The organism is Salinarimonas ramus (assembly GCF_014645695.1).
GTDB lineage: Bacteria > Pseudomonadota > Alphaproteobacteria > Rhizobiales > Beijerinckiaceae > Salinarimonas > Salinarimonas ramus.
Map to the genome: position 1 here is coordinate 1 of NZ_BMMF01000006.1, position 56,387 is coordinate 56,387.

The 56,387-nt window shown below is 71.3% G+C and carries 46 protein-coding genes, 1 tRNA gene and 4 pseudogenes (1 of these 51 running past the window's edge); 27 read left to right on the plus strand and 24 right to left on the minus strand.

Annotated features, from left to right (window positions below):
- Both IEX89_RS11040 and IEX89_RS11045 read right to left on the minus strand, forming a co-directional pair.
- Positions 1-6,011 (minus strand): cadherin-like domain-containing protein (locus IEX89_RS11040; RefSeq protein WP_444544458.1); only part of this gene is annotated, 6,011 nt, incomplete at its 3' end.
- A 1,146-nt stretch (positions 6,012-7,157) separates the two neighbouring features.
- A pseudogene (locus IEX89_RS11045) lies at positions 7,158-7,373 on the minus strand (transposase); the annotation flags it as partial.
- A gap of 271 nt (positions 7,374-7,644) precedes the next feature.
- Here IEX89_RS11045 and IEX89_RS11050 point away from each other — a divergent pair.
- Positions 7,645-8,865 (plus strand): IS110 family RNA-guided transposase, encoded by a 1,221-nt coding sequence (locus IEX89_RS11050; RefSeq protein WP_188913396.1) that lies wholly within the window; start codon positions 7,645-7,647, stop codon positions 8,863-8,865.
- A 333-nt stretch (positions 8,866-9,198) separates the two neighbouring features.
- On the opposite strand, the pseudogene IEX89_RS24430 reads toward IEX89_RS11050, so the two are convergent.
- Together IEX89_RS24430 and IEX89_RS24435 are read right to left on the minus strand one after the other, a co-directional pair.
- Positions 9,199-9,318: pseudogene (locus tag IEX89_RS24430) on the minus strand (IS256 family transposase); the annotation flags it as partial.
- A gap of 1,317 nt (positions 9,319-10,635) precedes the next feature.
- A pseudogene (locus IEX89_RS24435) lies at positions 10,636-13,110 on the minus strand (beta strand repeat-containing protein); the annotation flags it as partial.
- A gap of 415 nt (positions 13,111-13,525) precedes the next feature.
- Here IEX89_RS24435 and IEX89_RS11060 point away from each other — a divergent pair.
- Both IEX89_RS11060 and IEX89_RS11065 read left to right on the plus strand, forming a co-directional pair.
- Positions 13,526-13,708, plus strand: a pseudogene (locus IEX89_RS11060) (transposase); the annotation flags it as partial.
- Between the two features lie 216 nt (positions 13,709-13,924).
- The gene (locus IEX89_RS11065) at positions 13,925-14,179 is read left to right on the plus strand and encodes a hypothetical protein (RefSeq protein WP_188912803.1); all 255 of its coding nucleotides are present in this window, start codon (positions 13,925-13,927) and stop codon (positions 14,177-14,179) included.
- 83 nt (positions 14,180-14,262) lie between these two features.
- Here IEX89_RS11065 and IEX89_RS11070 read toward each other — a convergent pair whose 3' ends face one another.
- A complete protein-coding gene (locus tag IEX89_RS11070; RefSeq protein WP_188912805.1) occupies positions 14,263-15,192 on the minus strand; it encodes an SMP-30/gluconolactonase/LRE family protein in 930 nt (309 codons plus the stop codon).
- 23 nt (positions 15,193-15,215) lie between these two features.
- Positions 15,216-15,881 (minus strand): IclR family transcriptional regulator, encoded by a 666-nt coding sequence (locus IEX89_RS11075; RefSeq protein ID WP_210317620.1) that lies wholly within the window; start codon positions 15,879-15,881, stop codon positions 15,216-15,218.
- 214 nt (positions 15,882-16,095) lie between these two features.
- Here IEX89_RS11075 and IEX89_RS11080 point away from each other — a divergent pair, with 214 nt between their 5' ends.
- From IEX89_RS11080 to IEX89_RS11100, 5 genes are all read left to right on the plus strand, one after another.
- Positions 16,096-17,076, plus strand: coding sequence for a TAXI family TRAP transporter solute-binding subunit (locus tag IEX89_RS11080; RefSeq protein ID WP_188912809.1), 981 nt, complete (start codon positions 16,096-16,098; stop codon positions 17,074-17,076).
- A 70-nt stretch (positions 17,077-17,146) separates the two neighbouring features.
- Complete coding sequence (locus IEX89_RS11085) at positions 17,147-19,129, plus strand: TRAP transporter permease (RefSeq protein ID WP_188912811.1); 1,983 nt, start codon at positions 17,147-17,149, stop codon at positions 19,127-19,129.
- On the plus strand, positions 19,129-20,331 hold the full coding sequence (locus IEX89_RS11090) for a CaiB/BaiF CoA transferase family protein (RefSeq protein ID WP_188912813.1): 1,203 nt from the start codon (positions 19,129-19,131) through the stop codon (positions 20,329-20,331). Before IEX89_RS11085 ends, IEX89_RS11090 begins: the two co-directional genes overlap by 1 nt.
- A complete protein-coding gene (locus IEX89_RS11095) occupies positions 20,328-21,179 on the plus strand; it encodes a citryl-CoA lyase (RefSeq protein WP_188912815.1) in 852 nt (283 codons plus the stop codon). The genes IEX89_RS11090 and IEX89_RS11095 overlap by 4 nt, the downstream gene beginning before the upstream one ends.
- 86 nt (positions 21,180-21,265) lie before the next feature.
- Positions 21,266-21,475 (plus strand): hypothetical protein, encoded by a 210-nt coding sequence (locus IEX89_RS11100; RefSeq protein WP_188912817.1) that lies wholly within the window; start codon positions 21,266-21,268, stop codon positions 21,473-21,475.
- A gap of 28 nt (positions 21,476-21,503) precedes the next feature.
- Here IEX89_RS11100 and IEX89_RS11105 read toward each other — a convergent pair whose 3' ends face one another.
- Both IEX89_RS11105 and IEX89_RS11110 read right to left on the minus strand, forming a co-directional pair.
- Complete coding sequence (locus IEX89_RS11105; protein ID WP_188912819.1) at positions 21,504-21,893, minus strand: hypothetical protein; 390 nt, start codon at positions 21,891-21,893, stop codon at positions 21,504-21,506.
- Between the two features lie 62 nt (positions 21,894-21,955).
- On the minus strand, positions 21,956-22,258 hold the full coding sequence (locus IEX89_RS11110; protein WP_188912821.1) for a hypothetical protein: 303 nt from the start codon (positions 22,256-22,258) through the stop codon (positions 21,956-21,958).
- A gap of 205 nt (positions 22,259-22,463) precedes the next feature.
- On the opposite strand from IEX89_RS11110, the gene IEX89_RS11115 reads away from it, so the two are divergent.
- On the plus strand, positions 22,464-23,267 hold the full coding sequence (locus IEX89_RS11115) for an outer membrane protein (protein WP_188912823.1): 804 nt from the start codon (positions 22,464-22,466) through the stop codon (positions 23,265-23,267).
- A gap of 53 nt (positions 23,268-23,320) precedes the next feature.
- On the opposite strand, the gene IEX89_RS11120 is transcribed toward IEX89_RS11115, so the two are convergent.
- Positions 23,321-23,406 (minus strand) — tRNA-Leu (locus tag IEX89_RS11120).
- Positions 23,407-23,550: 144 nt separating this feature from the next.
- On the opposite strand from IEX89_RS11120, the gene IEX89_RS11125 reads away from it, so the two are divergent.
- The 6 genes from IEX89_RS11125 to IEX89_RS11150 all read left to right on the plus strand — a co-directional run bounded on the left by IEX89_RS11125 (position 23,551) and on the right by IEX89_RS11150 (position 29,562).
- On the plus strand, positions 23,551-23,937 hold the full coding sequence (locus tag IEX89_RS11125) for a hypothetical protein (RefSeq protein ID WP_188912824.1): 387 nt from the start codon (positions 23,551-23,553) through the stop codon (positions 23,935-23,937).
- A 116-nt stretch (positions 23,938-24,053) separates the two neighbouring features.
- Positions 24,054-25,073: a complex I NDUFA9 subunit family protein gene (locus tag IEX89_RS11130; RefSeq protein WP_188912826.1), complete on the plus strand. Its 1,020-nt coding sequence runs from the start codon at positions 24,054-24,056 to the stop codon at positions 25,071-25,073.
- 99 nt (positions 25,074-25,172) lie between these two features.
- Entirely contained in the window at positions 25,173-26,477 is a 1,305-nt protein-coding gene (locus IEX89_RS11135) for an aspartate aminotransferase type Ic (protein ID WP_188912829.1), read from the plus strand.
- 107 nt (positions 26,478-26,584) lie between these two features.
- Positions 26,585-27,502 (plus strand): tol-pal system protein YbgF, encoded by a 918-nt coding sequence (gene ybgF, locus IEX89_RS11140; RefSeq protein WP_188912831.1) that lies wholly within the window; start codon positions 26,585-26,587, stop codon positions 27,500-27,502.
- A gap of 45 nt (positions 27,503-27,547) precedes the next feature.
- Entirely contained in the window at positions 27,548-28,576 is a 1,029-nt protein-coding gene (gene tilS / locus IEX89_RS11145; RefSeq protein WP_188912840.1) for a tRNA lysidine(34) synthetase TilS, read from the plus strand.
- 65 nt (positions 28,577-28,641) lie between these two features.
- Entirely contained in the window at positions 28,642-29,562 is a 921-nt protein-coding gene (locus IEX89_RS11150) for a 50S ribosomal protein L11 methyltransferase (protein ID WP_188912842.1), read from the plus strand.
- A gap of 39 nt (positions 29,563-29,601) precedes the next feature.
- On the opposite strand, the gene IEX89_RS11155 is transcribed toward IEX89_RS11150, so the two are convergent.
- Complete coding sequence (locus IEX89_RS11155; protein ID WP_188912844.1) at positions 29,602-29,838, minus strand: hypothetical protein; 237 nt, start codon at positions 29,836-29,838, stop codon at positions 29,602-29,604.
- Positions 29,839-30,077: 239 nt separating this feature from the next.
- On the opposite strand from IEX89_RS11155, the gene IEX89_RS11160 reads away from it, so the two are divergent.
- Both IEX89_RS11160 and IEX89_RS11165 read left to right on the plus strand, forming a co-directional pair.
- Positions 30,078-31,892 (plus strand): aminopeptidase P family protein, encoded by a 1,815-nt coding sequence (locus tag IEX89_RS11160; protein ID WP_188912846.1) that lies wholly within the window; start codon positions 30,078-30,080, stop codon positions 31,890-31,892.
- A 115-nt stretch (positions 31,893-32,007) separates the two neighbouring features.
- On the plus strand, positions 32,008-33,165 hold the full coding sequence (locus IEX89_RS11165; protein ID WP_188912848.1) for a trans-sulfuration enzyme family protein: 1,158 nt from the start codon (positions 32,008-32,010) through the stop codon (positions 33,163-33,165).
- Between the two features lie 144 nt (positions 33,166-33,309).
- Here the strand turns inward: IEX89_RS11165 and IEX89_RS11170 are convergent, their stop codons facing one another.
- Both IEX89_RS11170 and IEX89_RS11175 read right to left on the minus strand, forming a co-directional pair.
- Positions 33,310-33,453, minus strand: coding sequence for a hypothetical protein (locus IEX89_RS11170; RefSeq protein ID WP_188912850.1), 144 nt, complete (start codon positions 33,451-33,453; stop codon positions 33,310-33,312).
- A 111-nt stretch (positions 33,454-33,564) separates the two neighbouring features.
- Positions 33,565-34,281 carry an RluA family pseudouridine synthase gene (locus tag IEX89_RS11175; RefSeq protein WP_188912852.1) on the minus strand — a complete coding sequence of 239 codons (717 nt, stop codon included), beginning with the start codon at positions 34,279-34,281 and terminating at the stop codon, positions 33,565-33,567.
- A gap of 61 nt (positions 34,282-34,342) precedes the next feature.
- On the opposite strand from IEX89_RS11175, the gene ftsY reads away from it, so the two are divergent.
- Positions 34,343-35,707, plus strand: coding sequence for a signal recognition particle-docking protein FtsY (gene ftsY, locus IEX89_RS11180; RefSeq protein ID WP_188912853.1), 1,365 nt, complete (start codon positions 34,343-34,345; stop codon positions 35,705-35,707).
- A gap of 45 nt (positions 35,708-35,752) precedes the next feature.
- The gene (locus IEX89_RS11185) at positions 35,753-37,270 is read left to right on the plus strand and encodes a malonate--CoA ligase (RefSeq protein ID WP_188912855.1); all 1,518 of its coding nucleotides are present in this window, start codon (positions 35,753-35,755) and stop codon (positions 37,268-37,270) included.
- Between the two features lie 13 nt (positions 37,271-37,283).
- Here IEX89_RS11185 and IEX89_RS11190 read toward each other — a convergent pair whose 3' ends face one another.
- The 3 genes from IEX89_RS11190 to IEX89_RS11200 all read right to left on the minus strand — a co-directional run bounded on the left by IEX89_RS11190 (position 37,284) and on the right by IEX89_RS11200 (position 40,888).
- Positions 37,284-38,606, minus strand: coding sequence for a short-chain fatty acid transporter (locus tag IEX89_RS11190; RefSeq protein WP_188912857.1), 1,323 nt, complete (start codon positions 38,604-38,606; stop codon positions 37,284-37,286).
- 181 nt (positions 38,607-38,787) lie between these two features.
- Entirely contained in the window at positions 38,788-39,246 is a 459-nt protein-coding gene (locus IEX89_RS11195; RefSeq protein ID WP_188912859.1) for an Hsp20 family protein, read from the minus strand.
- Between the two features lie 217 nt (positions 39,247-39,463).
- Entirely contained in the window at positions 39,464-40,888 is a 1,425-nt protein-coding gene (locus IEX89_RS11200) for a M20 family metallopeptidase (RefSeq protein ID WP_188912862.1), read from the minus strand.
- 293 nt (positions 40,889-41,181) lie between these two features.
- Here IEX89_RS11200 and IEX89_RS11205 point away from each other — a divergent pair, with 293 nt between their 5' ends.
- Positions 41,182-42,468, plus strand: coding sequence for an MFS transporter (locus IEX89_RS11205; RefSeq protein WP_188912886.1), 1,287 nt, complete (start codon positions 41,182-41,184; stop codon positions 42,466-42,468).
- A gap of 12 nt (positions 42,469-42,480) precedes the next feature.
- Here IEX89_RS11205 and IEX89_RS11210 read toward each other — a convergent pair whose 3' ends face one another.
- The 6 genes from IEX89_RS11210 to IEX89_RS11235 all read right to left on the minus strand — a co-directional run bounded on the left by IEX89_RS11210 (position 42,481) and on the right by IEX89_RS11235 (position 47,530).
- Complete coding sequence (locus tag IEX89_RS11210) at positions 42,481-43,365, minus strand: energy transducer TonB (protein WP_188912887.1); 885 nt, start codon at positions 43,363-43,365, stop codon at positions 42,481-42,483.
- On the minus strand, positions 43,362-43,811 hold the full coding sequence (gene exbD, locus IEX89_RS11215) for a TonB system transport protein ExbD (protein WP_188912889.1): 450 nt from the start codon (positions 43,809-43,811) through the stop codon (positions 43,362-43,364). The genes IEX89_RS11210 and exbD overlap by 4 nt, the downstream gene beginning before the upstream one ends.
- A gap of 12 nt (positions 43,812-43,823) precedes the next feature.
- Positions 43,824-44,570, minus strand: coding sequence for a tonB-system energizer ExbB (exbB, locus tag IEX89_RS11220; protein ID WP_188912891.1), 747 nt, complete (start codon positions 44,568-44,570; stop codon positions 43,824-43,826).
- The gene (gene hutX, locus IEX89_RS11225) at positions 44,567-45,091 is read right to left on the minus strand and encodes a heme utilization cystosolic carrier protein HutX (protein ID WP_188912893.1); all 525 of its coding nucleotides are present in this window, start codon (positions 45,089-45,091) and stop codon (positions 44,567-44,569) included. The genes exbB and hutX overlap by 4 nt, the downstream gene beginning before the upstream one ends.
- Positions 45,091-45,426, minus strand: a complete 336-nt coding sequence (gene hmuQ, locus IEX89_RS11230) for a heme-degrading protein HmuQ (RefSeq protein WP_188912895.1) — start codon at positions 45,424-45,426, stop codon at positions 45,091-45,093. The genes hutX and hmuQ overlap by 1 nt, the downstream gene beginning before the upstream one ends.
- Positions 45,427-45,487: 61 nt before the next feature.
- Positions 45,488-47,530, minus strand: coding sequence for a TonB-dependent hemoglobin/transferrin/lactoferrin family receptor (locus tag IEX89_RS11235; RefSeq protein WP_188912897.1), 2,043 nt, complete (start codon positions 47,528-47,530; stop codon positions 45,488-45,490).
- Between the two features lie 223 nt (positions 47,531-47,753).
- Between IEX89_RS11235 and hemP the strand changes: the two genes are divergently transcribed.
- Genes hemP through IEX89_RS11255 form a run of 4 tightly spaced genes read left to right on the plus strand, consistent with a single transcriptional unit; the run spans position 47,754 to position 50,804 of the window.
- Entirely contained in the window at positions 47,754-47,924 is a 171-nt protein-coding gene (gene hemP / locus IEX89_RS11240) for a hemin uptake protein HemP (protein WP_188912899.1), read from the plus strand.
- Between the two features lie 20 nt (positions 47,925-47,944).
- Positions 47,945-48,856, plus strand: coding sequence for a heme/hemin ABC transporter substrate-binding protein (locus tag IEX89_RS11245; RefSeq protein WP_244645309.1), 912 nt, complete (start codon positions 47,945-47,947; stop codon positions 48,854-48,856).
- Positions 48,853-49,956, plus strand: coding sequence for a FecCD family ABC transporter permease (locus IEX89_RS11250; protein ID WP_188912904.1), 1,104 nt, complete (start codon positions 48,853-48,855; stop codon positions 49,954-49,956). Before IEX89_RS11245 ends, IEX89_RS11250 begins: the two co-directional genes overlap by 4 nt.
- Positions 49,953-50,804, plus strand: a complete 852-nt coding sequence (locus IEX89_RS11255) for a heme ABC transporter ATP-binding protein (protein ID WP_188912905.1) — start codon at positions 49,953-49,955, stop codon at positions 50,802-50,804. Before IEX89_RS11250 ends, IEX89_RS11255 begins: the two co-directional genes overlap by 4 nt.
- A gap of 6 nt (positions 50,805-50,810) precedes the next feature.
- Here IEX89_RS11255 and IEX89_RS11260 read toward each other — a convergent pair whose 3' ends face one another.
- Both IEX89_RS11260 and IEX89_RS11265 read right to left on the minus strand, forming a co-directional pair.
- Complete coding sequence (locus tag IEX89_RS11260; protein ID WP_188912907.1) at positions 50,811-51,587, minus strand: DUF1499 domain-containing protein; 777 nt, start codon at positions 51,585-51,587, stop codon at positions 50,811-50,813.
- A 1-nt stretch (position 51,588) separates the two neighbouring features.
- Entirely contained in the window at positions 51,589-52,488 is a 900-nt protein-coding gene (locus IEX89_RS11265; RefSeq protein ID WP_188912909.1) for a LysR family transcriptional regulator, read from the minus strand.
- A 120-nt stretch (positions 52,489-52,608) separates the two neighbouring features.
- Here IEX89_RS11265 and wrbA point away from each other — a divergent pair, with 120 nt between their 5' ends.
- Entirely contained in the window at positions 52,609-53,208 is a 600-nt protein-coding gene (gene wrbA, locus IEX89_RS11270; protein WP_188912911.1) for an NAD(P)H:quinone oxidoreductase, read from the plus strand.
- 4 nt (positions 53,209-53,212) lie between these two features.
- Here the strand turns inward: wrbA and IEX89_RS11275 are convergent, their stop codons facing one another.
- Positions 53,213-54,190, minus strand: coding sequence for an L-threonylcarbamoyladenylate synthase (locus IEX89_RS11275; protein WP_188912913.1), 978 nt, complete (start codon positions 54,188-54,190; stop codon positions 53,213-53,215).
- Positions 54,191-54,392: 202 nt separating this feature from the next.
- Here IEX89_RS11275 and IEX89_RS24620 point away from each other — a divergent pair, with 202 nt between their 5' ends.
- Positions 54,393-55,469 (plus strand): methyl-accepting chemotaxis protein, encoded by a 1,077-nt coding sequence (locus IEX89_RS24620; protein WP_280513917.1) that lies wholly within the window; start codon positions 54,393-54,395, stop codon positions 55,467-55,469.
- 154 nt (positions 55,470-55,623) lie between these two features.
- Positions 55,624-56,387: the beginning of a potassium/proton antiporter gene (locus IEX89_RS11285; protein ID WP_188912914.1), read on the plus strand. The gene runs 1,105 nt beyond the window's last position; the window shows 764 of its 1,869 coding nt (coding positions 1-764); the start codon lies at positions 55,624-55,626; the stop codon falls past the right edge of the window.

The following is a 56,387-nucleotide window of genomic DNA, read 5'->3' on the forward strand; positions in this document are numbered from 1 at the left end:
TGGTCGGCCCGCGCGCCCGAATAGTAGGCGAAGTCCGTCCCGTCGCCGCCGAACAACGTGTCGTCGCCCATGCCGCCGGTGATGCGGTCGTTGCCGCCGGCCGAGCCGATCGTGTCGTTGCCGCCGCCGCCGTTCAGAACGTCGTCGTCCTCGCCCAGCACGATGATCTGGGCCGCGTCGTCGCCGAAGACGACGTTGGGACCCGCGCCGCCCTGGACCGTCACGGCGCCGACGATCACGGCGAAGTCCACGTCCTGGAGCGTGATCACGGTGCCCGAGGGCAGGCCGCTCACGTCGATGACGAGGGCTTCGGGCGCGCCCGTCCCCGCGCCGCCGGCGATGAGGATGGGCTCGGGCAGGGTCGTCGTGCCCTGCGCCACCGTCGGCGTGACGGTGCGCACGACGAGGGGTGCGTCGCCCGAAAGCGAGCCCGCGTAGCGGGACGCGGCCGCGTTCATGGCGTCGCGGTCGGCGCCGGCCGGGACGTCGTCGCCGATGCGGGCGAGGAGATCCGCCAGGCCGTTCTCCGGCGTGAGCGCGCCGGGCTTGCCCTCGACGACGAGGCCGGCACCGGTGGGCAGGCCGGCGCGGAGCGCGCCCGTCCCTTCGCCGGGGCCGATGGGGATGTCGGCCAGGCTGTCGTTGCGGGTCGAATCGTCCTCGATGCGCGAGGGCGTGGTGGGCGTCACGACGAATTGCGTCTGCGGCGCGCCGTCCGGGCCCGTGGTGGTGGTGGTCGCGACGGTGGCGCCGTCGATCGTCCCGGTCGTCGGGGGCGGAGGCGTGCCGCCGCCGCCGCCGGGAGGGGGCGGGTCGGCGACGTTGATCGTCACCTGCGACGTCGCCGACGTCGCCCCCGCTGCGGCGTCGCGCAGCGTCACGTCGAACACGTGCGCGCCGAGCTCGGTGGAGGTGTAGCGCAGGCTCTGGAGGAAGGTCGAGACGAGCGCGGGCGTCGCGGCCGCGTTCAGGCTCACGACGAGGTCGTTCGTGCCGGCACCGGCGGCGGCGATGGTCCCGATCGCCGTGCCTCCCACCGTCACGGCGTCGCCGACGTCGATCACCCCGTCGCCGTCCGCGAGCACGGTGCCGGCGAGGGAGAAGTCACCCGAAAGCCCGGTCGAGGCGCGGGTGATGGTCAGCGCGCCCCCGTCGAAGTTCGCGCTGTCCGGGTCCGTCACGGTCGCGTTCGCGCCCGCGTCGAAGCCGACGACGGCACCCGTATTGGCGGAGACCGTCCCGGCGAGGTCGGCGATGACGGGCGGGTTGGGCGTCACCTCGATGGTGAAGCTCGCGAGGTCGTCCTGGTCGCCGGAATTCGCGGTGCCGTCGCCGTCGTTCAGCGTCAGCGTGAAGCCGCGGCTGCCGAGGACGGAGGGGGCCGAATAGGTCAGCGCCTGGAGGAGCGTCTCGATGCGCGCGCTGGTCGCGTCCGCGTTGAGGCCGATCTCCAGGGCTGTTCCCTGCCCGGCGAGCGTCGCACTCACGGTGCCAATCGCGACCCCGCCCACCGAAACGATCTCGCTGGCCCCGATGACGCCGTCGACGCCCGAAGTCACGCCCGTGCCGAAGCCCCACGAGCCGTTCGGCGCCCCGGTACTCTGCGCGATCACGAGGAAGCCGCCGTCGTAGTCGGCGGAATCGGGGTTGGTCACGCTCGCATCGTCGAAGAGCGCGACATTGGCGGCGCCCGCCCCGGCGACCACCTGCGAGGTCTCGCCGGCGACGTTGCCGATGACCGGCGGGTCGTTGACGGCGGTGACGGTGAGGGCGGCTGATACCTGCGTGACCTCGGCCGCCGTCTGGTCGTTCACGGAGACCGTGAACGTCGTGTCCCGGGTCGTGCCCGCGGGCAGGTTCGCCGGGGTGAACGCGAGGGTGTCGAGCGCCGTCGTCGCGGCCGTCGCATCGGTGGGGCTCAGGCGGTAGACGCCGCCGCCCTGGTCGACGAAGCCCCCGTCGGAGAGCGTTCCCGCTGCCGCGTTGGACAGGCGGACCTCCACGACGAGATCCGTCTCGCCGGTGTCGACGTCGGCGACGGTGACGCCGCCGAACAGCGCTTGCGCACCGACATTGTCCAGGAGCCCGGTGGTGACGACGGCGCCGCCGATCGTCGGCGCGTCGTTCACGGCCGTGATGTCGACGGAGATGGTTCCGAGCGCGACGTTGGTGGCGACGCCGTCGTCGGCGGTGAGCGTGAGCGTCGCAGCGTTGGTGCCGTCGGCGTTCGCCGCCGGCGTGTACTGGATGTTGGTGGCCGTGCCGAGATAGGTGCCGATGTTCGCGGCGGTGCCGGTGAGGGTCAGCACCGAGGCCGTGCCGCCGACGGTCACGTTCGGATCGGCCGTCGACGCCGCCAGCGTGCCGGCGTCCGCTGCAATGCGGAAGACGACATTGCCTGCACCCGAGTCGGCGTCGGCGAAGGTGATGCCGGAGAGGTCGAGGTTGCCCTGCGTGTCCTCGGTGAAGGACACGCTCGTCGGCACGCCCGTCGCCGTCGGCGGGTCGTTCACCGGGGTGACGTTGACGTTCACGGTGCNCTCGGCGCCGGCCGGGACGTCGTCGCCGATGCGGGCGAGGAGGTCGGCGAGGCCGTTCTCCGGCGTGAGCGCGCCGGGCTTGCCCTCGACGACGAGGCCGGCACCGGTGGGCAGGCCGGCGCGGAGCGCGGCCGTCCCCTCGCCGGGGCCGATGGGGATGTCGGCCAGGCCGTCGTTGCGGGTCGAATCGTCCTCGATGCGCGAGGGCGTGGTGGGCGTCACGACGAATTGCGTCTGCGGCGCGCCGTCCGGGCCCGTGTTGGTGGTGGTCGCGACGGTGGCGCCGTCGATCGTCCCCGTCGTCGGGGGCGGAGGCGTGCCGCCGCCGCCGGGAGGGGGTGGTGGGCTGACGTCGAGCGTCACGGTTCCGTTGTCGCCCAGAGCGCCGCCCGAGCCCGTATTGCCCCCGTCATCGACAGCCACCGTCAAGGTCACGTCCGTCGACACGGCCGGATCCGTCGTGAAGCGGACGTTGCTCGTGGCGATGAAGGCGTTGATCGCCGTGACGGTGCCGGTGAGCGTCAGCGCCGTCGGCGTGCCGCCGACGGTCACGCCGCTCCCGGTCGTCGCGAGCGTGCCGCTCGGGACGGAGAGCGTCACGGTCACCGACCCGAGGCCCGCGTCGATGTCGGACACGGTGATGCCCGTCAGCGCGGTCGCGACGCCCTCCGTCACCGCGATGGTGCCCGGTACGGTGAGGTCCGGCGCGTCGTTTACGGCACTCACCGCCACCGAGGCGAGATCCGTCGCGGTCGAGAAGGCCGTGCCGCCGCCGTTCGTCGTAGTGTCCGTCGTGCCGCCGTTGGTGCCGCTGGTCCGATCCCAGGCGCGGAAGGTCAGCGCGTTAGGGATCGCGCCGTTCACGTCCGGCGTTGGCTGGAAGTAAACGAGCGCATCGGATTGCAGCAGCAGCGCCGCGCTCGAGGACACGGCCGGAGCCTGCGTCCAGATGTTGGCGCCGTCGGTCGAATACCACAGCGTGCCGAGCGAGCTCGTCGCGGTAATCGCGATGCCCTGCACGGCGCCCGTATCGACGTCGCTCATGCCGCCGACGAGCGCCGAGACCAGCGTCGAGCCCGTCGGCGAGGCGTTCGTCGGCGCGCCGCGATCCTCGGCGATCCCGGTCAGCGCGGGCGACGACGTCGCGTCCAGCACGGGAGCGTCGTTGGCGTTCGTGATGCTCACCGTCTGCGTCCGCGCGACCGACGCGAGCGACCCGTCCGTGACGGCGAAGGAGATCTCGCGGTCGCCGTTGCCGGCGCCCGTCGCCGGGTTGTCGTTCGTCGTCGAATAGGTGATCGAGCGCAGCGCCGCTTGGTAGTCCGCCACCGACGCCGTGCCTGCGAGGGTCAGGATGCCGGACCCGTTGAGGCTCCCGCTGATCCCGTTCTGGGTCGTGAAGTTGAGCAAATCGCCGGTGGCGAAAGCCGTGATCGTGATCGTCGCACCCGTGAGGTTCGCGTTGTCTGCATCCGTGAGCGTCAGGCTCGGGGCGACGACCGTCGCGCCCGCATCCTCGACGTGAGCCGGCGCGCCGCCCCCGATCGTGACCACCGGCCGCGCGGCGACGGTGATGGCGAAGGTCAGCCCGGTGAGCGCCGCGGCGGTATTCTCCCCGCCGTCGCGAACCTCGAACGTGACGGAATCGGACGCGCCCGCGCCGCCGCCATGCTCATACTTGATCCGACCCGCGTCGATGTCCGCCTGGGTGAAGGTCCCGCCGTTAGCGATCGCTTCGCCGCCGTCAACCAAGCCGTTGCTGTTGGCGTCCGAGAACAGCGTGCCGTTCGCGGTCGCGGTCGTCACCGTATAGGTGATGCCGGCGCCGTCGTCGTCCGGGTCGCCCTCGTGAAGGTTCGTGTCCGCGATGGTCACAAGCCCGCCGGTCTCCGTTGAGACGCCGGTGTTGACGTAGCCGAAGGCGGGGTTCGTCGTCGGCGCGTCGTTCACCGGGGTGACGTTGACGTTCACGGTGCCCAGATTGACGGGACCGCTGCCGTCGTTGGCGCTGAGGTCGACCGTCGTCGCCGGCGTTCCGTTGGCGTTCGGCGCGGTGGTGTACTGGATGGTGGCGGGCGTGTTCAGGACGGTGTCGATGACGGCGGCCGCGCCCGCGAGCGTGAGCGTTCCGGAGCCGGAACCCGTCACCGTCACGCCTCCCCCGCTCGTGGCGGCGAAGGTGCCGGCTCCCGCGGTGAGGACGAGGCTCACCGAGGCCGAATCGGGGTCGGCGAACGAGATCGCCGAGAGGTCGAAGTCGCTCGCCACGTCCTCCGTCACGGTGACGGAGGCGGGAATGCCGGTGGCAGACGGCGCGTCGTCGACGGCGGTGACGTCGATGGCGACGCTGCCGAGCGCGACGCTCGTCAACGCGCCGTCGTCTGCGGTGAGCGTGAGGGTCGCAGCGGCGGAGCCGTTGGCGTTTGCCGCCGGCGCGTACTGGATGTTCGAGGTTGTGTTCAGGAACGTGTCGATATTCGCGGCGGTGCCCGTTAGGGTCAGCACCGAGGCCGTGCCACCGACCGTCACGCCTCCGCCGCTCGTCGCCGCGAGCGTGCCTGCGCTGGCGGCTATGCGGAAGATGACAAAAGCCGTTTCGACGTCCGCGAAGGTGATGGCCGAGAGGTCGAGATTGCCTTGCGTATCCTCGGTGAAGGTCACGCTCGCCGGCACGCCCGTCGCCGTAGGCGCGTCGTTCACCGGCGTCACGTTGAGCGTGATCGTGCCGTTCGCCGGGCCGGTGCCCGCCGCGTCGCGGATGCGCGTCGTGATCGTCGCGTCCTGGTCGTAGTTCGCCGCGGGCGTAAAGGCGACGGCGGCGAGCGCTGCGTTGACGTCCGCGACCGAGCCCGTAACCTCCCACCGGCCCATGCCGGCATTGTACGTCGAGGTGACGGAGCCGAAAGTGCCGGTGGTGAGGGAGCCCGCGGCGGTGTTGTCCAGCGTGAGCGTCGCGGTGATCGTTTCCCCACCGTTTAGATCGGTGACGACAATGTCGTCGAGCTCGACCGCGCCACCCGGATCCTCAAGATATGATCGTGTTTGATGAAGATTAGTAGCGGTCGGAGGGCTGGGTGGGGCCGTATCGAATGTGTCGGCCTCGTCGACGACCAGGGTGTTGGGGATAATCATGGGCTCTTGATCGAGAAAGACGATCGAGACGTCGTCCCGGGAAAAAAAGAAGACGGGCCATTCAGCTCCATCAACGATGGCAGTACCAAGATACGTGCCCGTGGTTGGGGTGGAATCGCCGATCGTTCCCGCCGACACCGTATCGCCGATCTCGAATGTCGTATCGGCGTCCCCGTCAATCAGGGTTCCGCCGACCAAACTAGTGAGGGGACCGGTGGCACCATCACCGTCGCCCTCGTAGTCGATGAAATGCGTGAAGGTGAAAGTCGCCATTGCATTTTTCCAATGTTGCCGCTGACGTTTAGGAACGCGGCACAAGAGTCGCCTCCAGTATCGCATTACTCCTTGCCGATTATCCACCCCTCTCGTTTCAAGAAAATATCCCTATCGCGTTAAAGATGTAGTTCGACTCGCGGTGAAGCCGATTTGTGGGGACGGCCGTCTCGTTCGAGGGGTTTTCCGGTCGGTGACGTCACGCTGGTCTGCCCGGGAGCCCGGCGCCGATCCACCTTCGCCCGAGAGGGCATGAAGGTCCGACCATTGTAACCGCCGAGTCGGCGCCACGGTCGCGACGCTGCGCCCCCCGCAGGCGCTTTGCGCGCTCGGCAAGCTGCGCCTTGTGAAGTCGGGATACCTCACGGTCAGCGGGCCCGGATCGACGCGGGTGCCCTCGTCAAGCGTGCGCCGCTGATCGCCCCAATTGCGCTCCGGATGTTGCGTGTCGCCCACGATCGAGCGCGCGATGAGCCCGCGCGGGGTCGGTCGGCATCAGCCGGCTCTGTTCGATGAGGTTGACGCTCTCGGCGAGAAAGGAATTTTGGTCGTTTGCAAGCCGCGCGTCGGGCATCGGCGGTCGCTGTTCGCAGGCCGGCGCGAAGTCCGGGTCTTGCTTCGTTTCGGCGACAAATTCCCGACCGTCATCAGCCGGCCGCTCGCGTCCTTGATCCGAGGGCGCCCGTGCTCGTCGAGAACGAGATCGTGCCCCGCCGCGTGGTGTAACTGACTTGGGGGCCATGGCGATCCTGGGCATGGCCGACCCGTCCGCCGGCAGCGCGGATCGCAGCCTCGCCGGCTCGCGTGGCAGCACGTTCCGGAGGCCTTCGTCGTTCGTCTTCATCAGAGCACCCCAGCATTAGCGATCGGGAGCAGATGAAGAATATGGTCCTGACCCCGTTTATGGTCCGGCGATGCGAGAGGTTCACGAAAGGTACGGGACATGGGTCGAAGAGACGGGATCGCGAGAAACCTGTACCGCTCCGAGCGCTCCGAGCACGCAAACTCGATAGGGTCGTGATCCGCACATCTCCATACGGGGCCGCGGCGTCGAAGAGGCCGCATCACGAGGCTGGACACACGACCGCACCCGATCGCATGTCCATAACGGCGAAAAACCGCTTGCATCAGCGGGGGCATCCGATCATGTCCCGAGGCGTGGTGTAGCTGACGCGGTGCCATGGACGATCCTGGGCGTGGCCGGATCGTTCGTCAGGGCTCCATCGCTGGCAGGCTGACGGCGGGATCATCGCTCATGCCGGCGATGGTTTCCAGGGTCATGTATCTCGCGCGCTGGACGGCCCATTCGTCGTTCTGTTCGAGCAGGATCGCGCCGACGAGGCGGACGATGGCGTCCTCGTTGGGGAAGATTCCGACGACCTCGGTCCTGCGTTTGATCTCGCCGTTGACGCGCTCGAGCGGGTTGGTAACCGGCATGATGATCGCGGAGCCGACGTTCCGCTGCGGCTTTTCTCGGCTGCGGCGTATGCTGCGAGCATCCGGGACGGAGGCTCCGGGAGCACGTAAGGTGCGGGCAGGCCGCTAAATTCGATGAGCTGCGAGCTCGTGTTAGTAGCTGGCCGCCTCTGCGACTCGCCCGGTTGCGCCGTGAGCGCGGATCCGTAGGTGTCGTGTCGCCCGCCGCTCCCGTTTCGTGTCCACAGGATCGAGGGAGGCAGACATGCGACGCGTGATCGGTATCGACCTCCACCGCACGTTCGGCGAGGTCGTGATCTGGGACGAGGGTGTGCTCCGGCGGGTTGGCCGGGTCGAGATGACCCGCACCGCTCTCGAGGGCTTCGGCAAGACGCTGGAGGCAACCGACGAGGTCGTCATCGAAGCGACCGGCAACAGCATGGCGGTCGCGCGGGTTCTGGCGCCGTTCGCGGCGCGGGTCGTCATCGCGAACCCGCTGCAGGTGAAGGCCATCGCGCATGCTCATGTGAAGACCGACAAGGTCGATGCGGGGACGTTGGCGAGCCTGCACGCGGCGGGCTTCCTCCCGGAGATCTGGACGCCCGATGCCGCGACCGAGAGGCTGCGTCGGCTCGTGGCGCGGCGCCACCAGATCGTTCGCCACCGCACCCGGCTGAAGAACGAGGTGCACGCGATCCTGCACGCCCATCTCGTTCCGAAGTGCCCGCATGCGGACCTGTTCAACCGGCGCGGACGGGCATGGCTGACCCGCCAGCCGCTGCCGGACGACGAGCGCGCGGCCATCGAGCGCAACACGCGCGAGCTCGACCGAACGGCGGAGGACCTCGCCGAGATCGATCGCGAGATCTCGCTGGCGGTGATGGACGACGCCGCGGTCAGGCGGCTGCTGACGATCACCGGCGTCAATCTGGCCGTGGCCGCCGGCCTCATGGCCGCGATCGGCGACATCGCGCGGTTCAAGAGCCCGCAGAAGCTCGTCAGCTACTTCGGCCTGAACCCGCGCGTGAGGCAGTCCGGCCTCGGCGCCGCCCATCACGGGCGGATCAGCAAGGTGGGACGCAGCCACGCACGGGCGATGCTGGTCGAGGCTGCGTGGGCCGCGGCGAAGGCGCCCGGGCCGCTGCACGCCTTCTTCGTGCGCATCCGCGCCAAGCGCGGCCACCAGGTCGCGGCGGTCGCCCTCGCCCGGAAGCTCGCGGTCGTGTGCTGGCACCTGCTCACCAAGCAGCAGGATTACCTCTGGGCGCGCCCGGCGCTGGTCGCCAAGAAGACCCGCGACCTGGAACTGAAGGCCGGCTTCCCTCAGAAGAAGGGCAATCGGCGCGGCCCGACCTATGCCTACAACGTCAAGGCTCTTCGCGACCAGGAGCGGAAGCTCGCCGAGCAGGCGGAGAGAAGCTACGAGCGGTTCGTCGCAGGCTGGAAACAGCGCCCCTCGCAGCACGGGGCGCGCGAGCGCCTCAATCCGGCAAGGCAGGAATAGGGCACCCGGCGGCGCTCTCGGCCGTCACGCCGCTCTTCGCCACGAGGTCGCTCGCGCGCACGAAGAGTAGCAGCGCCGGGCGACAGCGTCGATCCAGCCGCACCGGATGCCAGCGCGTTGTCTGGCATCCCCGACCCCGAGCATCCCAGCACCGTGCTCGGGCCGGTCAAGGACGCTGCGCGCCGCTGCGCGGTGCCCTGCGGGCATCCTTGACCGCCCCTGCGCGCGGCGCTCCTGCGCAATCAGGTCGGAACGAAGATCGAAGCCGTTCCGACGGGCGCGAGGAACGGCGCTGGTCGCGATCCCTCGAACGAGAAGCAGGCGAACAAGGCTCTTGTCGATCTCATCCGTCGAGTGCAGCTTGGCCCGATGCCGCAGCGGGAAGTCCATGTAGGCGAGGACGTCGTGTTCGGCCTCGTCCATCAGGCCCGCGAGCTTGGGCGCCTTGGGCCGGANGGTATACCGGGACGCGGCCGCGTTCATGGCGTCGCGGTCGGCGCCGGCCGGGACGTCGTCGCCGATGCGGGCGAGGAGATCCGCCAGGCCGTTCTCCGGCGTGAGCGCACCGGGCTTGCCCTCGACGACGAGGCCGGCACCGGTGGGCAGGCCGGCGCGCAGGGCGGGCGTATCGTCGTCCGTGCCGATGGTGGGACCGATGGGGATGTCCGCGAGATCGTTTTGCGGCGTTTCGGAGTCTTCGACCCGATCCGGCGTCGTTGGCGTGACGACGAGCTGCGTCTGCGGCGTGCCGTCGGGCGCGGTCGTCGTCTGCTCCTCCACCGTCGCGCCGTCGATCGTGCCGGTCTGCGTCGGGGGCGTCGGCGGCGCTGGAGGGGTCGCGACCGTCGCCGTCACCCGCGACGCGACCGAGGTCGCGCCGCCCGCCGCATCGGTGAGGGTCACGTCGAAGACGTGCTCACCGACGACGCTCGAGCCGTAGCGCATGGCCTGCAGCAGCGTCGAGACCGCGGCCGGCGTCGCGTTCGCGGCGAGCGCGACGAGGAGCCCGTTCAGCCCCTGGCCGTCCGCGACGGCATCGACCGTGCCGACGGGCGTTCCGCCGACGGTGATCGTCTCGCCCGCTGCGATGACGCCGTCGCCGCCCGCCGCCACGGTGGCGCCGTCGAGCGAGAAGTCGCCGGCGAGGGTCGTCGAGACGCGGTCGATCCGGAGCGATCCTCCGGAAAAAGTCGTGCTGTCGGCATCCGTGACGGTCGCATCCGATCCGGCGTCGAAGCGTGCGGACGAGCCCGTCGCCACCGTGATCGTGCCGGCGAGATCCGCGATCGCCGGCGGATTGGGCGCGACCGTGATGGTGAACGTGCCGGTGGCGTCGGCAACGCCGCCGTTGGCCGTCCCGTCGCCGTCGTCGAGCACGTAGACGAAGCCGCGATCGCCGAGCCCCGTCGGTGCCGAATAGGCGAGCGCCCGCAGCAGCGTCTCGATCCGCGCAGGCGTTGCGTTCGTGTCGAAGTCGATCGTGAGCGCGGCGCCGTCGGCGCCGAATTCCGTGGCGCTGATCGTGCCGATGACCACCCCGCCGACGAAGACCGTCTCACCGGCCGCGATGATCCCGTCCGTGCCCGCGAGCGCGCTCGTGCCGTCGAGGCCGAAGGACCCCGTCGTGACGCCGCTCGTCTGCGCGATCCGCAGGAAGCCGCCGGCATGATCGGCGGAATCGGGGTTCGTCACGCTCGCATCGTCGAAGAGCGCGACGTTGGAGAGCCCTGCGCCGGCGACGACGCTGGCGGTCTCGCCGGAGACGTTCGCCACCACCGGGGCGTCGTTGACGCCCGATATCGTCAGGGACGCGGAGGTCGTCGTCACCTCGGGCGCCGTCCCGTCGTCGACGGCGATGGTGAAGCCGGTCGAGAGGCTCTCGCTGGCCGCGAGCGTGCTCGCCGGGGTGAACGCGAGCGAATCGAGCGCCACCGTCGCCGCGGCCGCCGAGACACCCGAGAGACGGTAGACTCCGCCACCCTGGTCGGTGAAGCCGCCGCCCGCCAGCGTGCCGGCCATCGCATTCGACAGGCGGACCTCGACGACGAGATCCGTCTCGCCGGTGTCCACGTCACCGAGAACGACGCCGGAGAAGAGGGTCCGCGCCCCGGCCTCGTCGGTCAGCGCCGTGGTGTCGACGCTCCCCGCGATGGTGGGAGCGTCGTTCACCGCCGTCACCGCGACGGAGGCCGTATCGAATGCGCTGGAGAAGGCGCTCGTGCCGCCGTTCGTCGTGACGTCCGCGGCGCCACCTGCGGCCCCGACCGTCCGATCCCAAGCGCGGAAGGTGATGGCGTCCGCGATCGTGCCGTTCACGTCCGCGGCGGGGCGGAAGTAGACGTGGTCCGTGCTGCGCAGGAGCAACGCGGCGGCCTGCGACAGGCCGAGCACCTGCGTCCAGGTGGTGCCGCCGTCGATCGACCAATGAAGCGTGCCCTGTACGCTCGTCGCGATGATGGCGATGCCCGCGAGCGCGCCCGTGTCCGGGTCCGAGACGCCGCCGAGGAGGTCGGACACGGCGGTCGCCCCCGCGAGCGAGCCGTTGGTCGGCGCCGGCGCGTCCTCGCTCACCGCCGCGAGCGCCGGCGACGCGGAGGTGTCGAGCATCGGCGCGTCGTTGACCTCCGTGATGGTCAGCGCGATTGTCGCAAATGTCGTCGCCGCGGCGCCGTCCTCACCGCCGTCGGCGAGGCTCGCCGTGAATTGGTCGAGCCCGCCACTCGTGCCGTTATGGGCGTATCTCAGCGTGCCGTCGATCACGTCCTGCGCGGAGAAGGTATCGCCCGCGCCCAAGGCCTCGCCGACATCCACGGCGCCGTCAAGGTCGAGGTCTTGGAAGAGGGTCCCGAGGCCGGGCGCCGTGCCGATGGTCCAGACCAGATCGTCGCCAGAATCGTCAGGATCGAGCTCGTCGATGTCGGCCGTCGTGAAGGCGTAGGTCGCGCCCTCGGCGAGGGTCGCCGCGAGATCGCCGGCGACGACGGGGGCGTCGTTGACCGCAGTCACCGAAACGATCTTTGTCACCTGCGCACTCGTCGCCATGCCATCGCCGACGGTGATGGCGATCGTCCGATCCGCTGTGCTAGGAGCATCCGACGTGTTGGCGTAGCTCACAGCGCGCAACGCCGCCTGGAACTCTGCGAGCGTCGCAGTTGCTCCTGCAGAGGTAAGCGTCAGCGTTCCTGTGACAGCATCGAAAGATGCCGACACGTTGCCCATAGAAGACCCGTCATTATTGAATATTAGAATATCTTCAGCGGGAGAATAGTTATCGATTATTCTAAAATTGGCTTGAGAAAGAGTCAGATTGTCGTCAACGACAATTATCTCAGGGTCGATTGTAAAGGATGATCCATTTTCAAGATAAGAAACTGTTCCAGCGCTTGGCGTGACGACTGGCGTTTTGTTCACGCCCGTGACTGTTATCGTTGCTGTGCCATTGTCTGTTCGACCCGTCGAGTCAGATAATGTGTAGCTAAATTGTACCTGTCGTGTTTCGCCCTGCGCCAGCTGGTCAAAATCTCCGTCTGGATCGAACTCGATCGTTCCATTCGCTGACACTCTTATCCGTCCGCCGTCCGCAATGTCAGACCATACTCCGACAAGTGCACCGTTTGCTTCGGAGACACTCAAAGGATCTACAACACCAATGCTACCAGAATTATCGAGGTCGAAATCATTCGTAAGAATGTTGCCGGTGAGGACTTTATCTGCATCGACTATGAACGCATCATCTACAGCAGTTGGACTATCCTCGAGCTGATTATCATAGAAGACCGTCTGGCTGACGATAGTTCCAGGTTGGAAGCCCAGGAAGGTCCAATCCAGCGTCAGGCGCGTCGTCGTCACATCATATGTTGGAGCGTTGATCGTGTTGACGCCACTCATTCCCCCCTGGTCAATAATCGTTCCAGGCGCAACACCTTGGGGTGCGAGATCATCAATATAGATTCTAAATGAAGCAGGTTGAGCTTGACCCTCGAAGCGGGCAAAGATCTCGTTTTCTGTAATGTCGATCGTAACGGTGCCCGTCAGCAATCCGTTCGGCCCTTGCACCGGCTCTTGGTCGCCGTTTCCATCCGTGTCTGACATGATCCGTGCTGAGATAACCGTGGTCAGCTCAGCACCGTCGCCGACAGTGGCCGAGACATTGACGGGAACAACCTTCGTGGCGTCTTCGAAGAATCCAGAAATCTCAAATGTCAGATTTACATCGATACCATAAAGAGTAGACATAATTGTCATCCACTTTCGCCAGACGAATCAGATTTCGATGTATAGCGGCTTGGCTTTAGGCGAGCAATCGACAAGACGAGCGCGGCAAAGTTTAGTCAATAACTATTCATTTTCTCGTCCGCGTGCTTCAGGGCGCCTCGTGGCTCTACAGAAAGCCTTCGAGATCGCATTCATTACCTCCGGAGGTATCGACGGAGCCGCAATGTTCGCGAAGAGAATGCGGGCGAGCGACGCTGATTGGTTTTACTCCACGCCACGTGGTGAGCAGCTGATTGCTCTGGAGCTTACTCGGCGAGGCGCGGAGAAGACGTCGGCGCCGGATCCGGAGAACGTCAGCCTTCTCGTCGGCAGCCAGGACGAGCTGGACCGGCTGAGAGGAGAAGCATGACTCCGCCACCGTCGCCGGCGGAATCATCGTCACCTTGTGATCGTCGCGGTGGGCGTCAACACCGACGGCCGGCGCGAGGTGCTGGGCATGGACGTCGGCCCCTTCGAGGCGGAGACCTTCTGGACGGCCTTCCTCAGGAAGCTCGCCCGGCGCGGCCTGCGGGGCGTGAAGCTCGTTATCTCGGACGCGCACGAGGGGACAGGGTCGCCGTCCGCGCGTGCGCGCTCCACGAAATCCGTGTGACGATCCGGTTTCCCGCGCGAAACCGTCGCGCCTCGGCACGAAACCCGATTCTCGTCGCGCGAAAACGTCGCGAAAAGCGGCGGGGCCAGAGTGCGCCCCGTCGACACGGCCGATCGCAGCAGCGAGGGCGCGTCGGCCCGGGTGCGGCACGGTGCCGGCCCGGTGCTCTCAACGAAACGCATGGAGACCATCATGACCAGGATCACGCGCACCCTCGTCGCCGCCGCCCTCGCTCTCGCGGCGTCCTCGCCGGCCTTCGCCTCGCTGCCGAGCGAGATCACGATCTACGACCAGCCCCAGCAGCAGGACGGCTTCTTCAAGCCGCAGGCGCAGTCGCGTCCGCTGGACGTCGAGGCGACCGGCTCCATCGGCGCGCCGGTGATGGGCGGCAAGGACGTCTGGCAGCTGCGCGAGACGATCCGGCGCAATGCCGAGGACCACAGCTGAGGCGGTCCCCGCCTCGCCCGAGGAGGGGAGGCGGCGGCGTCCGCCCCGCCTTCTCCCCCTCGGGTCGCTCGCCCCGCCTCCGATCAGAGGTGCGAGCGCATGGGCTTGCCGGCGACGGGCAGCGTCGCCACGAGCACGTGCCCGGTGTCGCTCTCGGTGATGTAGAGATCGCGATTGCCCGGCCCGCCGAAGGCGATGTTCGTCGTCGTGAGCCCGCCGGTGGGCGAGACGACGCGCCATTTGGGATGCCCGAGGCGATCGAAGCCCCACACGCAGCCGTTCCCCGCATGGGCGACCCACAGCCCGCCGGTCTCGTCGAGCGCCATGCCGTCGGGCCCCGAGAGCCCGCCGGAGATCTGCACGAACACCCCCACCTTCGAGACGGCGCCGTCGGCCATGATCGGCAGGCGCCAGACGGAATTGCCGCGGGTCATCGCCACGTAGAGCACCTCCTCGTGCAGGTCCATGACGAGCCCGTTGGGGCTCTGGCCGGTGTCGATCAGCAGATCGAGGCGGCTCGTGCCGGGGTCGTAGCGGTAGACCCGGCCGTTTTGCATGTGCATCCCGCTCTGGCCCTGGTCGGTGAAGAAGATCGACCCGTCGCGGGCGAGGAAGAGGTCGTTGCAGCCGCGGAAATGCTCGGAATGGCGATGCGTCACGAGCGGGCGCGGGGCGTCCGCGCCCGGCTCGAGCACGAGGATGCCGTGCATGTAGTCGGCTATGTAGACCCGCCCGTCCGCGTCGATCTTGAGCCCGTTGGGCCAGCCCTCGTAGCGGCACGCGACCGACCATTCCCCCGCCGGCGACACCTTCAGGATGCGCCCGTAGGGAATGTCGACGAGCCAGAGGTTCCCCTCCCGGTCGAAGCTCGGCCCCTCCAGGAAGCAATCGACCTTGCGCCCGGGCTTGTTCGCCGCCGCCCAGGGCGGGGAGGTGTCTGGAACACGCAGGTCGTCGGGCATGCGCGAGAAGATTCGCGCTTCGATCGTCTTCGGGGGCGGGTAAAGGGACATGGCGTTTCCTTCCGAGCCGTTTCTCATTCGTGCGGGGGCGGGGTGCGGGCCTCGAGGCGCGCCGCCGCGGCCTCGAGCGCCGCGAGCGCGCGCGTGCGCAGCGCCTCGTCGAAGCGGCTGAGCGGGCCCGAGACGGCGAGCGCGCCGCGCAGGCGACGCCCCGGCCCGAAGACCGGCACGGCGATCGCGGCGATCTCGGGATCGCGGGCGCCGAGCGAGATGGCGTGGCCGGACGCGCGCACTCCGGCGTCGTGGTCGGCGGGATCGTCGCCGAAGGCGAGGAGCACCTTCGCGCTGGCACCGCCCTCGAGCGAGAGCCGCGCGCCCTCGCTCAGATGGTGGCGCATGGCCTTGGGCGAGTTGCGCCGATAGAGGCACACCCGCGCGTCCCCCTCCCGCACGTAGAACGACGCCGTCTCGCCGGTCTCGTCCACGAGCACCTTCAGCTCCGGGCGGATGGTCTCGGCGAGATCGAAGGCGCGGCGGTAGAGCGAGCCGAGCCGCCAGAGCGCCGGCCCCAGCCGAAAGCGTCCGTCCGACCCGCGCACGAGATGACCGAACCGCTCCAGCGAGGTGGCGAGGCGCAGGATGGTGCTCTTGTAGAGCCCCGAGCGCCGGGCGAGCTCGGCGAGCGTGAGGCTCTCGCTCGTCTCGTCGAAGCAATCGAGCAGCGTCAGCGCACGCTCCACGGCCTCGACTCCTCCGGGAGAGGCGGCGGCTTCGGGGCGACCGTCTTCGGGGCGACCGTTTTCGGGGCGGGCGGCGTCGCGGGTTCTCGGCATGCGCAGGCGATCTCCGGCTGGACGGCGGCACTGGACGCGTGCAAAGCGTTCTGCTAGATTGAATATCGTTCCATACAGCAGAACGCAAGCGAAAAACGCCAGACACGAACGGGAGGACGCCATGAGGTGGATGAGGAACGCGGCGATCGCCATCGCCCTGACGACGGTGAGCGCCGGCGCGGCCGGTGCTCAGGAGCTCGTCTTCTCCGGGGTCTCGCCGACCTCGGACGACTACCAGCTCGGCGTCGTCTGGTCGGGCATCGCCCGCGAGGCGGGCCTGCGCATGACGGTCGTGGAGAACGGCACGGTCGCGGGCATGCGCAAGGCGGCGCAGGGCGAGGTCGACATCGTCGGCGTCGGCGCGCCGCACTACCTCGACGCGGTCGGCGGCACCGGCGCCTACACGGAGGATCCGGAGGCGCTGCGCGAGGGCTATCGCGACATGAAGGCGATCCTCGCGCTGCCCGTCGGCATGGCGCAATACGTGGCGCCGGCGGACGGCGACATCCGCGCCTTCGCCGATCTCGCCGGCAAGACGGTGGGCATTGGCCGCCCCGGCGGCAATGCGGGGCGGGTGACGCAGACGCTCTTCGGCATCCACGGCATCGCCGACAGCGTCGACGGCCAGGCGATCGAGTACGGCCCGGCGCTCGAGCAGATCGCGTCGGGCACGATGGACGCGACGCTCGTCTGGGGCTCGATCCCCACGGCCGCAATCGACAACGCGTCGCGGGCGACGCGGCTGCGCTTCGTCTCGCCGGACCCGGCGACGCTCGACGCCTTCCGCGAGGAGGTCTCGAACGGCCAGTACTACGTCTACCAGCGCATCCCCGCCGCCGCGATCGAGAAGGCTTACGAAGGCCGCGTCGTCGCCGAGGAGGACGCGTATTTCTGGACCTTCCCCTACCAGATCATGGTGCGCGGCGACGTCGACGAGGACACCGTCTACGCCCTCACCAAGGCGCTCTGGGAGAACATCGAGACGGTGAACGGCGCCTCCGCCGCCCTCTCGCTCGTGACGCTCGAGGACGCGCTCTCCTCGATCTCCGCCGACCTGCATCCCGGTGCGGCACGCTATTATCGCGAGATCGGCCGCCTCTGACCCATCGCGCCGCCGCCGGCGTCCTTCGCCGGCGGCTCGTCCGCGAACGATCCGTCGAGAGGAGCGGCAGATGCCCAGCCCCATGCCCGGCCAGTGGTCGAGCCATCGTTTCGAGCACCTCACCGGCGTCGCCCTCGATGCGCGGCCGGCCGTCGCCGCGCTCCAGGCGCTGGGCGTCGCGGCCTGCGCGGCGCTGCCGCTCTTCGTCGTCTACACGCTGCTGTTCGGGCGTTTCCCGAGCGAGGTGCAGTACGGCACGGCGCTGCTGCTCGGCCTCGTGGCGATCTTCGCCCTGCGGCCGGCCGGTGGCGGAAGCACGGCGCGCGGCGCGCTCGACCTGACGGCGAGCACGCTCCTCGTCGCCGGCGCGCTGTTCGCCTGGGGCTACTACACCGCGAACTACGCCGACATCGCCGCCTTTCGCGAGGGCCTGCCGAACCGGCTCGACCTGTGGTGCTACGCGATCGGGACGCTCGTCGTCGTGGCCGGCGCCCACCGGGCGGAGGGGTGGATCCTCACCCTCGTCGTGCTCGCGGCCGTGGGATACCTGCTGTTCGGCCACCTGATGCCGGGACTGCTGGCCCACCGCCCCTTCTCCATCGAGCGCGTGCTGGAGATCTCCTACGGCTATCGCGGCATCTTCGGCATCGCGCTGGGTTCCGTCGTCGACATCGTGCTCGTCTTCGTGATCCTGGGCGCGGCTCTGCGCATCACCGGGGCGGGCGATCTCTTCAACGACCTCGCCACCATGCTCACCCGCGGGCGGCGCTCCGGCCCGGCGCAATGCGCCATCGTCGCCTCCGCGCTGTTCGGCTCGATCAACGGCTCGGCGCCGGCGAACGTGGCCTCCACCGGCGTGCTGACGATCCCCATGATGAAGCGCGTGGGCTTCTCGGGACGCTTCGCGGGCGGCGTCGAATCCACGGCCTCGTGCGTGGGGCAGATCATGCCCCCCGTCATGGGGGTGGGCGCCTTCATCATGTCGGACGTCACCGGCATTCCCTATGTCGAGATCATGCTCGCCGCCCTCGTGCCGGCGCTGCTCTACCTGTTCTCGCTGTCGGTCACCGTCACCTTCGAGGCCGGGCGCCTGCAGCTCGCGCCGCTCTCCGAGGACGCGCCGCGCTGGACGCGAAAGCGCATATCGCAGGCGGCGCTCCTCGCCACGGGCTTCGGCACGCTCCTCGCGCTCCTGTTCTCGGGCTACCCCGCCACCTATTCGGGCCTGCTGGCCACCGGCGCGATCCTGGCGCTGGCCACGATCCTGCCCGACACGCGGCTTCGCCTCGCCGACTGGACACGTCTCGTCGTCGAGAGCGGGCGCGACGCGCTCTCCGTCCTCCTCGCCTGCGCGGCCATCGGCATCGTCATCGCCGCCATCACCTCGACGGGGCTCGGCGTGACGCTCAACCAGGAGATCACGGCTCTGGGCGCCGGGAACCTGTTCCTCGCCCTCGTGCTCGCCGCGATCTGTTCGATCGTGCTCGGCATGGGCCTGCCCACGGCGGCGTCGTATCTCATGGTGATCTTCGTCGCGGGACCCGCCATCATGGAACTCGGCATCTCCGAGCTCGGGGCGCATCTCTTCGTGTTCTACTACGCCGTCCTCTCCGCAATCACGCCGCCGGTGGCGCTCGCCGTCTTCGCGGCGGCGGCGATCGCCAAGGAGCATCCGATCCCGCTGGCGCTGACCTCGATGCGGCTCGCGCTCGTGGGTTTCGTCCTGCCCATCGCCTGGATCTACCATCCCGAGATCGTGGTGGGCACGCAGGGCACCGGGCTCCTCGATGCGCTGCTGATCCTGCCCATCCTCATGCTCGGCATCGTCGCGCTGGCGGCGGCGCAGATCGGCTGGCTGTTCCGGCCGCTGCCGATCGTGGTGCGCCTCGCCCTCGTCGCCTGCGCGGCCGCGACCCTCGCGCCGGCGACGAGCGCGAACCTCGCGGGGGCGGGGCTCGTTCTGCTGATCGCGGGCTTCGCCCTGCGCAGCGCCGGGCGCACCTCCGGCGCGAGTCGTCCCGGCGTCGACACGCCCGCGGAGCTGGTCCCCTGATGAACGCGCAGCGCACCCATCCCGCCCCGCTCTCCGGCATCCGGGTCCTGGACCTGACGAACGTCCTCGCCGGGCCCTATTGCTGCTACCAGCTCGCGCTGCTCGGCGCCGACGTCATCAAGGTCGAGCGGCCCGACGGCGGCGACCTCGCCCGCCAGCTCGGCGCCTCCGTGCCGCTCAACCGCGACCTGATGGGCGCCTCCTTCATCGCGCAGAACGGGGCGAAGCGCTCGATCGTGCTCGACCTGAAGGAGACGGCCGACAAGGAGGCCTTCCTGTCCCTCGTCGAGACCGCCGACGTCGTCGTCGAGAACTTCCGCCCCGGCGTCATGGCGCGGCTCGGCCTCGACGCCGCGCGGCTGCGCGCGAGGAACCCGCGCCTCGTCTATTGCGCCATCAGCGGCTTCGGCCAGACCGGCCCGCTCGCCGGCGATCCCGCCTACGACCAGATCGTGCAGGGCCTCTCGGGGATCATGAGCGTCACCGGCACGCCGCAGAGCGCGCCCCTGCGCGTCGGCTTCCCCGTGTCGGACACGGTGGGCGGGCTGACCGCGGCCTTCGCGATCGTCTCCGCGCTCGCGGGTCGCGGGCGGACGGGGGAGGGGGCGACGCTCGACGTCTCGATGCTCGACGCGAGCCTCAGCGTCATGGCCTGGGCGGTCTCGAACCTGCTCGTCGCGGGCGTCGAGCCCAGTGCCATGGGCAACGACAACATGACGGCGAGCCCGTCGGGTACCTTCCGCACGGGGGAGGGGCTCCTCAACATCGCGGCGAACCGCCAGGAGCAGTTCGCCACGCTCGCCCGCCTCGTCGGGCGCCGGGACTGGCTCGAGGACGCGCGCTTCGCCGAGCGCGAGGCGCGCAAGCAGAATCGCGCCGCGCTCACCGCAGAGCTCGAGGCCGCCCTCGCGACGAAGCCCGCACGGGACTGGGCGCGCCTCCTCGCGGATGCCGGCGTGCCGGCGGGGGAGGTGCTCGACGTCGCGGGCGCGCTCGCCCAGGAGCAGGTTTCCGAGCGTGGCCTCGTCCACGCCTTCGCGGGCAGCGACGACCCCGCGCTCGCCGATGTCGCCGTGATGGGCGCGGGCTTCCTCGTCGACGGCGTGCGCCCCGTGCCCACGCGCCCGCCCCCGCGGCTCGGCGCGCACACGCGCGAGATCCTGCGCGAGATCGGCCGCGGGCACGAGGAGGCGGCGGAATGAGCGGGGATCGGACACGGGACGAAGCCGAGGCCTGGTGGTCGACCGCGATCATCGCCATGCGGCCCGGCGAGATCCGGCTTCGCGGGCACGACGTGCGCGACCTCATCGGCAACGTCGATCTCGTTTCGATGATCTGGCTGATGACGCGCGGGAGCCTGCCGCGCCCGGAGGAAGCGCGCCTGCTCGAAGCCGCCCTCGTGGCGGGCGTCGACCACGGGCCGCAGGCGCCCTCCATCGCCATCGCGCGCATGGCGATCACCTGCGGGGTGGGCATCAACGGTGCCATGGCGTCGGCGGTGAACACGCTGGGCGACGTCCATGGCGGCGCGGGCGAGCAGGCGCTCGGCCTCTACGAGCGCATCATCGCGGTGAGCGACGCCCTCGACGGCGACGTCGAGGCCGCGGCGCAGGCGGTGATCGCCGAGGAGAAGGCGGCCGGGCGACACTACATGCCGGGCTTCGGCCATCGCTTCCATCCCCTCGACCCGCGCGCGCCGCGCCTCCTTTCCCTCGTCGATCGCGCGGTGGCGGAGGGTGTCGTCGCGGGGCGGCACGCGCAAGCGGGGCGCGCCGTCGAGGCCGTGCTCGCCCGCGGGCGCGAAAAGCCCGTGCCGATGAACATCGACGGCATCACCGCGATCGTCTACGGCGAGCTCGGCTTCCCCGGGCCGCTGGCGCGCGGGCTCTTCATCCTCTCGCGCTCGATCGGCATCCTCTCGCACGCCTACGAGCAATCGCTCGAGGGCGCGCGCAACAAGGGCCCGCTGCCGCGCGCGATGACGTGGCGCTACACGGGTGAGAACGGGTTCGACGAGGGTGGCAGCGGCGGCGCGGGCGGCGAGGCGTGATCGCGCCCGCTTTTCAGCAGCGATAAACCGTTCGCGTGGCAGGTTTCCCGACCCCGAGCGAACGCGTCCGAGCGCAAGGAAGAGACATGCCCTTCATCGAGCTGACCATGGCCACCGTCCAGAAGCCGCGGGTGCTCGTCAACACCGCCCACGTGGTCCGCGTCGAGGCCCACCCCCACGCCACCGGCGCGCTCGTCTACACGACGCCGAAATCCGACGGCAGCCCGGCGATCCACGCGGTGGAGACGTACGAGACGGTGAAGGGGAAGCTGCGGGACGCCGAGAGCCTCGGGTGACGGGATACCCTCGGATGACGCGGAACCCTCAGATGACGATGGTCCCGCACGCCTCCGCGATCCCGCGGGCGAGCTCGCTGCCCTTGAAGCCGGGGATGACCGCGTCGAGCCGGATCACGGCGTCGACGGACTGCTCGCAGGCGGCGTCGTCGGCCGTGGGGAAGTGGCGCGCGCGGCAATAGAGCGGCGCCTCGAAGGCGATTGCCGGAAGCGTCGAGCCCGACGCCGCTCGCGAGAGCGCGTCCGCCATGCCGGCGGCGTTGTCGGCGCACCAGAAGACGTTGCGGAAGCCGTAGCGCTCCTCGAAATCGTGCACGAGCTGGGCTTCGGGCGAGAGCGCCGGCTCGTGGGCGGGCGCGGGCGCGGCGACGAGCGCCACGAGGGCGGCGGAGGCGAAGGCGATGGCTGCGTGACGCATGGTCGTGCTCCTCTGGGTGAGACCATGCCGCGGCGTTCGACGCCGCGGCACGGGAGACCCGCTCAGTGCGGGCAAGACTTCCGGACGAGCGTGTAGTGATCGGGCTCGATCACCGTACGGCTCTGGATGTAGACCGGGAGCTCGCGCACCCGATTCCAGTGGTTGCCGGAGGTCTGCCAGGCTTCGCCACCCTCGCGGACGAGCTCGCCGCGCGTGTTCACCTCGATCGTCGCCGGAACGTACACGCGCTCATAGCACGCGATGTACCGGCTCTGCGCCTCGCGCACGGTGTAGGTCTCGGCCTGGGCCGCGACCGTCCCGACGAGAAGCGCCGCGGCAGTCGCCGCTACGGTCTTCAGGATCATGACGACTCCTCTCTGGTTATGCCCGCACCTTCTAGTGCGGACATGTTACGCTTAGATCAGAACTAATGAATTCTGAACGATAACAATTGGTTTAGGTTAATAAGCCTTCACGAACGGGAGCCGAAACGGCAGGCCGAAGGGGGGGAAGGTTTCGTTAACCACGTCCATTTACGGTTCGCTCACCATGATCGTGAGCGCCACCGCCATGCGACAGCCCCTTTTCGCCGCCCTGGTCGCGACCCTGTCGCTGCTTCTTCCCGTGACGGGAACCGCAGCGGCACCGGCTTCCGTAGAGGTCGTCGCTTCGGACGCCGTCGCGCGGACCGGCTCGGTCAGCGGGGCGGAGATCGGCGCGCGGGCGGGCTGCCGCCTCGGACGGGCCGCGGACGAGCGCACCTACGAGGTGTGCGAGGACGCGCATCAGGTCACGCTGGCGCGTGCCTTCGGGGCGGACGCGCCGTTCGACCCGTTCGTCGCCCGGCTGGTGGCGGCGCAGGACCCCGCGCCGCGGGCGCCACGCCCCTACGCGCGGTTCTCGACGCGCACGGGCCTCGGCGGCGGCGGGGAGGACTTTCGCTCCGGCCTCTCGCTGGGTCTCGGCACCGGGATCGCCCCGAACCTGCGCCTCGAGGCGACCCTCGACCTGCCCGGCATGCGCCTCGATCGCGCCCCGGCCGGCCTGCGCGCGGTCGCCCTGCCGCTGATGGCGACCCTCGCCCTCGACCTGCCGAGCTTCGGCCGCGTCACGCCCTGGCTCGGCGCCGGCATCGGCGTCGCCGCGCTCGATCTCGACCCGCTCGCGGACGTCCCGCCCGCCGCCGTCGTCCCGACGCACCGCTCGGAGACCGTCGCCATGCTCTCCCTCGGCGCCGGCGCGAGCTACGCCCTCGCCGACACGCTGGCGCTGGACCTCTCCTGGCGCTACGCGCGCACGCTCTCGGGCGAGGCGGGCGCGGACGGGCTGGACAGGCACGACGTGCTGGTGGGTGTGCAGGTGAGCTTGCCGTAAGGGGGGCTGCCGCCAGGGCGAGGTCGGCCCTCAATACTGGGAAGAGCACCGCTTGGTGCCCAGGAGAGGACTCGAACCTCCACGGCTGTTAACCACTGGTACCTGAAACCAGCGCGTCTACCAATTCCGCCACCTGGGCCCGCTCGCGCGGTGGAGCGCTTCATAGCAGGTCCGGGCCGCGCGTCAATCGCCTCGTGAAAGGAATTCTCAGGGGAAGGGATCCAGGATGGTCCGGGGTGCGTATTCTCCCCCATGGGACCGAGACAGGAAGGAGGGCCGTGAGATGCGTGCCCTGATGAAGCAGCCGCTGATCCGCCTGTTCGTCACGAACGGGATCCTGGGGATCGGCTTCGGCCTCGCCATCGCCGCGACCCTCGTCGCGGTGGACTTCCGAGGGGTGGCGACCCTCGCGCTCACCGATCCCGACGGCTTCGTCGCCGTGATCCTGCTCGCCTTCGGGCTCTCGGTCACCTGCGGCGGGGCGGCCATCGCCACCGCGGTGATGCTGCTCCCCTGGGAGGACGAGGAGGACGGCGACGGGCCGCGCGGCGGTTCCGGCGGCGGCGGCGGCGGGAACGAGCGCTTCGACACCACCGCGCTGCGACCGATCCCGGTGCGCGTCCAGGCCCGCGGCCGGCACGGCGTGCCGCGCATCCCGCGCGATGGGTGAGCCGGTCTCGCCTCTCTCCACCCCGTCGTGCGGCGCATTTTCGCGCCGCACCCTTTTCCCCGGCGTCGGAACGCTCTAGAGAACCCCGGCTTAGACGAGCTGAGGGGTGAGGGACCATGCAGGCGGCAGGCTGGCCGAGCGCGAAACTGATCACCGTCTTCGGCGGCTCGGGGTTCCTGGGCAAGGTCGTGTGCCAGGTCCTGGCGCGCCGCGGCTACCGCGTGCGCGTGGCCGTGCGCCGGCCCGATCTCGCCTATCACCTGCAGCCGCTGGGCACGGTGGGGCAGATCATGCCGGTGCAGGCGAACCTGCGCTATCCCGATTCGGTGAAGGCGGCGCTCAAGAACGCCGACGGCGCGATCAACCTCGTCGGCATCCTGCAGGAGAGCGGCAAGCAGACCTTCTCCGCCGTGCAGACGCAGGGCGCCGCCGCCGTCGCCCGCGCCGCCGCGGAAGCCGGCATCCCGCTCGCCCACGTGTCGGCGATCGGCGCCGATCCGCAGAGCCCCTCCGCCTACGGCCGCACCAAGGCCGAGGGCGAGGCGCTCGTCCTCGAGGCCTGCCCGGACGCGGTGGTGCTGCGCCCCTCCATCGTCTTCGGCCCCGGCGACGGCTTCTTCACGCGCTTCGCCGTCCTCGCCAGGGCGCTGCCGGTGATGCCCATCGCCGCCGCCGACACGCGCTTCCAGCCCGTCTACGTCGCCGATGTCGCCGAGGCGATCGCGCGGGCCATGGACGGCACGCTGAAGGGCGGGACGGTCTACGAGCTCGGCGGGCCCGAGGTGCTCACCTTCCGCGAGGTGGTGGAGCACGTCCTGCGCTATACCGAGCGCCGCCGCATGATCGTGACGCTGCCCGGGCGCCTCGCCCGCATGCAGGCGGCCCTCACCGAGACGCTCGACAAGATCACGATGGGGCTCATCCCCGACGAGATCGTGCTCACCCGCGACCAGTTGAAGATGCTCGAGGTCGACAACGTCGTCTCGGAGGCGGCGAAGGCGCAGGGGCGCACGTTGGAGGGCATGGGCATCTCCCCGACGTCGGTCGAGGCGATCGTGCCGTCCTACCTGCGCCGCTTCCGCAGGTTCGGCCAGTTCGAATCGAAGCGCGACCCGCGGGACGGGACGGCGGCGTGAGATTTGGGTGGGAGACTGGGGCGTGAGACGGCGGCGCTTGACAGCGCCGCCGCCTCGCCGCTTAACGACCGGGTTCCATCGCCGCCCCGGAGGCCGCCCGTGCCCGCTCTCGCCGATCTCTCGAACGCCGATCTGGCCGGCCTCGCGGCCGACCTCGCCCGCGACGTGGAGGCCTTCCGTGCGCGCGGCTTGAAGCTCGACATGACGCGCGGCAAGCCCGCGCCCGAGCAGCTCGATCTCGCCAACGCGATGCTGACGCTGCCGGGCAACGGCGACTTCCATACACAGGCCGGCGAGGACGCGCGCAATTACGGCGGCCTGCAGGGCATCGCCGAGGCGCGCAGCCTCTTCGCCGGCATGGTCGGCGCGCCGGCGGACCAGGTGGTCGTCGGCGAGAACGCCTCGCTCGCACTGATGCACGATTGCCTCGTCTGGGCGCTGATCAAGGGCGTACCGGGCAGCGTCCGGCCGTGGGGGCAGGAGCCCGGCGGCATCGCCTTCCTGTGCCCGGTGCCGGGCTACGACCGCCACTTCGCCATCACCGAAGGCTACGGCGTGCGCATGATCCCCGTGCCGCTCACCGGCGAGGGGCCGGACCTCGACGCGGTGCGCGAGGCCGTGAAGGATCCCGCCGTCAAGGGCATGTGGTGCGTGCCGAAATATGCGAACCCCACCGGCGAGACCTACGCGCCGCACGTGGTGGAGGCGCTGGCCGCCATGGAAACGGCGGCGCCGGACTTCCGGCTGTTCTGGGACAACGCCTACGCCGTCCACGACCTCGAGGAGGAGGGCGACGCGCTCGCCAACGTCCTCGACGCCTGCGCGGCGGCGGGCAACCCTGACCGCGCCTTCGTCTTCGCCTCGACCTCGAAGGTGACCTTCGCCGGCGCCGGCCTCTCCTTCTTCGGCTCCTCGCCGGCGAACGTGAAATGGTACCTCGCCAATGCGGGGCTGCGCACAATCGGCCCCGACAAGCTCAACCAGCTGCGCCACGTGCGTTTCTTTCGCGACGAGACGGGGCTCGCCGTGCATATGGGCAAGCACAGGGCCCTGCTCGCACCCAAGTTCGCCGCCGTCGAGGAGGCCCTCACGGCGCGGCTCTCGGGCACCGGCGCCGCGCGCTGGGCGCGCCCGCGGGGCGGCTACTTCGTCTCGGTGGACGTGCGCGCGGGCACGGCGCGCAAGGTCGTCGCGCTGGCGCGGGAGCTCGGCATCGCCATGACGCCCGCCGGCGCGACCTGGCCCGGCGGCGCGGACCCGAAGGACGAGAACCTGCGCATCGCCCCGAGCTTCCCCTCTCTGGCGGACGTGAGGGCGGCCGCCGAGGGCATCGCGCTCGCGATCCTCGCCTGCGCCGTGGAGGCGGAGCAGCAGGCGCGGGGGGAGGGGCCGGCGCGGGCGTGAGGCGAGCCTCGCGCGAAGCGCGGCCGTAAGCCGGCTTCCGCCATATTTTGGCCGAAGGGCGGCCCTGTGGTACGGGGACCTTCCCGCACCGATCGGTATCGCCATCCATGCAGCTCACTCGTGACACCCGCGCGCCGTTTCTCGCGCTCGCTCTCCTCGCGCTCGGCGTCGTGACCGCGCTCGCGACGCTCGTCGGCGGGGCCTCGCCCGCGCGGGCGCAGAGCGCGACCGAGATCGTCGTGCGCCTCAACCAGCTCGAGGAGGAGGTGCGCCGCCTCTCCGGCCAGGTGGAGGAGCTCACCTTCCAGAACCGCCAGCTGCGCGAGCAGCTGCAGCGCTTCCAGGAGGACGTCGATTTCCGCTTCCAGGAGATGGGCGGGCCCGGCTCGTCCCTGCCCCCCGCCGCATCGCCGACGCCGCAGCAGCGTTCGGACGTGTTCGACCCCTCCGCGAGCCCCGCGGCACCCGGCGCGCCGCAGCCGCTGGGCACGACGACGCCCTCGACGCCGCTGGGCGCCGCCGACGCTCCCCCGCCGGAAGGCGGGGGCGCACCCCTCGATATCGCCGCGATCCTGCGCGGCGAGGCGCCGCTGCCGAGCGTCGAGCGCTCCGGCCCGTCCATCGCCGCCACCGGCTCGGAGGACCCGCGCTTCGACTACGATTCGGCCTACGCCTACCTGCTGCAGCGCCAATACGAGCGCGCGGAGATGGGCTTTCGGCAATATCTCCAGTCCCATCCGCGCGACGCGCTGGTGCCGGACGCGACCTTCTGGCTCGGCGAGACCTATGCCCAGCGCGGCCGCCATCGCGAGGCGGCGGAGCAGTTCCTCAAGGTCTCGACGGAGTTCGAGACCTCGCCCAAGGCGCCCGACGCCATGCTCAAGCTCGGCACCTCGCTCATCGAGCTCGGCGCCCGCGAGCAGGCCTGCGCCACCTTCGCCGAGCTGACGCGCCGCTACGACGACGCCTCCGCGCCCGTGCGCGAAGCGGTCGAGCGCGAGCGCCGCCGCGCCTCCTGCGGCTGACGCCGCGCGCCCCGCATGGCCGTAAAGGAGATGGCCGCGAAGGAAATGGCCGCGACGGACGCCGACCCCCTCGTCGACGACGAGGCGCGGGCGCGCCTGGCGCCGCTCTTCCACGAATTCCAGGATCGTGGCCTTATCCTCGCCGTCTCCGGCGGGCCCGATTCCGTCGCTCTGATGCGGCTCGCCGCGCCGGTCGCGCGCGAGATCGGCACGGCCGTTGCCGTCGTCACGATCGATCACGCGCTGCGCCCCGGCTCCGCCGAGGAGGCGCGCCGGGTCGGCGAATGGGCGCGCGAGGCCGGGCTTCCCCACGAGATCCGGACCTGGGACGGCGAGAAGCCCGCGAGCGGCATCCAGGACGCGGCGCGCGCCGCGCGCTACGCGCTCCTCGCCGAGGCCGCTCGCGCGGCGGGGGCCGGCGCCGTTCTAACCGCGCACCATCGGGACGACCAAGCCGAGACCGTGCTGATTCGCCTGTGCGCCGGATCGGGCCCCGGCGGGCTCGCGGGCATGCGGGCGCGGGCGGATCTCGACGGGCTGGTGCTGGCGCGGCCCTTCCTCGACCTGCCGAAGGCGCGGCTCGTCGCGACCTGCCAGACGCACGGCTGGGGCTTCGTCGAGGACCCCTCGAACGCGGCCGAGCGCTTCGCCCGCGCCCGGCTGCGCCGTGTCGCGCCGCTCCTCGCTGAGGAGGGGCTCGGCCCCGAGCGCCTGGCGCGCCTCGCGGCGCGCGCGGCGCGGGCGGAGGACGCGCTCGATGCCGTCGCCGAGGCGGCCTTCCGGCGGCTCGTGCTCGCCGAGACGCCGCTCGCCCTCGACGCCCGCGGCCTCCTGGCCGAGCCGGAGGAGATTGCGCTGAGGGTCCTGGCGTGCGCCGTGCGCCACGTCGGCGCGCGCGAGGGCTACGAGCGGCTCTCGCGGCTCGAAGACTTCTGGAGCCGCCTCGCCTCGGCGATCGCGACCGATGCGTCGTTCCGCGAGACGTTCGGCGGCGCGCTCGTCACGCTCGCCGCCGGGCGGCTCGTGCTGGAGCCGGAGCCACCGCGGCGCGCGCGGCATCGCGCACGCTCGTGAGACGCACGCTCGTGAGACGCACCCGCCCGCTTTGCGAAGCGCGAGGACGGTGCTAGAGCCTCGCCATGCTCGAAGGCCTGCACCCCAACCGCCCGACCCACGTCATGCGCCTCGCCACCAGCGAGCGCGCGGCACGCGCCACGACCGACGTCATCGGGGAGATGTTCGACCCCGCCGAGACGGCGGTCGCCGCCTTCGAGGCGGAGGACGGCAAGACCTGGCTGCTGGAGGCGTATTTCGCCTCGCCGCCGGACGAGGACGCCGTTCGCGCCATGATCCGCCCCGTCATCGGCGAGGAGGCGGATCGCGCATTGTTCGAGGCGATCGCGCAGAAGGACTGGGTCGCGGCCTCGCTCGAGGGCTTGAAGCCCGTGCGGGCCGGGCGCTTCCTCGTGCACGGCTCGCACGATCGTCATACGCGTGCGCCCAACGATCTCGCCATCGAGATCGAGGCGGCGCTCGCCTTCGGGACGGGGCATCACGGCACGACGCGCGGCTGCCTGCTCGCGCTCGTCGACGAGACGAAGCGGCGCCGGCCCATGCGCGTCCTCGACGTCGGCACGGGCACGGGCATCCTCGCCTTCGCGGCGGCGAAGGGCACGAAGCGCAAGGTGGTGGCCGGCGATATCGATCCGGTCGCCGTCGCGGTGGCGCGCGACAACGCGCGGGCGAACGGCGTGGCGCCCTGGCTCGATCTCTATGTCGGGCCGGGCATCCGGGCGGCGCAGGCGGCGCGCACCCGGCATTTCGATCTCGTCTTCGCCAACATCCTGGCGAAGCCGCTGCGGCGCCTCGCGCCCGATCTCGCGCGGGTGACGGCGCCCGGCGGGACGCTCGTCCTCTCGGGGCTGCTCGCCAGCGACGTGCCCGGCGTCCTCTCGGCCTACCGCGCGCAGGGCTTCGCCCTGGCGAAGCGGCGCGATCTCGAGGGCTGGGCCGCGCTCACCCTCGAGCGGGGCGGCGCGGCCGCACGGCCGCTTCGCTGATCCGACACGTGCGCTTTGATCGGCGCACGCGAAATGCGCTCAGCGCACGAAAGGCAGGCGCGCGTCGTCGGAGAGGGAGACCTTGCGCACGCCCTCGTTCTCCATGCGCGCCTCGAGATGCGGCGCGTAGAGGCGAAGCTCGCGACGCACGCGCTCGAGCTGGGCCTCCTGCATGCGGCGCAGGACGCGGGTGAAGAGGCCCGGACGAGGGGTTTCGGTTGCGGCGGTGCCGGCGTTGCGCGCGGCGGAGCCGAAGGTGTCGAGGGCATAGGCCATGGGACGATCTCCTGGTCGGTTGGATCTCGGCTGTCGGTGTGGCCCGAGCGTTTCCGTTGTTGCAGCGCAATCTAGGTCAGTACCCCTGTCCTAGCTACGCCGTAGGCGCCGGAGCGGATATGCATGACGCGCAGGGCTCGGCGTCCGATCGGCCGAAGGCGTACGCATGGTGCATAGCGCGTGAGCAGCACCGTGCCGCGCCGTTGCGCAGTGCCGCTCTTTTCGCGTACCTCTTCGCCATGAGCCGCTTCCAGACCTTCGACGACCGCGCCGATCCCGCCCGCACCGCACCGCGCATCGCGGCGCTCCGCGCCGAGCTGGCGCGGCGCGGCGTGCAGGGCTTCGTCGTGCCCCGCTCGGACGAGCATCAATCCGAATACGTCCCGCCCTGCGACGAGCGTCTCGCCTGGCTCACCGGCTTCACCGGCTCGGCCGGGACGGCCGTGATCCTCGCCGATCGCGCCGCGCTGTTCGTGGACGGACGCTACACGCTCCAGGCGCCCTCGCAGACCGACACGGGCGTGATCACCGTCGTGAATTCCGGCGAGACGTCGCCCGCGCGCTGGGTCGAGGCGAACCTCGCCGAGGGCGCGGCGCTGGCCTACGACCCGTGGCTCCACACGGCGGGGGAGGTGGCGCGGCTCGAGGCCGCCGCGAAGGCCGCGGGCGGGCGGCTCGTCGCGCTCTCCCCGAACCCGATCGACGCCATCTGGGAGGATCGCCCGGCGCGCCCGAAGGCGCCCGTGCGCCCGCACCCGGAAGAGCTCGCCGGCCTCTCGCGCTCCGAGAAGCTCGCGCGCCTGCGCGAGACCCTCGCCGCCGAGAAGCTCGACGCCCTCGTCGTGTCCGACCCGCATGCGCTCGCCTGGCTGTTCAACCTGCGCGGCGGCGACGTGGCGCACACGCCTCTCCCGCTCGGCTACGCTCTCCTGCCGCGCGAGGGGACCGCGACGCTCTTCCTCGATCCCGCCAAGGTGACGAACGAGACCGGCGACGCCGTGGGCGCGCTCGCGACCTTCCGCGCGCCGGACGCGCTCGCCCCCGCCCTCGCCGACCTCGCCGCGCGCGGCGGCAAGATCCGCCTCGACCGCGACACGGCGGCGAAGGCGTTGTCCGACGTGGTGCGCGAGGCGGGCGCCGAGCCGGACGTGGGCGCCGATCCGATCGCGCGCATGAAGGCGGTCAAGACGCCCGCCGAGATCGATGGCGCCCGCGCGGCGCACGTGCGCGACGGCGCGGCCTTCGCGCGCTTCCTCGCCTGGTTCGAGGACCATGCGCCCGGCGGGCTCACCGAGATCGACGTGGTGGAGCGCCTGGAGGCCTACCGCGCCGAGACCGGCGCGCTGGAGGACGTCTCGTTCCCAACCATCGCCGGCGCCGGACCCAACGGCGCCATCGTGCACTACCGCGTCACCGCGGCCTCGAACCGGGCGCTCGCCACGGGCGAGCTGTTCCTCATCGATTCGGGCGCGCAATATCGCGACGGCACCACGGACATCACCCGCACGCTGCCGGTGGGCGAGCCCACCGACGAGATGCGTGATCGCTACACGCGGGTGCTGAAGGGCCACCTCGCCATCTCCCGCGCGGTGTTTCCCAAGGGCGCGACGGGCGCGCAGATCGACGGCTTCGCCCGCGCGCCGCTCTGGCAAGCGGGGCTCGACTACGACCACGGCACGGGCCACGGCGTCGGCAGCTTCCTCTCCGTGCACGAGGGGCCGCAGCGCATCGCCAAGACCGGCACGACGCCGCTCGAGCCGGGCATGATCCTCTCCAACGAGCCCGGCTACTACAAGACCGGCGCCTACGGCATCCGCATCGAGAACCTGATCCTCGTCGAGGCACGCGAGATCGCGGGCGGGGAGCGGGAGATGCGCGGCTTCGAGACGCTGACGCTCGCGCCCTACGCGCGGGCGCTGATCGCGCCGGCGCTGCTCGATGCCGACGAGATCGCCTTCGTCGACGCCTATCACGCGCGCGTGCTGGAGACGCTCGGCCCGCTGGTGGACGAGGCGACGCGGGACTGGCTCGCGGGCGCCTGCGCCCCGCTCTGACGCAGCGTTCGCCGAGGCCGCATCCGGTGCGGCTTGCGGCTGACCGGCTTCGCGCGCCGCCCGCTTGCCGGCGCGCGGCGGCTCTGGTTCAAGGGCGGGGCGAAGGGAGCCCCGCATGTCCGATCAGCGTTCCGTCTCGAAGCGCAGCCTCGCCGTCCAGGCCATGGGCCATATCGATTCCGTGACGAAGGCGGTGGTGCCGCCGATCCACGTGGCCACGACCTTCGTGCGCGACGAGGACAACGCCTATTCCTCCGGCTACGTCTACGGCCGTCCGGACAACGCCACCATCCGCGAGGCGGAGGAGGTGATCGCCATGCTGGAGGAGGCCGCCGCGGGCGCGCTCCTCTTCGGCTCGGGCATGGCGGCGGCGACGACCGTCTTCCGCGCCCTCGATCCCGGCGATCACGTGGTCGCGCCCAAGGTGATGTATTGGGCGCTGCGCCAGTGGTTGATGACGGAGGGCGTTCGCGCCGGCCTCGACGTGACCCTCGTCGAGACCTCCGATCTCGAGGAACTGCGCGCGGCCGTCCGCCCCGGCGAGACGAAGCTCGTCTGGATCGAGACGCCGGCGAACCCGCTCTGGACGCTCACCGACATCGCCGCAGTGGCGCAGATCGCGCATGCGGCGGGCGCGCGGCTCGCGGTCGATTCGACCTGCGCCTCGCCCTACCACACGCGCCCCCTCGCGCTCGGCGCGGATGTCGTGATGCATGCGGCGACGAAGATCCTCAACGGGCATTCGGACGTGGTGGCGGGCGTGCTCGCGGGGCGGGAGAACGACGCCTTCTGGCAGCGCCTCGCGACGATCCGCAAGGGCGGCGGGGCGATCCTCGGGCCGTTCGAGGCCTATCTGCTGATGCGCGGCATGCGCACCTTCCATTTGCGCGCCGCGGCGATGGCGGCCTCCGCCATGACGCTCGCCGAGCGTTTCGCCGCGCATCCGCACGTGGCCGAGGTGCTCTATCCGGGGCTCGCGAGCCATCCCGGCCACGACATCGCCCGGCGGCAGATGGAGAACGGCTTCGGCTACATGCTCTCGATCCGCGCCGCCGGCGGCGAGGCGGCGGCGATCGCCACCGCGGCGAAGGTCGCGCTGTGGACGCGGGCGACGTCGCTGGGCGGCGTCGAGAGCCTGATCGAGCACCGCGCCTCCATCGAGGGTCCGGACACGCCCTGCCCGCCGGACCTGCTGCGCCTGTCGGTGGGCTGCGAGGACGTCGAGGATCTCTTCGCCGATCTCGACGCGGCTTTGCGCGCGGCGCACGGCTGATCGTCACTCACTGCTCGACGCAAAAAGAAAGAGGCGGCTCTCGCCGCCTCCCAGACAGTCAACCGCTTCGATGTCCGCTCACCGTGCCGTCGAAGCCGGCAGCCACGGCCGTCGAAGCCGGCAGCCTCGCTCGAGGCGTGAACCTCAAGGCATGAACGCGGCGAGGCTGAGCTCCGGCCCGGGCATGGCGAGCAGCGCGGCGACGGCGCCGAGCCCCACGGCCGCGAACACGAAGGACAGGCTCACGATCGGCATCAGATCGCGGTTGGGGAGTCTGAAGAAGTGCATGAGGTCCCTCCATGAACGGCGGATGAACAACGCACCTGACCTGCTGCGGTTCCATCGTCATGCAAGTTCGGGTCCAATCCGGTTCCGAAAAACGGAATCGTTCCGCGTCACTCAGGAAAACGTCTCGTCGGCCGAATCTTTCCAACCGTTCACATCGAAGCCGAGCGCCGCTGCAGCGCCGCGTAGCGGCTCGGGCAGCGGCGCCTCCACCCGGATCGGCGGCTTCGCGCGCGAGAGCGGCAGGCCGACGCGCCAGGAATGGAGGTGCAGCGGCGCCCCGCGCGGCACGCCGCCGTAGATCGCGTCCCCCACGATCGGAAAGCCCGATGCCGCGCAATGGACGCGCAGCTGATGCGTGCGGCCCGTCACCGGCTCCAGCGCGACGAGCGCCCGCTCGCCGTCGGCGGCCCGGGCGAGGACCTGGAGGCGCGTGAGCGCCGGCTGCCCGTCGGGGTCGATCTTCATGCGCCAGGGCGTGTCCGGGGCCGCGGGTCCCATGGCGAGCTCGATCTCGCGCCGGTCCGCCGCCGGCGCCGGGGAGACGAGGGCGAGATAGGTCTTCTCGACCCGTCCCGTCGCGAAGAGATCGGCGAGCTTGCGCAGCGCCTTGGGGTGGCGTCCCAGCACCAGGCAGCCCGACGTGTCGCGATCGAGCCTGTGCGCGAGCTCGGGGCGCCACTTGAGGCCGAATCGCAGGGCGTCGAGGTGGCGCGTCAGCGTCTCCCCGCCACCGGGGCCGGGATGCACCGGCAGGCCCGCGGGCTTGTCGAGGACGAGGACGAGGCCGTCGCGATACAGGATGCGCGACACTATCTCTTCGGATCTCATGCGAAATCCGCTAGAGCGGACGACGCGAAACCGCAAGCGACGCGTACGGAGGCGCCGAGGCATGGCTGACGAGACCGAGAAACGCGGCTTCTTCTCGCGGCTGTTCGGCAGGAAGGGCGAAGCGCCCGCCGAGGAGCCGCGGGAGGAGACCGCGCGCGCGGTCGATGAACAGCGCGAGAGCGAGCGCGAGGAAGAGCGCGCCGAGGAGGCTCCCCCCGCCGCCTCCACCGTGACCGAGCCTTCGCCCGACGCCGCCGCGCACGTGCCCGGCGAGCTCGCCGGCGCCGATCTCCAGCCGATCGAGCCTGCCGGCGAGGCGGCGCGCGAGGCGGCCGTCGCGGAGGAGCTCGCCCGCCAGCCCGGCCCCGCCGGCGCGCCGGCGCCCGAGCAGCGGCCCCTCTCCCCGATCGAGCGCGAGGACGTCGCCCGGGAGGCGGCACCCGAGCCCGAGCCCGAGCCCGAGCCGGAACCGGCGCCGCCGGCCGCCGTCGCGCCGGCGCCGAAGGTCTCTTGGTGGAAGCGTCTCACGCAGGGCCTGGCGCGCACCTCCTCCTCGATGGGCGGCGCCATCACGAGCCTGTTCACCAAGCGCAAGCTCGACGCGACGACGCTCGAGGATCTCGAGGACATCCTCATCCAGGCCGATCTCGGCGTGCCTGCCGCGACGCGCATCACCGAGGCCGTCGCCAAGGGGCGCTACGACAAGGAGATCCCGCCCGACGACGTCAAGCGCGTGCTCGCCGCCGAGGTCGAGCGCTCGCTCGCGCCCGTGGCGCATCCGCTTTCCATCGACCGCGGGCGAAAGCCCTTCGTGCTCTTGATGGTGGGCGTCAACGGCGCGGGCAAGACGACGACGATCGGCAAGCTCGCGGCGAAGTTCCGCGCCCAGAAGCTCTCCGTCACCATGGCGGCGGGGGACACGTTCCGCGCCGCCGCGATCGAGCAGCTCAAGGTCTGGGGCGAGCGCACGGGATCGACCGTGATCTCCCGCGAGCAGGGCGCGGACGCCGCCGGCCTCGCCTTCGACGCGCTCACGCAGGCGCGCCGCGACGGCACGGACGTGCTCCTCGTCGACACGGCAGGCCGGCTGCAGAACAAGGCGGGGCTCATGTCCGAGCTCGAGAAGATCGTGCGCGTGATGAAGAAGGTCGACGACACCGCGCCCCACGCGGTGCTCCTCGTCCTCGACGCGACGGTGGGCCAGAACGCCCTCTCGCAGGTGGAGCTGTTCCAGAAGGCGGCGGGCGTCACCGGCATCGTGATGACGAAGCTCGACGGGACGGCGCGTGGCGGCATCCTCGTCGCGCTCGCAGAGCGCTTCGGCCTGCCGGTGCACTTCATCGGCGTGGGGGAGGGGGTCGACGACCTCGAGCCCTTCGCCGCGCGCGACTTCGCCCGGGCGATCGCCGGGCTCGAGGAAGCCTGAGACGACGAGCAGACGAAAGAAGAGACGAAGGGAGGACGAGGCGGCATGGGCGCGCATCTCTACGAGGAGATCAGGCGGGGCATCGCGGATCCGGCGAGGCTCTTCATCGAGACGCCGACGGGGAGGCGCATCACCTATGCCGACGCCTTCGCCGAGGCCGGCCGCTTCGCGTCCGCGCTGCGCGCGCTCGGCGTCGAGCCCGGGGACCGCGTGGCGGTGCAGGTGGAGAAGAGCCCGGAGGTGATCCTCCTCCTGCTCGGCTGCCTGCGTGCGGGCGCGGTCTTCCTGCCGCTCAACACCGCCTACACGCCCGCCGAGCTCGCCTATTTCATCGAGGACGCGGAGCCCGCCCTCTTCGTCTGCGATCCGAAGGCGAAGGGCGCCCTCGCCGAGATGGCGCAGGCGCGCGGCGTGAAGGCGGTGGAGACGCTCGACGCGGCGGGCGGCGGCTCGCTGCGGGAGGCGGCCTCCGCCGCCTCGCCGGATTTCGCGGACGCGATGCGCGGGCCCGACGATCTCGCCGCGATCCTCTACACGTCCGGGACGACCGGGCGCTCGAAGGGCGCCATGCTGACCCACGAGAACCTCGCCTCCAACGGGCGCACGCTGAAGGAGATCTGGCGCTTCACGGCGCACGACGTGCTGCTCCACGCGCTGCCGACCTTCCACACGCACGGGCTCTTCACGGCGACGAACACGATCCTGCTCTCGGGTGCCTCCATGCTCTTCGCGCCGCGCTTCGACGCGGACGAGGTGATGCGGCTGATGCCGCGGGCGACGACGATGATGGGCGTGCCGACCTTCTACGTCAGGCTCCTGCAGCATCCCGGGCTGACGCGGGAGGCGACGGCGCACATGCGCCTGTTCGTCTCGGGCTCGGCGCCGCTGCTGGCGGAGACGCATCAGGCGTTTTCCGCGCGCACGGGACACGCCATCCTCGAGCGCTACGGCATGACCGAGACGAACATGAACACGTCGAACCCCTATGACGGGGACCGCGTGCCCGGCACGGTCGGCTTCCCGCTCCCGGGCGTCGATCTGCGCGTCGTCGACCCGGAGACGGGCGCGCCGCTCGCGAACGGCGAGATCGGCATGATCGAGGTGCGCGGGCCCAACGTGTTCAAGGGCTACTGGCGTAACCCCGAGAAGACCAAGGCGGAGTTCCGCGAGGACGGGTTCTTCGTCACGGGCGATCTCGGCAAGATCGACGCGCGGGGCTACGTCCACATCGTCGGGCGCGGCAAGGACCTCGTCATCACGGGCGGCTACAACGTCTATCCCAAGGAGGTGGAGACCGAGATCGACCTCCTGCCGGGCATCGTCGAGAGCGCCGTCTTCGGCGTGCCCCATCCCGATTTCGGCGAAGGCGTGACGGCGGTGGTGGTGGCCGAGCCCGGGGCCGCGATCGAGGAGAGCGCCGTCCTCACGGCGCTCGCGGATCGGCTCGCGCGCTACAAGCAGCCCAAGCGCGTCATCGTCCTGCCCGAGCTTCCGCGCAACACGATGGGCAAGGTCCAGAAGGCGGCCCTGCGCGAGCGCTACGCGGATCTCTACACGGGCTGAGCGATGATCGGCATCACGGGAAGACCGTGATGCCGATGGCGATGACCACGCCCGTGACGACGAGCGCGACGAGGCAGAAGCCCATCACGTCCTTGGCGCGCAGGCCCGCGATGGCCAGTGCCGGCAGCGCCCAGAAGGGCTGGATCAGGTTCGTCCAGGCGTCGCCCCAGGCGACCGCCATGGCGATGCGCGGCAGATCGGCGCCGAGCTCGAGGGCGGCGGGGATCATCACCGGCGCCTGCACCGCCCATTGCCCACCGCCGGACGGCACGAAGATGTTGACGATGCCCGCCGCGAGGAAGGTGAAGAGCGGCAGCGTCGTCTCGTTCGCCACGGCGACGAAGCCCTGCGACAGGCTCGCGGCGAGCCCCGAGCCGATCATCATGCCCATGATGCCGGCATAGAACGGGAACTGGATGATGATCCCGCTCGCGCCCTTGGCAGCCTCCTGCAGCGCGGCGAGGAAGCGCACCGGGCGCCCGTGCAGCATCAGGCCCAGGAACAGGAAGACGAAGTTGACGATGTTGAGGTTGAGCGCGCCCGATTCCGCCAGGAAGTAGTAGGCGGCGAAGACGATGCCCATGACGCCCACGGCCTGGGCGAGCAGCACGCTCTCCTCGAGCCGCGTCGCCGGCGTGCGCGCGTCCTGCGCGGCGGTGGCGGGGGGCGTCTCCTCGAGGATCGCCGGATCGACGGTGACGGTCTCCTCGGGCTTGGGCAGCATCAGCCGGTTGACGAGCGGCAGCACCACGAAGATGCAGGCTACGATGAGCAGGTTGAAGGCCGAGAAGATCGTCGCGCTCGTCGGCACGACGCCCATGCTCTGCGCCATGAAATGCCCCTCGGTGGCGATGACCAGGGGCACCGAGCCGGCGAGCCCGCCGTGCCAGACGACGAAGCCGGAATAGGCGCTCGCGATCAGCAGGCGGTAGTCGACGCCCGCCACCGTGCGGGCGAGCTGGCGGCCGAACATGGCGCCGATGACGAGGCCGAAGCCCCAGTTGATCCATGCCGCCGCGAGCGACACGAGCGTCACGAGCACGATCGCCTGACCGGGCGTCTTCGCGAGCCCGCCGAGCGCGGCCAGGATGCGTCGCACGAAGGGCGTGGAGGCGAGCACCCAGCCCGTGACCAGGATGAGCACCATCTGCATGGAGAAGGCGAGCAGGTTCCAGAACCCGTCGCCCCAATGCTGCAGCATGGCGACCGGCGTCTCGCCCTCGACCGCCATGCCCAGCGCGAAGACGAAGAGCGTGAGGATCAGGACGAGGACGAAGGGATCGGGCAGCCAGCGCTCCACGATCCGTGCGGAACCGAGCCCCATTCGTCGCAGCATGGCGTCCTCCCCGTGTGATCGCGCCCGTACTTCGCGCCCGGGTCGCCGAGGGAGGTCTTAGTGTCGCATGAAGCCGGAGTAAAGCCGCGCGCGCCGCGCGTGCCGCGCCTCTCCACACGAAAACGCCCCCCGCGCGGCGTGCGCGGGAGGCGTCGGTCATTCGGTGCGTGGGGCGCGCGGCTTACGCGGCCGCGGCTTCCAGCGTCTTCGGCGCCTTGTCGGCGGAGGCGATGGGGACGAGACGCGGCTTCTTGGATTCGGGGATCTCGCGCACGAGGTCGATGTGCAGGAGCCCGTTCTCCAGGGTGGCGCCCGTCACCTGCACGCCGTCGGCGAGCTGGAAGCGGCGCTCGAAGGCGCGCGCGGCGATGCCCTGATGCAGGAACTGGGAGCGACGCTCCTCGTCGGCCTTCTTGCCGCGAACGGCGAGCGTGTGCTCCTTCACCTCGATGGCGAGGTCGTCCTCGGTGAAGCCGGCGACCGCGACGGTGATCCGGTACGCGTTCTCGTCGGTCCGCTCGATGTTGTAGGGCGGGTAGCCCTGAGCGCCGTCGACGCCGGCGAGCTGGTCGAGCGTGGAGAACAGGCGATCGAAGCCGACCGTGTTGCGGTAGAGGGGGGAGAGATCGAAGTGACGCATGGCATATCCTTTCGCTGAAGCGACATGCAGGTTCGTGCGATCGGTCCGCCGCCAGGGGCCGGACCGGGTCTGACGCGCCGCCGTTCGGCCGGCGCATCCGGGAGATGGGAAGCGTGGGCTTGCCGTTCAAGAGGGATCGGGAGGGCGCCGGTCGCGCTCGGCGACCGGCGCCGGGCATGGCGTGTCGCGCCACGCCGCTCTCGGCGAGCGGTCGTCTTCAGGCGACCTTCGCAACCGGCGGGCGGACGTCCGCCGGGATCGGGCAGGAATAGGGGCTCTGCGCCAGCCGCTCGGCATGGTCCGCCTTCGCCGCCGCGCGCAGGCGCTCGTCGCGCATCAGCATGCGCGCGAGGCCGGCCATGGCCTTGGCGGCGTGGGCCATGCCCTTGTGGGCGGCGGGCGCCTTGCCCTGCGCCGTCATCTGCCAGGTGTGGAGCGGCGTGCCGATGGCGCAGGTCGCGACCCGCGCCTGCACGGTGGGCACCGCCCAGCTGACGTCGCCCACGTCCGTCGAGCCCATGCCGCCGAGCTTCGGGCGATCGAGCGGCAGCACGAAGTCGCACAGCGGCAGCGCGTAGTCCGGCTTGCGGCCCATGTCGCGGAAGGCGGCCTCGACGTCCCCGCGCGAGAGCGTCTTGCGGATCTCCTCGGCGAAGCTGCGGTCCGCCGCGTCGAAGGGCACCGGGCCGAGGCCGTCGAGCACGCGCTGGAGCGCCTCCTCGAGCGGGTCGTTGCCGATGAGGTTCGACACCGCGGAATGGACGCGGCTCTCCACGCGCGTGCCCGTCATCAGCGCGGCGCCGTCGGCGATGGCGCGCACCCGCGTCACGAGATCGGCGAGGCCGGCGAGGTCGCGGGCGCGGATGAGCTGGCGCACCGTGGCGCGGGCCGGGACGACGTTGGGGGCGATGCCGCCGGCGTCGAGATAGGCGTAGTGCACGCGCGCCTCGTCGGGCATGTGCTCGCGCAGGTAGTTGACGCCGATGTTCATCAGCTCCACCGCGTCGAGCGCGCTACGCCCGAGCTCCGGCGCGCCGGCGGCGTGGGCCGCCTTGCCGTGGAAGGTGAAGTCGATGCGCGTGTTGGCGAGCGAGCGGGCCGGGTCGACGCCCGTGTAGGACGCCGGGTGCCAGGTGATGGCGGCGTCGACGTCGGCGAAGAGGCCGTCGCGGACCATGTAGGTCTTGGCCGCGCCGCCCTCCTCGGCGGGGCAGCCGTAATAGCGCACGCGACCGGGCACGCCCTCGGCCTCGAGCCAGTCGCGCACGGCCGTGGCGGCGAGGATGGCCGCGGAGCCCAGCAGGTTGTGGCCGCAGCCGTGGCCGTGGCCGTTCTCCTCGACGGGGTCGTGGGTGGCGACGCCAGGCTTCTGGCTGAGCGCCGGCAGCGCGTCGTACTCGCCGAGGATCGCGATGACGGGCCCGCCCTCGCCCCACTCGCCCATCACGGCGGTTGGGATGCCGGCGATGGTCTCGGTGACGCGAAAGCCCTGCGCGCGAAGCATGGCGGTGTGCTCGGCCACCGCCTTGCGCTCGGTGTAGGCGATCTCCGGCGCGTCGAAGACGCGGTCCGCGAGACCTTCGAAATCCTCGCGCTTGGCCTCGACGAGATCCCAGACGGGATCGACGTTGCGCGTGTCCATTCTCGTTCTCCTCTGCGGTGCGCGTGTCTCTGCGCCAGACGATGGCCTCTCGCGGACGCCGGGTGAAGGCGCGTTTTGCCCATCCCCGCCGCGGCATACGCCTATGCCGCCGGCGCATGCGAAAGGCGGCGAACCGGCGCGGGGGCCTTCCCGTTCGCGACAGGTCCGCCGAGGCGACGGGCGCGCCTCACTGTGGGCACCATTCGCTTCCAGGGCGGTGCGCCGGATCGAGCCCGCCGCCGACCGATTCGCCCGCACACCCACCTGTCTACGATCACCGGTCACCGCTTCTCATGAAACTAGCGCTCGTCTCCGTCGCGAGCACGATCCTCGGCGTCGTGCTCGTCCAGATCGCCAACGGCTTCCTCGGGACGCTGGTGGCGATCCGCGCCTCCTCCGGCGGCTTCTCGCCGCTCGCCATCGGCCTCGTCCTCGCCGGCTTCTCGGTGGGCTACACCGCGGGCGCCGCCTTCGCCGATCGACTGCTGCGGCGGGTCGGACACATCCGCCTCTTCGCCGCGCTCGCGGGGCTGATCGCGGCATCGAGCGTGATGATGCCCATCCTCGAGAGCGCGCCGGCCTGGCTCGCGCTGCGCATCGTCATGGGCTTCGGCTTCGCGGGCCTCTTCGTCACCGCCGAGAGCTGGCTCAACGGCACGATCGCGCCCAAGGACCGCGGCACGATCTTCGCCGTCTACATGGTCGCCACGGGCTTCGCCTTCGGCGCCGGGCAATTCCTCATCAACCTGCCCGCACCGCTCGGCTACGAGCTGTTCTCGCTCGCCGCAGCCCTGTTCTGCCTCGCCCTCGTGCCCGTGGCGATGACGCGCTCCGTCCCGCCCGCCATGCCGGTGGGGCCGAGCCTGAGCCTCGCGCGGCTGCGCGAGATCGCCCCGGTCTCGGTGGCGGGGTCGGCGGCGGCGGGGCTCGCGGGCAGCGCCTTCTACGGCCTCGTGCCGGCCTACGCGACGTCGATCGACATCGGTCGCTGGTACATCGCCGGCTACGTGGCGACGGCGGTGATGGGCGGCCTCGCCTTCCAGGTACCGGTGGCGCGGCTCTCGGACAGGCTCGACCGGCGCTTCGTCGCCGCCGGCGTGGCGGCGGGCATGGCGCTCTCGTGCCTGGCGCTGATGGCGATCCCGCTCTCCTACGCGCTCTTTCCCGTCACGTTCCTGTTCGGCGGCTTCCTGTCGACGATCTACCCGGTCTGCGTCGCCCACGCCAACGATCGCGCCGGACCCGACCAGGCGGTGGCGGTGAGCGGCCAGCTGATCCTCGTCAACGGCCTGTTCTCGGCGGCGGGGCCGATCATCGGCACGGGGCTCATGGGCGAGACCGGCTTCGACGGCGTCTTCGCGCTCGTCGCGGCGATCGGCACGGCCTTCATGGCCTTCGCGATCTGGCGCGCGCTGCGCGTCGAAGGGCCCGAGAAGCGCGAGCGCCCCTTCGTCATCCTCAACGAGCGCATGAGCCAGACGGTGGGCCATGTCGCGAGCGATCCGGAGGTGGTGGAGCCCGCGCCCGTCGGCGCCGAGGAGGAGGAGGCGCCGCCGCGGCGCATCGACGAGGCGGCGTGACGGCTGGCCGCGTCAGCGCAGGTCGAAGCGCACGGGGACGGTGAGCGTGATCGCGCCGGCCGGCGGCGCGGGCGTGGGCGAGGCCCGGCGCACCATGGCGAGCGCCGCCTCGTCGAGCGCGGCCGAGCCGCTCGAGCGCGAGATCCGCGCGCTCGTCACGCGCCCGGATGCGTCGAGGCCGAAGGTCACCTGCGCCACGCCCTCCTCGCGCCGCGAGCGCGCCGCGGAGGGGTAGCGCTTGTGGCGCTCGAGATGGGCGAGGAGGCGCGCCTGCCAGCGCGCGGTCTCCGCCGGGCTCGCCGCCGCCGCGCGGCTCGGCTCCGGCGCGGCCGTGCGCTCCGCACGGGCGGGCGCGCGCTGACGGGCCGGCGCGGAATCGAAGGCGTCGCGGCCCGGGCTCGCGGCCTGAGGCGCGGATCGCGCGACGCGCTCGCGCGGGGCCGGAGGCGGCGGCAGGTCGCGCGGGCGCGCCGGCGGCAGGGAGACGAGCGGGGAGGGGGCTTCGGGTGCGGGCTCCGCGGCGAGCTCCGGCTCGGGCTCGGGCTCCGGGTCGGGCTCGGGAATGGGCTCGGGCTCGGGCTGCTCGATCGGCTCGGGCTCGGTAACGGGCTCCGGCTCGACCAACTCGGGAAGCGGCTCCTCGACGCTCTCCGACGCGGGCGCGTTCTCCCCCGCGATCGCCTCCGGCGCGGGCGCCTCCTCGACGACGGGCTCGGGTTCGGGGGCGCTCGGGAGCGCGGCGAGCTCGAGGGCGAGGATACCCGCGGGCTCGGGCTCGGCCACGGGCGGCGGCGTGATCGGCGCCAGCGCGAGCCCCAAAGCCGCGTGCGCCGCGCCAGCGATGCCGGCCGCGGCGATCCAGCCGCCCAGCCGCACGGCGCGCCCGCTCGTCCTCATGGCGCGCCCGGCGGGACGTCCACGGGGCTCGTCTCGAGCCCCACGAGCGCGACGGCGAGATAGCCCGCCGCCCGCAGCTCGTTCAAGAGGTCCATCAGCGCGCGATAGGGCAGCGTCTGGTCCGCGCGCAGGAAGACCCGTGTCGTCCGATCGCCCCCCGTCGCCGCGTCGAGGGCGGAGGCGAGGGCCGCGCGGTCGATGGTCTCCTCCCCGAGCGAGAGCGCGCCCTCGGCATCCAGCGTGAGCACCACGGGCTGCGCGGGGGCGGGCTGCGGCGCGGCGTTCGAGGCCGGCAGGTCGACGGGAACCGACACGGTCGCGAGCGGGGCCGCGATCATGAACACGATGAGGAGGACGAGGATCACGTCGATGAAGGGCGTGACGTTGATCTCGGCGAGCTCGTCCGCCGCATCCTCGTCCCCGTCCGGGCGCGTGGCGAAGGCCATGGCGAAGCGCTCCTACTCCGCCGCGAAGCGAAGCCGCGGCGTCTCGGCGGCGCGGGCTGCGTCGAGCTCGCGGCTCGCGAGCCGGGCGAGCCGCGCCGAGACGTCGCCGAGCCCGCCACGATAGCCGGCGAGGCCGCGGGCGAAGAGGTTGTAGAGGATCGCCGCCGGGATCGCCGCGACGAGGCCGATGCCGGTGGCCAGCAGCGCCTCCGCGATGCCCGGCGCCACGATGGCGAGGTTCGTCGTCTGCGCCTCGGCGATGCCGATGAAGGAATTCATGATCCCCCACACCGTGCCGAACAGCCCCACGAAGGGCGCGGCCGACGCGGTGATGGCGAGGAGGCCGGTCCCCGCCGAGAGGCGGCGCGCCGCCGCCTTCTCGATGCGCGCGAAGCGGATCGCGAGGCGCTCGCGCACGCCCGCGGGATCGCGCCTCGGCCCGAGCGCTTCGCTCTCGCGCCATTCCTCGCCGAGCGCCCGCACCAGCGCCGCCGGCACCCCGCCGCGCCCGGCGAAAGCGCGCTGCGCCTCCTCGAGGGAGGTCGCGTCGTCGAGGAGACGCAGCGCCCGGCGCGCGCGCGCCGACGCGCCCGCCAGCTCGAGGCCCTTCACCAGGGCGATGGTCCACACCAGGATCGAGGCCGCGACGAGCCCGATCATCACGCCCTGCACCACGACGTCGGCGGCGAGGAACATGCCCCAGGGCGAGAGATCGTGCGCGGCGGGCGCCGCCTCGGGCGCGAGGGCCAGCGGCGTCATGGCAGGGCGAGCCTCTCGCGCAGGGCCTCGAACGCGGCGAGCTGCGCGGGATCGAGCTCCCGGTCCGGCCCGCGGCGAACGAAGATCTTGAACATCGAGGCGCCCGTCTCGTCGAAGAACTGCACGGAGCACGAGCGCCGGCCGTGGAAGGCGCGGTCGACGAGGACGATCGCGCGGCACGCGTCCGCGCGGATGTGGCCGCCGATGGGGCTGTCGCCGTGGATGTTGAAATAGCCGCGCCCGACGGTGCCGGGAGGCAGGCGCCCCACGACCTCCAGCACGATGGTGGAGGTGTGCACGAGGAAGAGCACCTCGCCCCACGTCGTCATCGAGGCCCAGACCTCGCCGAAGCGCTCGCCCGAGAGGACGAGGCGCTCGCCCTCCGGCAGCGCCTCGACGACGGTGAGGAGCGGCGCCCCGTGACGGCGCGCCACCTCCTCGAGCACGCCGTCGGGCTTCTCCGCGAGGCTCTCGCGGATCGCCGCGAGGAGGCTCGTCCCGGTATCGGCGAGCGCGCTCATCACGCGACCTTCGCCGCCTGGTCGGCGCTCTCGCCGAGCACGCTCTCGAAGCCCTCGAACTCGGGATGCCCCAGATAGAGCCCCTTGTTCTGTCCCGCGTTGCGATGCGAATCGCGGAACTGCTCGGAGCGCGTCCAGGCCTCGAAGCTCGCCCGGTCGGTCCAGACCGTGTGGGAGGCGTAGAGCGTGTGGTCCTCGCGCTCCGGGCCCTTCAGCAGATGGAAGGTGACGAAGCCGGCCATCTCGTCGAGCCGCGTCTTGCGGCTCGACCAGACGGTCTCGAAATCGCCCTCGCGGCCCTTGGCGACCTTGAAGCGGTTCATGGCGACGAACATGGCGTTCTCCTGTGCGTGATGTCGGAGCGGCTCCGGCTCGGGGGGCTCTCGCGCCGGGCGCTCACATGCCCAGCCTGGCCTGGAAGCCGACCTTGGCGACGAAGCCCGGGCTGTCGGCGCCGTCCCGGAAGCGACGGTACTGGACGTCGCCCACGTTCTCCAGGGTGACGTAGGCGCGCGCGTCCGGGGTGATGTCGTAGGAGCCGTAGAGGTCGACCAGCGTATAGGCGTCGCTCTCGAGGCTCGCGGAGGCCAGCGGCAGCCGGTCCTGCGCGCCGACGAAGGTGACGCGCCCGCCGAGCGTCAGCTTCTCCTCGAGGAAGCGCAGCCCCGCCCCGAGCGTCAGCTGGTCCGGGTAGATCGAGGTCAGCGGCTCGTCGGTGACGCGGTTGTCGCCGCGCGTGATGCCGCCCGACACGCTCGCGAACCAGCGGCGCGCGTCGTAGGCGAGCTCCATCTCCGCGCCGGTGAGGCGGGCGCGGGCGATATTGTCGTAACGGAAGGACGCGTCGGCGCAGGCGGCGGGGAAGCGCGGGTTGCCGCAGGGCTGGCCCGGATCGGAATAGATGCTCTCGATGTAGTCGTCGACGTCGTTGCGGAAGACCGAGACCTTGCCGCGCAGCCGGTCTCCGGTGACGAAGAGGTCGTCGAAGGAGAGGTTGACGCCGGCCTCCAGCGTCTTGCCGACCTCCGGGCGCAGGTTCGGGTTGGGGATGAAGCTGAACGATGCCGGGAAGGGATGCACGCCGGCGACCAGCGTCTCGGTGACGGACGGCGCGCGGTAGCCTTCGGCGTAGGTGCCGTAGATCTGCAGGCCCTCGATCGGGCGAAGGCCGATCGTCAGCTTCGGCGAGACCCGGTCGCCCTGCGACGTCAGCCCCCCGCCGGAGAGCTCGTAGGCGTCGAAGCGTACGGCGCCGACGAGGTCGAGCATGCCCCACGAGGCCTGGCTCTGCACGAAGCCGCCCCACACGGTGCGCTCGCCCGAAGGCGTGTAGAGGTCGGCCGAGCCGATGGGATCGCGGACGGTCACCTCGTCGCGGAAGGCGTCGACGCCGTAGGTCAGCGCGAAGGCGACGGGCCCCACGTCGAAGCGCGACGTGTTGAAGGCGTCGACGCCGGTCGTGACGATCTCGAAGGAGCGCTCGGCGCCGAGCGAGGGCGGCGTGCCGGTGGTCTGGACCTGATCCGTGCGCGTGCGCGTCGACCAGGCCTGGACCGTGGCGTCGACCCACGGATTGCCGGGATCGGCGAAGCTCCAGCGGCCGACATAGGTCTCGGTCACGACCTCGTTGTCGCGGCGCGGCTCGCGGGCGTTGCCGAGCCCGTTGGCGAAGTCGAAGCGCTGGAGCTGCGCGGAGAGCTCGACCTCGTGGAAGGGGGCGGGCTCGAAGACCACCTTGCCGAGGCCCGACACCAGCTCCTGCCCGCTGTCGGAGACGAGGGCGCCGTCGCCGTCGTCGTAATCGTCGAGGGTGCGCAAGCTCAGGCCCACCAGCGCGCCGAAGGCCTCGGTCGGCCGCATGGCGGCGATCCCCGAGCCCATGAGACCCGTCTGCGAGCCCATGACGAAGGTGGAATCGAGCGAGAGCGCCAGGCGCTCGCCGGGGACGAGGACGTCGTCGGGATCGACGGTCTGGAAGGAGACGACGCCGCCGATGGCGCCCGAGCCGTAGACGTTCGCCACCGGCCCGCGGGTGATGTCGATGACGCGCACGAAGGCGGGGTCGAGGAAGAAGGCGCCGTCGGCGTTGTGGCCGGAGCGCTGGAAGTTCTGCCGCGCGCCGTCCACCGTCACCGCGACGCGGCCGAAATCCTGCAGGCCGCGGATGTTGACCGCGGTGGCCGGATCGTCCGGGTTCTCCTGCGTGGCGACGTTCGGCAGCGTGTTCAGGATCGTGCCGATGCGCTGCACCGAGCGCGTGCGGATCTCGTCTCGCGTCACGACGCTCGTCGCCGAGAGCGCGTCGACGGCGCGGGTCTCGTCCTTCGTCGCCGTCACCGTGATCGCATCGAGGGTCACGCCCTCGTCCTGCGCCCCCGCCGCGCCCGCGCCGAGCGCCAGCGCGCCGAGCGAGACCGCCCCCACAAAGAGCCTACGCATCGCCATCCATCCTGAAGTGTCGATTGTGTCGTCGATGGCTGGCGGGCCCCTCGCGATCGTGCTCGCGGCGGGGGCTGGCTGGCTGCACGTTCCATTCTTCACGGGAACGCTTGACGCCGTCTATGCGAGGCGTCAAACAACGTCAATCGAAAACTTGAACAGATCCTCTTTCGACAGATTACAAACAAGGAAGACTGTACGAAGACTCGGAAGGCTCGAGTAGATGAATTCCAAGGCAGAGCCGAATACGCCCGGCGCCCCGGCGCCGGCGGAGCCGCCCGTCGTCGACGTGCGCGACCTCGTCGGCACCGGGCGCGAGGCGATCATCCGCCACAACGGCGAGCGCTACCGCCTGCGCATCACCGCCGCCAACAAGCTGATCCTGACGAAATGACCCGCGCGAAGGACATCTCCATGCTCGCCACCCTCGCCCGCGCCGCGGCGCTCGCCGCCTTCGTGTGCGCTCCCGTTTGCGCGCCCGGCGCGGCTTTCGCCGCCGAGGAGGAGCGCCTCGTCGTCGCCGGCGGCGTCCTCACCGAGATCCTCTACGCGCTGGGCGCGCAGGACCGGATCGTGGGCGTCGACACGACGAGCCTCCATCCGCCCCGAGCGCTGGAGGAGCATCCCGACATCGGCTACCTGCGCGCGCTCTCGGCGGAGGGCGTGCTCTCGCTCGCGCCCGATCGCGTGCTCGCCACCGACGCCGCGGGGCCGGCGGACGCCCTCGACCTGATCCGCCAGGCGGGGGTCGACGTCGAGATCCTGCGCGAGGAGCCGACGGAGGCGGGCGTCCTCGCGCGCATCCGCGAGGTCGGCGCGCTCGTCGAGGCGGAAGAAGCGGCGCGGGCGCTGGCGGACGAGGTCGCGGCCGGCTTCGCGGCCCTGGCGCAGGCCCGCGCGACCATCGAGGCGCCCGTGCGCGTGCTCTTCGTGCTCTCGCTCCAGAACGGGCGCGCGATGGTGGGCGGTGCGGGCACCTCGGCGGACGCGATCATCACCTTGGCCGGCGGCGAGAACGCCGTGTCGGGCGTCGACGGCTACAAGCCCGTCACCGACGAGGCGATCATCGCGGCGGCGCCGGACGTGATCCTCTCCATCGGTCGCGGCGACCACGCGCTCTCGCCGGACGACGTGTTCGCGCTGCCCGCCTTCGCCATGACGCCCGCCGCCGCCGAGCGCCGGCTCGTGACCATGGACGGCCTCGCGCTCCTCGGCTTCGGCCCGCGCACGCCGCAGGCGGCGGCGGAGCTGATGAAAATTCTCCATCCCGAGGCGGTCATCGCGCCCGTCATCGCGCCTCTTCTGCGCGCCGAGGCGACGCGATGAGCGCGGGTCTCGCCGCGGGCCGGCTCGCGGACGCGCCGAGCGCGCTCGCGGCGCGCCGGCGCCGGGCTCGGCTCGGGACGGGCCTTCTCGTCGTCGTCCTCGCCGCGATCTCGATCGTGGCTCTCGGCGCGGGCGCGGTGGCGATCCCGCCGGGCCGCGTCGTCGCGATCCTCTGGGAGGCCGCGACGGGGGCGGGCGCGGATGCGGGAGACGGCGCGCGCGACGCCCTCGTCGTCACCGGCATCCGCCTGCCGCGGGTCGCGATGGGCATCCTGGTCGGCGCCGCGCTCGCGGTGGCGGGCGCGCTGATGCAGGGGCTCTTCCGCAATCCCCTCGCCGATCCCGGCCTCGTCGGCGTCTCCTCGGGCGCGGGGCTCGCCGCGGGGATCACCATCGTGCTCGGCGAACGGCTCGTGCCGGCCGCGCTCGGCATCGATCCCTTCGCGCTCCTGCCCGTCGGCGCCTTCCTCGGCGGCCTCGCGACGACGCTGCTCCTCTACGCCATCGCCACACGAGGCGGGCGCACGTCGATCGCGACGATGCTCCTCGCCGGCATCGCGCTCGGCGCGCTGGCGGGTGCCGCGAGCGGCGTCCTCGCCTTCATGAGCGACGATCGGCAATTGCGCGATCTCACCTTCTGGTCCCTCGGCTCGCTGGGCGGCGCCACCTGGAGCAAGCTCGCAATCGTGGCGCCGATCCTCGGCGCGACGCTCCTCGCGACGCCGATTCTGGCGCGCGCGCTCAACGCCCTCGTCCTCGGAGAGGCGGAGGCCTACCACCTCGGCATCGCGGTGGAGCGGGTGAAGACCGCGATCGTGATTCTCGTCGCCGCCGCGGTGGGGGCGAGCGTCGCGGCGGCGGGCGTCATCGGCTTCGTCGGCATCGTCGTGCCGCATCTGCTTCGCCTCGCCATCGGGCCCGACCACCGCGTGCTGCTGCCCGCCTGCGCGCTGCTCGGCGCCGCGCTGCTCGTTCTCGCCGACATCGTGGCGCGCACCCTCGTCGCGCCCGCCGAGCTTCCCATCGGCATCGTCACGGCGGCGATCGGCGCGCCGTTCTTCCTGTGGCTCCTGCTGCGCCGGCGAGGGTTCTTCCCGTGACGCAAAACGACACGCATCCCCTCGTCGCCGCCGAGGGCGTCGCCTATGCGACGGCCGGCCGAACGCTGCTCCACCCGATCGACGTGTCGCTCGCCGCCGGCGAGATGGTCGTCGTCGTCGGACCCAACGGGGCCGGCAAGTCGACGCTGCTCAAGCTCCTCTCCGGCGAGCTGGCGCCCAGTGCGGGCCGCGTCCTCTACGAGGGCCGCGACGCGCGCGCCTGGACGCCCTGGCGGCTCGCCGCCAAGCGCGCGGTGATGGCGCAGTCGGAGGCGCTCGCCTTTCCCTTCACCGTCGCGGAGATCGTCGGCATCGGCCTCGACGGCGCGGCGGGCCGGCTCGGGGGCGAGGCGCGTGACCGGCGCATCCTCGCGGCCCTGGCGCGGGCGGACATCGTCCACCTCGCCGCGCGCGACGTGCAGAGCCTCTCGGGCGGCGAGCGGCAACGCGCCCAGTTCGCCCGGGCGCTCGCCCAGCTCGAAGCGGGCCGGGCGGCGGGGGAGGGGAGCCAGGTCCTGTTCCTCGACGAGCCGGTCTCGAGCCTCGATCTCGGCCACCAGATCGCGCTGCTCGAGGCGGCGCGGGCGCTGGCCGACGATGCCGAGAGCCCGCTCGGCGTGCTCGCGGTGCTCCACGACCTCAACCTCGCGGCGCTCTACGCCGACCGCATCCTCGCGCTCTCGGACGGGCGGCTCGCCGCAGCCGGCGCGCCCGCCGACGTCCTCGATGCGCGTCTGTTGCGCGACGTGTTCCGCGTGCCGCTGCCCGTCCATCGCCGTGGCGACGCCGGCCCGCCCTTCGTGCTGCCGGAGCGGCCCCGCGGCGATCTCGGCCACGGCGCGCTTTGACGCGCTTCAGAGCAGGCTCGCGCGGGCGTCGATCTCGGCGAGCAGCCGCTCGATATGCCAGCGGCTGCCGCCGAGATCGGCGAAGGGCGCGCGGGTGACGGCGCGGGCGTCGACCCGCGCGCCCTCGCTCGTCGCCGCGACGCGGATCGTCAGCTCCACCGGCAGGCGCAGGACGAGGGAGGCGGTCGTCGCCTCGAGCCGCGCCGCCGCGCTGCGTCCACCGGGTGCCGCCGCCTCGACGATCTCCCAGCCGAGCGCCTCCGCCGCCTCTCTCGTGAGGGCGAAGGCGGCGTCCTCCGGCAGCGCGAGATCGAGCGGCGCGACGGGCGGCGCCGCCGCGCGCTGGCGCTCGCGAAGCCCGGGTAAAGGCGGGGGCGGGCGCCAGCCCTCGCGCGCGACGCTCGCGGGGCGCGAGGCGGAGAACGTGAGCGGCGGGACCGGGCGCGTCGTCACGTCGAGCATGGGCGGGCCGGCGAAGGCGAGGCCCGCCAGCACCGCCGGGTAGGCGAGGGTGAGCACCGCGAGCACGAGCCCGCCCACCGCGCGCCCGAAGCCGCGATGCCCCTCGTTCCAGATTCGCACGAAGGCGAAGAGCGCCAGCAGCAGCGCCAGCCCCGCGACGATGCAGGCGGCGGCCAACGCCGCGAGGCCCGGCTCGAGCTCCACCCGCCGCCAGCGCGTGAGCACGCCGGCGAGCACGAAGACCGTCAGCGCGAGCCAGCCGAGCCTGAGCGACCAGGTCGCGGGACCCGACATCGGGTCCTCGACGATGAGACGACGCATCTCAGCCCTCGATCAGCGCGCGGCGCGAGCCGATCTCGCCGGCCACGAAGTCGAGGAAGACGCGCACCCGCGCCGAGCGGCGCAGATCCGGATGGGTGAGGAGCCACAGGCTCGCGGAGAATTCCGGGCGGATGTCCGAGAGCCGGCGCAGGCCCGGATGCGGATCGCCGATGACGCAGGGGATCGCGCCGATGCCGATGCCGGCCTCGATCGCCTCGGCGAGGCCGAGCACGGTGGAGAGCTTCGCCGCCACCTTCTCCGGCGCCACGTGGTCGCGCACGAACTTCGCGACCTTGAGGCCCGACAGGTTGTCGCCCAGCGAGACCCAGTCCCGGTCGTAGAGCGTCACGAGGTCGGGCACGTGCGGGTCGGGAAAGTCGCTGCGGCGGCCGTAGAAGGCCCAGTTGATGGTGGCGAGCCGGCGGCCCACCAGCGTCTCGGGGGGCGAATCGGTGGCGCGGATGGCGACGTCGGCGTCGCGCTTCGAGAGGTTCAGCGCCTGGTTCGACAGGACGAGGTCGAGGCGAATCTCGGGATAGCGCTCGCGGAAGTCGGCGAAGATCGGGATCAGCAGGTGGACGAGGAGCGAATCGCTCGTCGTCACCCGCAATTCGCCCGCGGGCGCGATGTCCTGGCCGGCGATCTTGCGGGCGAAGCCGTTGATGTCCTCGTCCATCCGCTCGGCGATGGCGCACATCTCCTCGCCCGCCGTGGTGAGCACGTAGCCGGTGCGGTGGCGATCGAAGAGCTTGACGCCCAGCGCGCTCTCCAGCTGGCCCAGCCGCCGGAAGGCGGTGGAATGGTTCACGCCCAGCGCCGCCGCCGCGCCGGTGAGCCCGCGGGCCTCGGCGATGGTCTTCACGAGCCGGAAATCGTCCCAGGCGAGCTGGCTTGTGGTCATGATCTCTTGCGTCCGCGCAAACTGAGGCTTTTGAACATACATGTGGCGTTGCGTGGAGGAAAGACTAAGTTTCGCCGCGACGGCCGCTCCGGGCGGCCCCCGAAATCAGGAGATACCGCCATGGCGAAGGTTCTCGTCCTCTACTACTCCACCTGGGGCCACATCGAGCAGATGGCGAACGCCGCCGCCGAGGGCGCGCGCGAGGCCGGCGCCGAGGTCGTGGTCAAGCGCGTGCCCGAGCTCGTCCCCGACGAGATCGCAAGGAGCGCGCACTACAAGCTCGACCAGGCCGCGCCGATCGCCGACCCCAACGAGCTCGCCGATTACGACGCGATCATCTTCGGCACGCCCACGCGCTACGGCAACATGGCCGCCCAGATGAAGAACTTCCTCGACCAGACCGGCGCGCTCTGGGCGCAGGGCAAGCTCGTCGGCAAGGTGGGCTCGGTCTTCACGTCCTCGGCGACGCAGCACGGCGGCCAGGAATCGACGATCCTGTCCTTCCACACCGTGCTCCTGCATCACGGCATGGTGATCGTCGGCCTGCCCTACGCCTTCGCCGGCCAGATGGGCGTGGACGAGGTGAAGGGCGGCTCGCCCTACGGCGCCTCGACGATTGCCGCCGGCGACGGCTCGCGCCAGCCCTCGGCGGTGGAGCTCGACGGCGCCCGCTTCCAGGGCCGCCACGTGGCCCAGATCGCGGGCAAGCTCGCGGGCTGACCCCTCAGCGCTCCGCGGCCGCGCGCGCGAGCCGGTCGCGGATGGCTTCCCCGAGACCGTGGACGGGGATGGGGACGATCGCGATCGTCTCCGCCCCGCTCGCGTCGAGCCGTCGCATCGCGCCGAAGAGGCGCGCCGCCGCCTCCGCGAGATCGCCGCTCGCGCTCAGCGTCTCGCGGGCGAGGGCGCGGTCCGCTCCGGCGGGCTCGTCCGGACCGAACAGCAGGGCCGCCTCGTCGGGCCCGATCTCGCGGGCATCGAGGCGCACGCGCGCGCGCGGCGCGTAATGCGAGGCGAGCATGCCCGGGGCCTGCACCCCGCCTTCGGGACGGGCGCCGTCGAGCGGACGGCCGAGCACGGCCTCGATCGCCTCGCGCGGCACGCCGCCGGGGCGCAGCAGGCGCGGCGTCCCGTCGAGGCAGGCGACGATGGTGGATTCGACCCCCACCCGTGTCTCGCCACCGTCGAGAACCGCCGCGATCCGGCCCTCGAGATCCTCCAGGACATGGTCGGCGGTCGTCGGAGACACACGTCCCGAGCGGTTCGCCGACGGTGCGACGATCGGACGCGCCGCTGCCCTCAGCAGCGCCTGCGCCACCGGGTGGGCGGGCACGCGCAGGGCGACGCTGTCGAGCCCGGCGCGGGCCACGTCGCAGACGCTCCCCCCGTCCGCACGCGGCACGACGAGGGTCAGCGGACCCGGCCAGAACGCCTCCGCGAGGCGCCGCGCATCCGCGTCGAAGACCCCCTCCGCCATGGCGGCTCGCGCGTCCGGCAGGTGCGCGATGAGCGGATTGAAGCGCGGACGCTCCTTCGCGGCGTAGATTCGCACCACCGAATCGGCGTCGGTGGCGTCCGCGCCGAGCCCGTAGACCGTCTCCGTGGGAAAAGCCACGACCGCGCCCTCGCGCAGGAGCGCGGCGGCGTCCGCGATCGCGGCGAGATCGTCGGCGGGGAGGCGGCGGGTGGGCATCGGGCTCATGGCGTATCGGCGGATCGGGCTGTGCGCGGTGGCGGCCGGCGCGGAGCGCGCGTCTCGCCCGGCGCGGAGCACGCGTCTTAGCACGCTGCGCCGCGCGCCGCGCCAGCGAATTCGGCCGCAACCACGATGCGCGTCAAAGTGGCATCGTTCATCTTTCCTTAGGGCTGTTCGTCATAATCGTCCCCGCTACCGGAGGGGAAGAATGACCAAGCCCATGCCCGTCGCCGTCACCAAGGTCGATACCAAGGCCGATCCCGATACGTCGTTGTCCGGCATCGTGTCGCGGACGGCGGAGCTGCGCAGCGTCGCCGTCGAGAAGACCCGGCGCATCCAGCAGATCACCGGGCAGATGAAGATTCTCGCCCTCAACGCCATGATCGAGGCGCAGCGCGCCGGCGAGCAGGGGCGGGGCTTCTCCGTCGTGGCGCAGGAGGTGCGCTCGGTGGGCGACATCGTCGCCGCCGTCTCCCGCGAGCTCGAGGATCACCTCGCCCAGCGCATCCACGATCTCCAGTCCGAGGTCGAGACCCTGGCCGACCAGGCCGCCGGGCAGCGCTACGTCGACCTCGCGCTCAACGCTATCGAGCTGATCGACCGCAATCTCTACGAACGTACCTGCGACGTGCGCTGGTGGGCGACGGATTCCGCGGTGGTGGACGCCGCAGCCCAGCCCACGGACGAGGCCGCCCGCTACGCGTCCAAGCGCCTCGGCGTCATCCTCAACGCCTACACGGTCTATCTCGACCTGTGGCTCTGCGACATGGACGGCCGGGTCATCGCCAACGGCCGGCCCGACCGCTATCCCGTTCGCGGGCGCTCGGTGGCGCAGGAGCCCTGGTTCCGGCGCGCCGCGAACCTCTCCTCGGGAGACGACTACGTCGCCGCCGACGTCTCGCGCCAGCATCATCTCGGCGACGCGCAGGTCGCGACCTATTGCGCCAGCGTGCGCGAGGGCGGCGAGGCGCACGGGCGCCCGCTCGGCGTGCTCGCCATCCATTTCGACTGGGAGCCGCAGGCGCGCGCCATCGTCGAGGGCGTGCGCATCGCACCCGAGGAGCGCGAGAGGACGCGGGTCCTCCTGCTCGACGCCGAGCAGCGCGTCATCGCCGCCTCCGACGGCAAGGGAATCCTCTCCGAGCGCCTCGCGCTGCCGCTGCGCGGGCGCCGCGCCGGCTTCGATCACATGAAGGACGGCAGCCTCGTCGCCTTCCACGCGACGCCCGGCTACGAGACCTATGCGGGGCTCGGCTGGTACGGCGCCATCGTGCGCCGGGTCTGAAGGCCGACGCGATTTCGCCCGGCGCCGCCCCGGCGCCGGCAGCCCGCCCCCGGCGCATGCCCGCATCCCGCGTTTTCGCCTTTCGCGAGGCCCCCGCTCTCCGCTAAGCATCGTCACTCGGCACGTACGAGGCGCAAAGGCGGCGAGACGCGAGATGGACAGCCTGGCAGTCGCGAACCTGGTGCTGCTCTTCGGCGCGTTCTTCGTCGTCCTGGGCATCGCGACGAGCCTCGTCGCCTCGCGCTTCGGCGCGCCGCTGCTCTTCCTCTTCCTGTGCCTGGGCATGATCGCCGGCCAGGACGGCATCGGCGGCATCGTCTTCAACGATTTTCGCGTCGCCTATCTCGTCGGCTCGCTGGCACTCGCCGTGATCCTGTTCGACGGCGGGCTGCGCACGCGCTTCTCGAGCTTTCGCGGCGTGCTCGTGCCCGCCGTCATGCTCTCGACCGTGGGCGTCGTGATCACGGCGGGGGTGACCGGCCTCGTCGCGGCTCTCGTGCTCGATCTCGGCCTCCTCGAAGGCCTGCTGGTCGGCGCCATCGTCGCCTCCACGGACGCGGCAGCGGTGTTCTTCCTGATGCGCTCGAAGGGCGTGCAGCTGCGCCGGCGCGTCGCCAACGTCATCGAGATCGAGAGCGCCACGAACGATCCCGTCGCCGTCTTCCTCACCATCGTGCTCGTCGAGCTCGTGCTCGCGCCGCAGGGGAATGGCTGGGTCGAGATCTCGCTCATCCTCGCCCAGCAGGCGCTGGTGGGCGCCGCGATCGGCGTCTCGGGCGGGCTGGCGCTCGCCTACGTCCTCAACCGCGTCACGCTGCCCCAAGGGCTCCACCCCCTTCTCGTCGTCGCGGCCGCGGTGCTGATCTTCGCGCTCACCGGCGTGCTGGAGGGCTCGGGCTTCCTCGCCGCCTATCTCGC

What these genes read in the sequence shown, in the direction of transcription:
- exbB (WP_188912891.1), bottom strand. Translation starts at nt 44,570, where the DNA reads ATGACGCCGCTGGCCCTCGCGCCCGAGGCGGCGCCCGCCGCGCACGAT.
- IEX89_RS11275 (WP_188912913.1), bottom strand. Translation starts at nt 54,190, where the DNA reads ATGAGCCCGATGCCCACCCGCCGCCTCCCCGCCGACGATCTCGCCGCG.
- IEX89_RS11245 (WP_244645309.1), top strand. Translation starts at nt 47,945, where the DNA reads ATGCTCGCCACCCTCGCCCGCGCCGCGGCGCTCGCCGCCTTCGTGTGC.
- IEX89_RS11070 (WP_188912805.1), bottom strand. Translation starts at nt 15,192, where the DNA reads ATGTCCCTTTACCCGCCCCCGAAGACGATCGAAGCGCGAATCTTCTCG.
- IEX89_RS11190 (WP_188912857.1), bottom strand. Translation starts at nt 38,606, where the DNA reads ATGCTGCGACGAATGGGGCTCGGTTCCGCACGGATCGTGGAGCGCTGG.
- IEX89_RS11185 (WP_188912855.1), top strand. Translation starts at nt 35,753, where the DNA reads ATGGGCGCGCATCTCTACGAGGAGATCAGGCGGGGCATCGCGGATCCG.
- IEX89_RS11080 (WP_188912809.1), top strand. Translation starts at nt 16,096, where the DNA reads ATGAGGTGGATGAGGAACGCGGCGATCGCCATCGCCCTGACGACGGTG.
- IEX89_RS11210 (WP_188912887.1), bottom strand. Translation starts at nt 43,365, where the DNA reads ATGAGGACGAGCGGGCGCGCCGTGCGGCTGGGCGGCTGGATCGCCGCG.
- IEX89_RS11195 (WP_188912859.1), bottom strand. Translation starts at nt 39,246, where the DNA reads ATGCGTCACTTCGATCTCTCCCCCCTCTACCGCAACACGGTCGGCTTC.
- IEX89_RS11105 (WP_188912819.1), bottom strand. Translation starts at nt 21,893, where the DNA reads ATGCGTCACGCAGCCATCGCCTTCGCCTCCGCCGCCCTCGTGGCGCTC.
- IEX89_RS11095 (WP_188912815.1), top strand. Translation starts at nt 20,328, where the DNA reads ATGAGCGGGGATCGGACACGGGACGAAGCCGAGGCCTGGTGGTCGACC.
- IEX89_RS11125 (WP_188912824.1), top strand. Translation starts at nt 23,551, where the DNA reads ATGCGTGCCCTGATGAAGCAGCCGCTGATCCGCCTGTTCGTCACGAAC.
- hmuQ (WP_188912895.1), bottom strand. Translation starts at nt 45,426, where the DNA reads ATGTTCGTCGCCATGAACCGCTTCAAGGTCGCCAAGGGCCGCGAGGGC.
- IEX89_RS11175 (WP_188912852.1), bottom strand. Translation starts at nt 34,281, where the DNA reads ATGAGATCCGAAGAGATAGTGTCGCGCATCCTGTATCGCGACGGCCTC.
- IEX89_RS11265 (WP_188912909.1), bottom strand. Translation starts at nt 52,488, where the DNA reads ATGACCACAAGCCAGCTCGCCTGGGACGATTTCCGGCTCGTGAAGACC.
- IEX89_RS11115 (WP_188912823.1), top strand. Translation starts at nt 22,464, where the DNA reads ATGCGACAGCCCCTTTTCGCCGCCCTGGTCGCGACCCTGTCGCTGCTT.
- IEX89_RS11260 (WP_188912907.1), bottom strand. Translation starts at nt 51,587, where the DNA reads ATGCGTCGTCTCATCGTCGAGGACCCGATGTCGGGTCCCGCGACCTGG.
- hutX (WP_188912893.1), bottom strand. Translation starts at nt 45,091, where the DNA reads ATGAGCGCGCTCGCCGATACCGGGACGAGCCTCCTCGCGGCGATCCGC.
- IEX89_RS11250 (WP_188912904.1), top strand. Translation starts at nt 48,853, where the DNA reads ATGAGCGCGGGTCTCGCCGCGGGCCGGCTCGCGGACGCGCCGAGCGCG.
- ftsY (WP_188912853.1), top strand. Translation starts at nt 34,343, where the DNA reads ATGGCTGACGAGACCGAGAAACGCGGCTTCTTCTCGCGGCTGTTCGGC.
- IEX89_RS11205 (WP_188912886.1), top strand. Translation starts at nt 41,182, where the DNA reads ATGAAACTAGCGCTCGTCTCCGTCGCGAGCACGATCCTCGGCGTCGTG.
- IEX89_RS11150 (WP_188912842.1), top strand. Translation starts at nt 28,642, where the DNA reads ATGCTCGAAGGCCTGCACCCCAACCGCCCGACCCACGTCATGCGCCTC.
- IEX89_RS11130 (WP_188912826.1), top strand. Translation starts at nt 24,054, where the DNA reads ATGCAGGCGGCAGGCTGGCCGAGCGCGAAACTGATCACCGTCTTCGGC.
- IEX89_RS11155 (WP_188912844.1), bottom strand. Translation starts at nt 29,838, where the DNA reads ATGGCCTATGCCCTCGACACCTTCGGCTCCGCCGCGCGCAACGCCGGC.
- IEX89_RS11200 (WP_188912862.1), bottom strand. Translation starts at nt 40,888, where the DNA reads ATGGACACGCGCAACGTCGATCCCGTCTGGGATCTCGTCGAGGCCAAG.
- exbD (WP_188912889.1), bottom strand. Translation starts at nt 43,811, where the DNA reads ATGGCCTTCGCCACGCGCCCGGACGGGGACGAGGATGCGGCGGACGAG.
- IEX89_RS11065 (WP_188912803.1), top strand. Translation starts at nt 13,925, where the DNA reads ATGACCAGGATCACGCGCACCCTCGTCGCCGCCGCCCTCGCTCTCGCG.
- wrbA (WP_188912911.1), top strand. Translation starts at nt 52,609, where the DNA reads ATGGCGAAGGTTCTCGTCCTCTACTACTCCACCTGGGGCCACATCGAG.
- IEX89_RS11170 (WP_188912850.1), bottom strand. Translation starts at nt 33,453, where the DNA reads ATGCACTTCTTCAGACTCCCCAACCGCGATCTGATGCCGATCGTGAGC.
- IEX89_RS11085 (WP_188912811.1), top strand. Translation starts at nt 17,147, where the DNA reads ATGCCCAGCCCCATGCCCGGCCAGTGGTCGAGCCATCGTTTCGAGCAC.
- tilS (WP_188912840.1), top strand. Translation starts at nt 27,548, where the DNA reads ATGGCCGCGACGGACGCCGACCCCCTCGTCGACGACGAGGCGCGGGCG.
- ybgF (WP_188912831.1), top strand. Translation starts at nt 26,585, where the DNA reads ATGCAGCTCACTCGTGACACCCGCGCGCCGTTTCTCGCGCTCGCTCTC.
- IEX89_RS11160 (WP_188912846.1), top strand. Translation starts at nt 30,078, where the DNA reads ATGAGCCGCTTCCAGACCTTCGACGACCGCGCCGATCCCGCCCGCACC.
- IEX89_RS24620 (WP_280513917.1), top strand. Translation starts at nt 54,393, where the DNA reads ATGACCAAGCCCATGCCCGTCGCCGTCACCAAGGTCGATACCAAGGCC.
- hemP (WP_188912899.1), top strand. Translation starts at nt 47,754, where the DNA reads ATGAATTCCAAGGCAGAGCCGAATACGCCCGGCGCCCCGGCGCCGGCG.
- IEX89_RS11235 (WP_188912897.1), bottom strand. Translation starts at nt 47,530, where the DNA reads ATGCGTAGGCTCTTTGTGGGGGCGGTCTCGCTCGGCGCGCTGGCGCTC.
- IEX89_RS11165 (WP_188912848.1), top strand. Translation starts at nt 32,008, where the DNA reads ATGTCCGATCAGCGTTCCGTCTCGAAGCGCAGCCTCGCCGTCCAGGCC.
- IEX89_RS11110 (WP_188912821.1), bottom strand. Translation starts at nt 22,258, where the DNA reads ATGATCCTGAAGACCGTAGCGGCGACTGCCGCGGCGCTTCTCGTCGGG.
- IEX89_RS11090 (WP_188912813.1), top strand. Translation starts at nt 19,129, where the DNA reads ATGAACGCGCAGCGCACCCATCCCGCCCCGCTCTCCGGCATCCGGGTC.
- IEX89_RS11100 (WP_188912817.1), top strand. Translation starts at nt 21,266, where the DNA reads ATGCCCTTCATCGAGCTGACCATGGCCACCGTCCAGAAGCCGCGGGTG.